Below are 55,064 nucleotides of genomic sequence, written 5' to 3' on the forward strand. Positions count from 1 at the left end.
CCGGCAGGTGCTCCATACATCCGGCCCCACCGGCCGCTCGGGACGATGCCCCATCATGCTGCCCAGCCTGACCCTCGACCTACATGATCGGAAGCCTGACCAGCAACATCATCAGAAGTCTCCTAGACGCCCACGGGCCTGAGCGGGGCGACCGGCTCCGGCAGCTCCAGCCCCCGCTCCCGCCACAACTCCCGCATCCGGTCGGGGTAGTCGGTGACGATGCCGGCCACCCCCAGGTCCAGCATCCTGGCGCCGAGGGCCTGGTCGTTGACGGTCCAGACGGCCACGTCGAGCCCGGCGGCGGCCGCCTGCGCCATCAGCGCCTCGTCCACCATGACGTGCTCGGGCGAGAGCGTGGTGGCGCCGGCGTCACGCGCGGCGGCCGGCACGTCGCCGCCGTGGACGGTGCCCTCGTTCCAGTGCAGGGTGTCCAGCTCGATCAGCGCGAAGCGCCGCGTGCCAGGAGCGATCTTGGCGGCGTGCGCGATGACGCGCCAGTCGAAGCTGAGGATGGCGGCGTTGCCGAGCCTGCCGTGCCGGTCGAGCTCCTCGATCACCATCTCGGTGAACAGCTCGGGGTCGGCCGTCAGCTCCGGCCGGGTCGGGTCGGACTTCAGCTCGACGTGCATCCGCACGCCCTCGGCGTCGTAGGCGCCCGCCAGGCCGAGCACCGCGCCGAGCGTCGGCATGCGGGTCTCGGGCATGGCGACCTGCGTCAGCGCGAACGGGTCGTCGGGGTGCCGCGGCAGCCGCACGCCCACGTCGAGCGTGCGGAGCTGGGCCAGGGTGAGCGAGTTGATCGGCCTGCCGACGTACGGGTAGAGCGGGTCGCCGGCGTGCAGCGGCCGCCGGTCGGCGCTGGTGACCGCGGAGACCGTGAGATCGTGCGTGAGCACGAGGCGCCGGTCGGCGGTGAGCGCGACGTCGAACTCGAGCGCATGCACGCCCAGCTCCATCGTGCGGCTCAGCCCGGGCAGGGTGTTCTCCGGCCAGAGGCCGCGAGCCCCCCGGTGACCATGAATCTCAACGCGCACAACCGGGACCCTACCTGGCACGGGGCATGTCGCGGCGGTGCCACGCCGTGTCCTTTTTATCCTGCTACGCCCGGTCGTGGTGTTCCGGCCAGACAATAGGCTGTTCTCTATGACGGAGGTCCTCAAAGATGCCCATTTCCCGACAGTTCGGGCATGGGTGGAGGGGTGGGTCATCTCCCGCAACGCCCCCAGACCCGTACGCGAACCCTGGGGCCTCCGCGTGGACGTGGGCCTGCCCGGTCACGTGGCCAGGCACATCGTGGCCGCGCCGACCCCGGAGACCCTCCGCCGCCTCACGGCCACGCTCACCACCCCCGGCACCTGGCTCAAGCTCTGCGCCCCCGCCGAAGCCGTCGCCCCGCTGCTGACCTCGGGCTGGGCCGTCCAGGAGCCGGAGTTCATGATGACGGCCCCGCTGGCGCGCCACCCCGCTCCGATGGCTCCGGACGGCTACCACCTGGCCGTCACCACCAGGGCAGGCGTCACGGCGGCCCGCCTGCTGACAGGGGCGGGCGAGGTCGCGGCGCGCGGCCAGTTCGCGGTCGCGGGCGCGACGGCCGTCGTGGACCAGGTCGAGACGGCCGCCGGCCACCGCCGGCGCGGGCTGGGCACGGTCGTCATGAGGACCATCGCCGCCACGGCCGCCTCGATGGGCGCCCGCACGGGCGTCCTGGTCGCCACCGCCCAAGGTCAGGCGCTGTACTCGACCCTCGGCTGGAGCCTGCACACGCCCGTGACGGCGGCCGTCCTCACCGCACCCGGTAGGTGATCCCGAAGGTGCCGCGGGGGTCGTACACGGCCTTGAGCGCGGTCAGGCGCTCCAGGTCGGCCGGGTCGTAGGCGCTGCGCACCTGCTCGGGCCCCGCGTCCTCCCCGTGCCCCATGAGGTTGAGGAAGCGGCCCACGCTCCACGGCGCCAGCGCCCGCACCAGCTCCTTCGCCCTGGGCTCCGCACCCGGGTGCAGCTCCACCAGCAGGTAACGCGCGTCCCGGTGCCCGACGGCGTTCGGATGGGCGGGCGGCCGGGACAGAGCGCCGCCGAGATGGCGCAGCTCCACGATCAGGTCGCCCTGCCCGATCCGCTCGTCGATCGTCCGGATCGCCGCGTCGTCCAGCTCGCCCAGCAGGACGTCGTCGGAGGTCCACGGCATGGGCACCGGCGGGTCGTCGTGGATGGAGGCGCACTCGGCGTACGGCAGGTCGCGCAGCGTCTCCATCAGCCTGGGGCCGATCGCGCGCAGCGGCTCGACCAGCCGCTCGCCCTCCTCCGGCGGCCCCGTGAACGCGACCCGCACGTGCAGGACCCGCCTGCCGCGCAGCCCCTCCGGCACGCCGGGCACGTCGGGGAACGGGATCAGCGCCACCGAGGAGTTCATCCGCTCCGGCACGGTGCCCGTCCAGCGCAGGTAGGCCGTCAGGACGCCCGACACCTCGGCGGCGTCGAAGAACAGCCCCCCGCCGTAGAGCCGGGCCACCGGCACCAGGCCGAACTCCAGGCCGGTCACGATCCCGAAGTTGTCCCTGCCGCCGAGCAGCGCCCAGTACAGGTCCGGCTCGCCGTCCGGGGTGACGTGCCGCAGCCGCCCGTCCGCCGTCACCACGTCCATGCCGAGCACCCGGTCGGCGGCGTAGCCGTGGCTGCGGCCGAGCAGGGGGAGCCCGCCGCCGAGGGTGTAACCCAGCACGCCGACGTGCGGCGCCGACCCGTTCAGCGGGGCCAGCCCGTACGGCGCCGCCCGCTCGATCACCTTCCCCCACCGGGCCCCTGCGCCCACCCGCGCCGTACACGTCTCCGGATCCACCCGCACGTCCGTCATGCGCCGCGTGGAGACCAGCACCCCGCCCTCGGCCGCCACCGAGATCCCGTGCCCGGTGCCCTGCACCGCCACCGCGAGCCCGCGTGCCGCGGCGAACTCGACGGCGGCCCGCACGTCGCCCGCTCCCACGGCACCGACGATCACGTCGGGCGCGTGCCGCGCGGCGAGGTTGAAGCCGGTGCGCTCCTCGTCGTACCCCTCGTCACCCGGCCGCAGCACCGGCCCCGCCACCCGGTCGATCAGGACCTTCACGTCGTTGTCGAAGTCGTTCATGGGGCCGAGTGTGGCGGCATAACTTGACAGCCGCCGTCATATATTGGGGCCGTGAAGTTCGACCGGCTGCTGTCGATCGTGCTGCTGCTCCAGCACCGCGACCTGGTCCCGGCCAAGGAGCTCGCCGAGCGGCTGGAGGTGTCGCCGCGCACGATCTACCGCGACGTCGAGGCGCTGTCGGCGGCAGGCGTGCCCGTCTACGCCGAGCGGGGCAAGCACGGCGGGGTCGGGCTGCTGGCCGGGTTCCGCACCGACGTCACCGGGCTCACCACCGACGAGGCCCGCGCGCTGTTCGTGCTGGCCTCCCGCAGCGCGCACTCGGCGCTCGGGCTGGACCGGGCGCTGTCCTCGGCGCTACGCAAGGTGATGGCCGCCCTGCCCGCCCCGCACCGCCCGGCGGCCGAGCTGACCAGCCGGCGCATCCTCGTCGACCCCGACCGGTGGATGGCCCCGTCACTCGCCGAGCCCGACCTGGAGACCCTGCACACCGCCGTGCTCACCGACCGCAGGCTGCGCATCCGCTACCGGCACAGCGGCAGCACGGAGCTCGCCACCTACACCGTGGACCCGTACGGGCTGGTGGCCAAGGCCGGCGTCTGGTACCTCGTCGCCGACCACCGGGGCCGGCCGCGGCTGTTCCGCGCCGACCGCATGCCGGGCGTCACCGTCACCGCCGCGGAGGCGCGCCGCCGCGAGGGCGTGGAGCTCCAGGAGGTCTGGGACGACCTGCGGCGCCGGGTGGAGGACAGGAACGACGAGGTACGCGTGTCCGTCCGGGTGCTGGCGGCCCGGCTCGACATGTTCACCCGCATCGCGGGCGGCTACTTCACCGGCACCCCTGTCGCGGGCGGCGACGGCTGGGCGCGGGTCGAGCTGGCCTACCCCCTGGTCGGAGCCGTCCGCCACCTGCTGCAGTTCGGCCCCGACGTCGAGGTCATGGAGCCGCCCGAGGCCCGCGCGGAGATGGCCAGGGCGGCCGCCGAGATCTCCGCGCGGTACACGTGAAACGCCGGTCCGGCGGGCCGGACCGGCGGACACGCCGCTCAGACGAGCGAGCGCACCACGATCGTCTGGTCGCGGCCGGGGCCGACGCCGATGGCGGAGATCGGCGCGCCGCTCATCTCCTCCAGCGTGCGCACGTACGCCTGCGCGTTCGGCGGCAGGTCCTCGAACGACTTGGCGCTGGAGATGTCCTCCTGCCAGCCGGGGAACTCCTCGTAGATCGGCTTGGCGTGGTGGAAGTCGGTCTGCGTCATGGGGATCTCGTCGTGCCGCACGCCGTCCACCTCGTACGCCACGCACACCGGGATCCGCTCCAGGCCCGACAGCACGTCCAGCTTGGTCAGGAAGTAGTCGGTGACGCCGTTGATGCGGGTGGCGTACCGGGCGATCACCGCGTCGAACCAGCCGCAGCGGCGGTTGCGGCCGGTCGTGACGCCGTACTCGCCGCCGGTCGTGCGCAGCCAGTCGCCCATCTCGTCCGTCAGCTCGGTCGGGAACGGGCCCGACCCGACGCGGGTGGTGTACGCCTTCAGGATGCCGATGATCTTCGTGAGCCGGTTCGGCGGGATGCCGGCGCCCGCGCACGCGCCGCCCGACGTCGGAGAGGACGACGTGACGAACGGGTACGTGCCGTGGTCGATGTCGAGCAGCGTGCCCTGACCACCCTCGAGCAGCACGAACTTGCCCTCGTCCAGCGCCTTCGACAGCACCAGCGAGGTGTCCGCGATGTGCGGCTTGAGCCGCTCGGCGTAGGCGAGGTACTCCTCCAGCACCTGCGCCGGCTCGATGCCGCGCCGGTTGTAGACCTTGGTCAGCACCTGGTTCTTCTCGGTCAGCGCGACCTCGATCTTCTTGGCCAGGATCCCCGGGTCGAGCAGGTCCTGCACGCGCACGCCCATGCGGTAGATCTTGTCGCCGTACGCCGGCCCGATGCCGCGCCCGGTCGTGCCGATCTTCGCCTTGCCCAGGTAGCGCTCGGTGACCTTGTCGAGTGCCTTGTGGTGCGGCATGATCAGGTGCGCGTTCGCGCTGATCAGCAGCCGTTCGGCGGAGATGCCCCGCGCGGCCAGCCCGTCGATCTCGCTGAGCAGCACCCCCGGGTCGATCACCACGCCGTTGCCGATGACGGGCACCACCTCCGGCGACAGGATCCCCGTGGGGAGCAGGTGCAGCGCGTACTTCTGGTCACCGATGACCACGGTGTGTCCCGCGTTGTTGCCCCCCTGATAGCGGACGACGTAGTCGACGTCGCCACCGAGCAGGTCGGTGGCCTTGCCCTTGCCCTCATCGCCCCACTGGGCACCAACGAGAACGGCAGCCGGCATGGTTCAGTCTCCCGAGCACAAAACGAAACCCCTGGCGCAAGCGCGACAGGGGCTCTTGCGTAGAGAGACTACCCGAACGTGCCTATTCGTCCCAAGGGCTAGCCCTTGGTCAGCGCGTCGTACCCGCTCTCGGTGCTGTCCTTGAGGAACTGCAGGCACCGTTCGGCCTCGTCCTTCTCGCCGATCGCCTGCGCCGCCCTGGACAGGGCGTACAGGCAGCGCAGGAACCCCCGGTTCGGCTCGTGCTCCCACGGGATGGGGCCGTGCCCCTTCCAGCCGTTGCGGCGGAGCGCGTCGAGCCCGCGGTGGTAACCGGTACGGGCGAAGGCGTAGGAGGTCACGGCGTGCCCCTGGGCGAAGTACTCCTCCGCGAGAGCGGCCCAGGCCGCCGGGTGAGCGGGGAAACGGGCGGCCACGTCTGAGGCCTTGACGCCCGACTCCAGCGCCTCCCTGGCCTCGGGCAGGTCCGGCAGGTGAGTCGGGGGCGGCCCGGCGAGAAGGTTATCCATAGGACAAGTCATACCCGCCGGGCCGCTGAACTGGCTAGGAGATCTTCGTCCCAGCGCTCTTCAGGCTCTGGCACGCCTCCACCACGCGGGCGGCCATCCCGGCCTCGGCGGCCTTGCCGTACGAGCGGGGGTCGTAGGTCTTCTTGTTGCCGACGTCGCCGTCGACCTTCAGCACGCCGTCGTAGTTCTTGAACATGTGGTCCGCGATCGGGCGGGTGAAGGCGTACTGCGTGTCGGTGTCGACGTTCATCTTGACGACGCCGTACGAGATGGCCTCGTGGATCTCCTCCAGCAGCGAGCCGGAGCCGCCGTGGAAGACCAGGTCGAACGGCTTGTCCTTGCCGTACTTGGCGCCCACCGCGTCCTGGATCTCCTTCAGCACGCTCGGCCGCAGCTTGACGTGCCCCGGCTTGTAGACGCCGTGCACGTTGCCGAACGTGGCGGCCAGCATGTAGCGGCCCTTGTCGCCGACGCCCACGGCCTCGGCCGTGGCCAGCGCGTCCTCCGCCGTCGTGTAGAGCTTCTCGTTGATCTCGCCGACGACGCCGTCCTCCTCGCCGCCGACGACGCCGATCTCCATCTCCATGATGATCCGCGCCCTGGCGCACTTCTCCAGGAGCTCCTTGGCGATCTCCAGGTTCTCGTCCAGCAGGACGGCCGAGCCGTCCCACATGTGCGACTGGAAGAGCGGGTCGAGGCCCCTCGACACCCGCTCCAGGGAGATGTCGATCAGCGGCCGCATGAAGCCGTCGAGCTTGTCCTTCGGACAGTGGTCGGTGTGCAGCGCCACCGTGACGGGATACTTGGCGGCCACCACCCTGGCGTACTCGGCCAGCGCCGTCGCGCCCGTGACCATGTCCTTGACCGTCGTCCCTGAGAGGAACTCCGCGCCACCCGTCGAGACCTGCACGATGCCGTCGCTCTCGGCCTCGGCGAAGCCGCGCAGGGCGGCGTTCAGCGTCTGCGAGGACGTCACGTTGATCGCCGGATAGGCGAATCCGCCGGCCTTGGCCCGGTCGAGCATCTCAGCGTAGATCTCTGGAGTCGCAATAGGCATGATTCATCTCCCTGAGAAGTTGCGGCTGCGCGCCAGGGCCCAGTATTCCGGCTCCCTACCCGCTCGGGTAGAGACGACGCGTGGTTGTTGGTCATGTCGTCCACCCCTGCTACAGGTAGGCTCCTCGGCGTGGACTGGCTTCTGAATCTCCTCGACCCCACCTGGTGGCTGACGATTTTGGGCGCGTTCGCCACCATCGGCGTTCTCGCGATCATCTTCGCCGAGACGGGTCTGCTGCTCGGGTTCTTCCTGCCCGGCGACTCGCTGCTGGTGGCTGCGGGGATTTTCAGCTCGGCGTCGGTCGCCACGGGAATGGGCATCGAGCCTCTCTCGTTCCCCGTCCTGCTGATCGGCACGCCCCTGTGCGCGATCGCCGGCGCGCAACTCGGGCATTTCCTCGGGGCGCGATTCGGCCGCAAACTCTTCGACAAACCGGATTCGCGGTTGTTCAAGCGGGAGCACGTGCTGCGGGCCGAGGTGTTCTTCGAGAAGTTCGGTCCCGCCAAGGCGGTGATTCTGGCCAGGTTCGTGCCGATCGTGCGCACGTTCATGAATCCCGTCGCGGGCGTGCTGGAGATGACCTCCAAGCGCTTCTTGTTGTGGAACGTCGTCGGCGGCATCGTCTGGGTCGAAGGCCTCATCCTGCTCGGCCACTTTCTCGGCGGCCAGGTCGATCCCAAGCAGATCGACCGCTACATCCTTCCCGGCGTCTTCGTGATCGTCTTCATCTCCCTGATCCCGATCATGGTCGAGGCCGTCAAGCACCGCCGCGCCGCCAAGCAGCTCCCGGTCCCCAACGGCAAGCACCACCGCGTCCCCTCCAGCTTCGACGGCCAGCTCTGACGTCCGTCCCGGGCGGGGCGACCGGCGACACACGGCGACGGCGGATCACCGCAAGGTACGCTGCCCCTTGTGGGACGCCACAGGTCAGATCCGATGGGCCTCGCCCGATTAGCGCTCGCCGTCCTGGCGGTGGGAGCCGTGGTGGTGCTCCTGGTCATCGGCGGTCGCGCGCTCCTCGACCTCCTGGACACGCCGACTCCCGACCGCGAGCCCGCCGCCGCCCCGGCCTCCGGCACGGCCACCGGCACGGCCTCCACCGCGCAGGTCCCCACCGTGCGCATCGAATGCGTCGTCGAGACCTGCCCCCTCGTCACGGTCCGCGTGCCGGGGGGTGACGTGCTGCAGCATCGGGAGATGAGCAGGGGCGAGGAGGTCCGCTACTTCGAGCCCGAGCTCGACGTCGTCCTCAGCGACGCGGGCACGGTCCGCGTCACGGAGAACGGGGTCCCGCGCGCCCAGGGCAGAGCCGGCGCCCGCGAGGCCTTCACCGTCCGCGGCGACTGACCCCTCGCCCGCCCGCACCCACCTCCGCGCCCGCGCGCCGCGCGCGGCGGGACGGTCAGAGGCCCAGGTCCTCCAGGGTGTAGGCCGTCCGGTACTCCAGCCCCTCGCCCTCGACCCGCTCCCGAGCCCCCCGATCGACGATCGTCGCCACGGCCACCACCTCGGCCCCCGCCTCCCGCAGCGCCTCCACGGCGGTCAGCGGCGAGCCGCCGGTGGTGGAGGTGTCCTCCACGGCGAGCACGCGCCGCCCCTTCACCTCGGGCCCTTCGATGCGCCGCTGCATCCCGTGCGCCTTCTGCGCCTTGCGCACCACGAACGCGTCCAGCGCCCGCCCCCGGGCCGCCGCCGCGTGGAGCATCGCGACCGCGACAGGGTCGGCGCCCATCGTGAGCCCGCCCACCGCCTCGTAGTCGAGGTCGGCCGTGAGGTCGAGCATCACGCTGCCGACGAGCGGCGCGGCCACGCCGTCGAGCGTGATGCGGCGCAGGTCGAGGTAGAAGTCGGCCTCCTTGCCCGAGGAGAGCGTGACCTTGCCGTGGACGATGGCCTTGCTCTTGATCTCGGCCAGCAGGTTGTCGCGATCAGTCATGCGTCCAAGCTTAGGACCCGCCGCCGTCGCCACCCCCGACCCGTCACGAGCTCATGCTCCTGATCAACGCCAGCGCCTGCCCGTACGCCTTCGGCAACGGCCGCACCCGTACCCGCGGCCTGTGCCCGTACAGGATCTCGGAGTCGCGCAGCCGCGCGACCCTCGCCCGCAGCCCCTCGTCCATCCGCGTCACGGCCCCCACCCGTACGGGCCCCAGCAGCGCCAGCGTCTCGTCGCCGGGGAAGGCCCGCCGCAGCGCGGTGGCCAGGTTGAGCGCCGCGGCGAGCCGTTCGGCCAGGTCCTCGGGCGGCGCCGGCGGCTCGGCGGCCACCAGGCACGTCCCCCTGGCCGTGCCGCGGTAGAGCTGCGCCAGCCTGGTACGCAGATACGCCGCCGTGACCAGCCCCGTCAGCGGGTCCTCGCAGTGCAGCTCCCCGAGCGGCGCGAAGCCGTGCTCCGCCCACCCCGCCGCGAACGAGCGCAGCGCGGCGAACGGCGGCCCGCCCGCGCCGGTGACGGCGAACAGGGCGGCGAGGTCGTTCATGCCCTCGGCGACGCCGACCCCGGCGGCGGCCCGCGCCGAGCCCAGCGCCCAGCACGCCTGCGACAGGTCGCAGGCGCCGCACACCGCCTTGACCACGACCTCCGCCTCGGGCGTCCACCAGTCCTCCGCCAGCGACCAGCCGGCCGCCATGCTCCTGCGACGCCAGCGCGCCAGCACGTCCGCCTCCATCCGTCCCCCTCCGTCGGATCTCCCCGGGTTAAAGACGCGGGCGCGGTTTAGTCATGACGGGGAATGCGGAATGATTGCGCGGGGCAACCCCGCGTAATCGTGAGGTCACTATGGGTGTCGAATCGCCGCAAAGCGATGCAGATTTGCTTCAGGCGGTCAGGGAGGGCAACGCTGCCGCGTACGGGGAGCTCTACGAGCGCCACGTCGCCGCGGCGCGTGCGCTGGCCCGGCAGCTCGCCAGGGGTGCCGAGGTCGAGGACGTCGTCGCGGAGTCGTTCACGAAGATCCTCGACCTGGTGGGCAGGGGCGGCGGGCCCGACTCCGGCTTCCGTACCTACCTGCTCACGGTGGTGCGGCGCACGGTCTACGACCGCTCCAGGGTCGAGAGCCGCCAGGTGACCACGGGCGAGATCGAGCTGTACGACCCGGGCGTGCCCTTCGTCGACCCCGCGCTGGTCGGGCTGGAGAAGTCGCTGATCGCCAGGGCGTACCTGTCGCTGCCCGAGCGCTGGCGGGCGGTGCTGTGGCACACCGAGGTCGAGCGGGCCAGGCCGGCCGAGGTGGCGCCGCTGCTCGGCCTGTCGGCCAACGGCGTGGCCGCGCTGGCGTACCGGGCCAGGGAGGGGCTGCGGCAGGCGTACCTGCAGATGCACCTGGCCTCCCCGCCGCAGCACGACTGCCGCCCCGTGCTGGGCAAGCTGGGCGCGTACGTGCGGGGCGGGCTGGCCAGGCGCGACTCCAAGGCGGTGGACGAGCACGTCAGCGCGTGCGAGGAGTGCCACGGGGTGCTGCTGGAGCTGACCGACGTCAACCGCGGGCTGCGCGTCATGGTCGGGCCGCTGATCGCGGGCCCGCTGTTCGGCGGGTACGCGGCGGCGCTGGCCAAGCCGGGCGCCGGGGGCGCGGGCGGCGCGTTGCGGCTGCTGGGCCGGCTGCGGCGGGTGCCGAAGCAGCAGCAGGTGGCGGTGGCCGGTGGCACGGTGGCGGTCACGGCGGCCGTGCTGGCCTCGTTGCTGCTGGTGTCCGGCGAGAGGCCGGTCGTGCGGCCGCCCGCGATCACGCCGGTCGCGCAGCCGCCCGTGTCGGTCGCGCCGGTCCCGGTGCCGGTGCCGGTGCCGCTGCCGAGCGAGCGGCCTGCCCAGGTGCCGCCGCCGGTCAAGAAGGACAAGCCGGGCAAGGCGCGGCTGCGGGCCACGATCGACGCGCTCGGCTCCCTCGTCCGCGCCCAGCCCGGCATCGTCGGCATCCGCCTGCGCAACTACGGCGAGAGCGCCAGCGAGGAGCTGGCGGCCCAGGTGGACCTGCCCGACGGCGTCACCCTCATCCCTCCGGCGCGCCGCGGCCACAGCGCCGCGCTGCTCGGCCCCGTCGGCACGGTGGACGGCTGGGCCTGCCGCCCGGTCAGCGGCGGCGCCCGGTGCGCCAGGGAGCCGCTGCAGGCGGGACAGGGCACGGCGGTGTTCCTGCGGGTGCTGGTGGCCGACGAGGCGCCCCAGGGTGCGGGGCCCGCGGTCCGCATCGCCGCCGGCTCGCTGCGGCTCCAAGCCCGGGCCGAGGAGGGCGTACGGATCTCCGGCGCGCCCGCCAGGTTCGCCACCGACGGGAAGGTGGCGGTCAGGGCGATCGGCAACACGCTGCTGAGCTGCCCGGCCGAGCGCGCGGGCTGCTCGGAGACCAGGCGCAGGCAGGGCACGCAGCGCGACAACGACCTGTGGCCGATGACCGCGCTCGACCAGGACGAGCGGCCCGACACGACGTCCTCCAGCGGGGCGGAGCTGTCCCTGCCGAAGGGCAGCCAGGTCGTCTGGGCGGGCCTCTACTGGTCGGCGGCCGACGACGAGGCCGGGCCCATCAGGATCAGGCCGCCGGGGCGGCGCAAGTACCTCACGGTCCAGCCGGGCGAGGTCACGATGCGCGAGCTGCCGCTGGGCCCCGTCTACCAGGCGTTCGCCGACGTGAGCGAGCTGGTCGGCGACGTACGCAGGAACGGCACCTGGTGGGCTGCCGACATCCCGATGAAGGCGGGCGTCTCGCGCCATGCCGGATGGAGCCTGGTGCTGATCGTCACCGATCCCGCGGAGCCGTACAGCCAGGCCGTGGTGCTCGACACGGCCACCGTGGTCGGCGGCCGGGCGCGGCGGGTGCGGATGCCGCTGGGCGGGCTGAGCCCGGCCGCCTCGCCCGCCCGGGTCGAGCTGGTCACCTGGGAGGGCGACGCCGATCTCAAGGGCGACAAGGTCTCGCTCGGCTCCGGCGCCCTCACCCCGGGCGGCGGCGACCGAGATCCGGCCAACGTCTTCGACGGGTCGTCGAACGGCGTGGCGGGGATGACGTTCGGCACGGACGTCGATACGGTCAGCGCCGAGCTCGGCGTGGATCCCGGGCTGACGATCGTCACGGACAAGGACGTGGTCCTGTTCGGAGTGGCCGCGCTGAGCGTGCGGGCGCGATCGTGACCGTGAACGGGACAAACTGGTACGGTCTGCCTAAGTGGTCTGGCGCTACGGCGAGCCGGATTCGAATCGTCGGCATTAACCCTCGCGCGATCACCTGCTTTCATTACCCTGAGAGAGGGCCGCCGAGTCCGGTCTCTGACGGTGCAGAGCCAGCAAGGTCGGACCACCAGGAAAGGGGCGGTGTCAGTGGATCGCTGCGCGCTGTTCGTGGACGCCGGCTATCTGCTGGCTGATGGAGCGATGGCCGTGCACGGCACGCGTCATCGCGAGGCGGTTTCCTGGGACTATCCCGGGCTGCTGCAACTGATGACCAGCCTGGCGCGCGAGCGCACCGGGCTGCCGCTGCTGCGGTGCTACTGGTACGAGGCCACGGTCGAGGGCCGCCGCACGCCGGAGCACGACGCGCTGGCCGACATCCCGGGCCTCAAGCTCAGGCTGTCACGCATCCGGCCGGGCCGGCGCGAGGGCGTCGATGCCCAGGTCCATCGCGACCTGATGACCCTCGCCCGCAACAACGCCATCTGCGACGCGGTCGTGGTCAGCGGCGACGAGGACCTGGCACAGGTCGTGTGCGACGCGCAGGACCTCGGCATCAGGGTGAGCGTCATCCACATCGCGGCCGACGGCGGCTGGGCCGTCTCGCGGTCGCTGCGCCAGGAGTGCGACGACCTGGTGGAGCTGGGGGCGGCCCACCTGCGGCCGTACGTCAGCCTGCTCACCGGCGTCTCCGAGTCCTCCAACGGCCACCACCAGCCGATCAGCAACGGGCACTCCACCCCCTCGCTGCCGCCCGCGCAGCCGCCGTCCCTGCCGCCCACCTCGCTGCCGCAGAGCTCCAGCGGCAGCCACGCCGCGCCCTCCTCCGGCAACGGGCAGTCCGCCGGCCTGCCGCGTGGCCAGTCGTCCACGCCGCCCGCGCTGCCGACGTACACGAGCTACCAGTCCGAGCAGCCGCCGCCGTCGCCGCCCTCCGCCCCGGTCACCGGGCCGATCCAGGCGCAGTCCCAGCAGTCCAGCCCGACCACCGGCCAGTTCTCCGCGCCGTCGAGCGGCACGTACCAGCCGTCGCAGCTCGGCCCGTACACCGGCCCGCAGCCCGCGCCCGTCACCCCGCCCGCGGCCGCCACCGCGGGGGCCACGACGCTGGCCGACGCCGTCAAGGCCGCGCACCGCGAGGGGCACGACTTCGGCGAGTCGGTGGCCCGCGACGCGCCCGCGCTGTGGCTGGAGGCGGTGCTGGCGCGCAAGCCGCGCATGCCGTCGGACCTGGAGGCGCGGCTGCTGCAGGGCTCGTCGCTGCCGATCGACTTCCTGCTGCACGACGAGGTACGGCACGCGCTGCGGCGCGGCTTCTGGGACGCGTTGGAACGCGCCCGCCACTGACTGCCCCGACCTCAGCACACCCCCCAGGCCCCGGCCCCAGCATGCCGCATCGGCCCCGGCGCACCCCAGGCCCGGTCCCAGTGCGCGCCTCACAGGCCTCGGTCTCAGCGCACCGCATAGCTTCCGAGTGACGGCTCCATGAGCTCGAACAATTCGCGCGCGGCCTCGCCCACGATCTCGGCGATCCGCGGGTTGTCCATCCCCTCCAAGGTGAGCTCCAAGATCCGGCCGAGCAGCACCCGGTAGGGCGCGGCGAGCTGCGCCGCCACCACCTGGGGCACCGGCCCCTGATCGCCCGTCTCCGCGGCCAGTTCCCGCGCCAGGGCCTTCTCCCGCTGCTCCAGCAACTCGCGCAGGCGCGTCACCAGCGTCGGCGACTGCACGATCATCCGCGCGAACCCGTCGTGGGTGAACCCGAGCAGGGGATCCTGCCGCGCCGCCGCCTCCATGAACACCCTCCTGAGCGCGGCGAGCGCGGACTCGCCCGGCCGCCTGCCGGCCACGATCCCGGCCAGTGCGGCCACGAACCGCTCGTGGTGGTCGAAGGCGAGGTCCTCCTTGCGCGGGAAGTAGTTCGTGACGGTCTTCTTGGCCACCCGCGCGGCCCCGGCGATCTCGGTGATCGTGGTCTGCTCGAAGCCCCGCCGGATGAACAGCCGGGTGGCCTGGTCGGAGATCGCCTGACGGGTCTCCCGCTTCTTCAGCTCCCGCAGGCCGAGGATTTTTGTGTCGGACATAAATTTCCTCTTGACTCGTATCTGGTCTGGTCCTAATCTTAGGACCGTCACAAGTTTACGACCTGAAGGGCTCACATGCGAGCGACGTTCCAGATCAAACTGCCCGCCTCCATCACCGCCGCGACCGCTCGTCTCGACCACCCGAGGTCGCCGCGACGCGCCGCCGTACCGGCTCGTGACCTGAACCCCACGGCACAGCCGAACGTCACGCGCCGCCCCAGCGCCGCCCCCCGGCGCGCCGCGTACTGACCCAGACCCCGCAACCACCCCCGGGAGGTCCCCGTGCCAGCCACCACCACTGATTCCGTCGAGGGTTACCTCAAGCAGATCGGCAGGATCCGGTTGCTCGACGCCAGCCAGGAAGTGGCGCTCGGCGAGCGCATCGAGGCCGGCCTGCTCGCCCAGGAGCGCCTCGACCGCGAGCATGCCGCCCTGCCGGCGCAGGAGCGCGCCGACCTGGAGTGGATCGCCGCCGACGGCCGCCTGGCCAAGGGCCAGATGATCGAGGCGAACCTGCGGCTGGTCGTCTCCATCGCCAAGCGCAGGGCCGGGCACGGCCTGCCGCTCCTGGACCTGATCCAGGAGGGCAACCTGGGGCTGATGCGGGCGGTGGAGAAGTTCGACCACCGGCTCGGGCTGAAGTTCTCCACCTACGCCACCTGGTGGATCAAGCAGGCGATCGGGCGCGCGCTGGCCGACCAGAGCCGGACGATCCGCCTGCCCGCGCACGTGGTCGAGGACCTCAACCGGGTCATCCGCGCCCGGAGCACGATGCTGCGGGAGCTGGGCCGCGAGGCCACCGTCGAGGAGCTGGCGGCCGAGGCCGGCCTGACGCCGGAGAAGGTCGAGCAGTTGCTGCGGCACGACCGCGAGCCGGTCTCGCTGCACACCCCGCTCGGTGACGACAGCGCCGAGCTGGGCGACCTGCTCGCCGACGACGCTCCAGGGCCCGCCGCCGAGGTCGCCGCCTCCTCCCTCCGCCACGACGTGCTGGCGGCGCTGGCGACGCTGACCGAGCGGGAGGCTGCCGTCCTCATCCAGCGGTACGGCCTGGCCGACGACACGCCGCGCACCCTGGACGAGATCGGCCGCACGTTCGGCGTCACCCGGGAACGCATCCGCCAGATCGAGGCCAAGGGCATGCAGAAGCTGCGCCGGCCCGCCTGCGCCCGTACCCTGGCTGACCTGCTCGGCTGATCTCGCACAGAAGCCGACCTGCACACCTGACTTCTCACAGAGAGGGTTCCTCCGCTGATCCCCGACCCGACGACCGTGCACCCGATGCCCGCCCACGAGCGGGTGGTCTTCCTCAAGCCGCTGGTCACCTCGCCCACCATCGAGGTGGGCGAGTACACCTACTACGACGACCCCGACGGCGCCACCGGCTTCGAGCACCACAACGTGCTGTACGCCTACGGGCCCGAGCGGCTGATCATCGGCAAGTACTGCGCCATCGCCTCCGGCACCCGGTTCCTGATGGCCGGCGCCGACCACCCGACGATGGGGGTGTCGACCTTCCCGTTCACCATGTTCGGCGGCGAGTGGACCGAGCGCACCCTCGACATCGTCACCGGCATGCCCAGCCGCGGCGACACCGTGATCGGCAACGACGTCTGGTTCGGCTACCAGGCCACGGTGATGCCAGGAGTGACCATCGGCGACGGGGCCGTCATCGCGACCGGTGCCGTGGTGACCGCCGACGTCCCGCCGTACACCGTCGTCGGCGGGAACCCGGCCAGGCCCATCCGCCGCCGCTTCGCCGACGCCGACATCGAACGGCTGCTGCGGGCCGCCTGGTGGGACTGGCCCGTCGAGCTGGTGACCGAGCACGCCCGCGCCATCATGGCCGGCACCCCGGCCGGCATCGCCCGCATCGCCGCCGAGCACGGACTGGAGAAGAGCCTTTGACGCAGACCCCCTTCGAGCCCGGCGCCGAGTTCGACCGGCAGGTCCGCACCCTGATCGACCTCGGCTACCCGGCCATGACCGGGTTCGACCCCGCGACGCTGGCCCCGCTACGCGAGCTGGCCGTCCGCCACGGGGGCACGGCGTACGATCCGGACGGCGGGCGGGTGCCGTTCCTGCTCGTGCTCACCCGCGAGGTCGCGCCGATCGAGCAGACCATGCCGCTGACCACGCTGCACGGCAAGCGCAAGCCCGGATTCGTCGACTACTCCTTCGAGCCCGGCGCCCTGGAGCGATTCGTCGCCACCTCGGAGGTCGAGCGGGCCTACCTGCTGTTCGACGTCGAGCGCGGCGAGGAGTTCTGCGGCGCCGTCCCCAACGCCGCGATGAACGCCATCGCGGCCCGGGGGCGCACCCTGCTCACCATCGAGGAGGGCATCGCCTTGATCACGCACTTCCCGCAGATCCTGGTCAAGAACAAGTGCTTCTCCCTCGGCGGCTCGCGGTGCGGCGACCGCCGGGTGCCGGCCATCTGGATCAGCCAGAACGCCCCCAAGCTGGGCTGGTGCTGGGAAGGCAACCCGCACACCTGGCTGGGCATGGCCTCGGCCGGCGGCAGGCACGCCGCCGCGTGAACACCCCCGGGCGGCGACGGGTCCCGGGGGTGGTGCGGGGCGATCAGGAGAGCGCGTCGAAACCGGCGCGCAGATGGCTGAGGCGATCGGTCAGGTCGGTCAGGGGCACAGCCAGCGCCGTGTCCTGCGACTTGCGGGCCAGCTCCCTGACCCTGGCCAGCTCGTCCTCCACCGCCGTCAGCCGCCGCGACAGCTCGGGCAGCACGGACGCGTGGTCACCGGCCCCCGGCGGCAGCTCGCCGCTGAGGCGGTCGCGGAGCATCGACGCCTGCTCGGCCAGGCGCTTGTTCATGTTGTACAGCTCGGCGAACACCGACACCTTCGCCCGCAGCACCCACGGGTCGAACGGCTTGGTCAGGTAGTCCACCGCGCCCGCCGCGTAGCCGCGGAAGGCGTAGTCGGGAGCGCTGTCCACCACGGTCAAGAAGATGATCGGGATATTACGGGTACGCTCCCGCCGCTTGATGTGCGCGGCGGTCTCGAAGCCATCCATGCCCGGCATCCGCACGTCGAGCAGGATGAGCGCGAACTCGGTGTTGAGCAGCGCCTTGAGCGCCTCCTCACCCGACCTGGCGCGCACGGGCACCAGGTCGAGCGAGCTGAGGATGGCTTCGAGGGCGATCAGGTTCTCCTCGCGGTCATCAACGAGGAGGATCTTGGCACGATCCGGCATCGATCACGACCCTTCGGATGACGAGGCTGACGAGGTTGACGAGTCGGACGCGGAGCCCCGGCCGCGGCTGAGCCAGCCGCGCAGCCGTTCGAGCAGCCGGTCGACGTCGACCGGCTTGGGCACGTAGTCGGACGCGCCCGAGGCGATGGACTTCTCCCGGTCGCCCCGCATGACCTTGGCGGTCAGCGCGATGATCGGCAGATCGGCGAACTGCGGCATGCGGCGGATGGCCGACGTCGTGGCCCACCCGTCCATCTCCGGCATCATGATGTCCATCAACACGAGCGCGACGTCCTCGTTACGCTCGAGCTGCTCGATGCCCTCCCGTCCGTTCTCAGCGTAGACCACGGTCGAGCCGTGTCGCTCCAGCACGCTGGTCAGCGCGAAGACGTTACGGATGTCGTCGTCGACGATCAGGATCTTGGCGCCGTTCAGCGGGTCGTCGCCCTGCCACTGGCTGGGCGTCTCCACCGGCGGCTCGACCAGCTCGGGCATCGGCAGGTCGAGCGGCAGCGGCGGCTCGGGCGTGGTGGCCGTCGCCTCCTCGCTCGGCGGCGTCATGAGCTGCCTGCGCGCCGTGCCCGGGTCCGTCGCGGCCAGCGGGCCGGTGTAGGACGCCGGCAGGTAGAGCGTGAACGTGCTGCCCTTGCCCAGCTCGCTGTCGACGTGGATCTCGCCGCCGAGCAGCCGGGCGATGTCGCGGCAGATCGCCAGGCCCAGGCCCGTGCCGCCGTACTTCCTGCTCGTCGTGCCGTCGGCCTGCCTGAACGCCTCGAAGATGACCTCGCGCTTGTCGGGCGCGATGCCGATGCCGGTGTCGATCACCTGGAACGCCAGCAGGTCGGTGGAGTCGTGCAGGCTGTCGTCGTCGAAGTCGACCCCGGGCGGGGCCATCGAGACGCGCAGCTTCACCTCTCCGCGAGGGGTGAACTTCACCGCGTTGGACAGCAGGTTACGCAGCACCTGCTGCAGGCGCTGCTCGTCGGCGCGCAGCTCGTGCGGCACGTCCGGCTCGACGTCCACGCTGAACGACAGCCCCTTGTCCTGCGCCAGCGGCGCGAACGCGGCCTCCAGCAGGTCCACCATCTTCGGCAGCGACACCTGGATCGGATGGATGTCCATCCGCCCCGCCTCGACCTTCGACAGGTCGAGCATGTCGTTGATGAGCTGCAGCAGCGCCGAGCCCGCGCTGTGGATCGTCCGGGCGAACTCGACCTGCTGCGAGGTCAGGTTGCCCTCGGCGTTCTCGGTCAGCAGCTTGGCCAGCACCAGCAGGCTGTTGAGCGGCGTGCGCAGCTCGTGCGACATGTTCGCGAGGAACTCGGACTTGTAGCGCGAGGAGACCGCGAGCTGCTCCGCGCGCTCCTCCAGCGTGCGGCGGGCCTGCTCGATCTGGAAGTTCTGGATCTCGATCGCGCGGTTCTGCTTGGCCAGCAGCGCCGCCTTGTCCTCCAGCTCGGCGTTGGACCTGCGCAGCTCCTCCTGCTGGCGCTGCAGCTCGTCGGAGCGCTCCTGCAGCTCGCGGGTGAGCCGCTGGGACTCGGTGAGCAGGTCTTCCGTGCGGGAGTTGGCGATGATCGTGTTCATCGTGACGCCGATGGTCTCGACGAGCTGCGTCAGGAAGTCGAGGTGCACCTCGCCGAACGGCGTGAAGGAGGCCAGCTCCAGCACGCCGAGCACGCGGTTCTCGAACAGGATCGGCAGCACCACGATCTGCGCCGGCGTGGACCGGCTCAGCCCGCTGTCGATGGTGATGAACTGCGGCGGCACGTCGTCCAGCACGATGTGCCGGCCCTCGCTGGCCGCCTGCCCGACGATGCCCTCGCCGAACTCGAAGCGCTGGCGCGGGCCCCGGTCGGGGCGTACGCCGTAGCCGCCGATGAGGATGAGATTGCGCTCGTGCTCGGGTTCGATGCTGTAGAAGGCGCCGTAGCGGGCCGACACCAGCGGCGTCAGCTCGCTCATCGTCAGCTTGGCCACTTCCAGCAGGTCGCGGTGGCCCTGCATGAGCCGGGAGATGCGGGCCAGGTTGGACTTCAGCCAGTCCTGCTCCTGGTTGGCCTGCGTGGTCTCGCGCAGGCTGCCCACCATCGAGTTGATGTTGTCCTTCAGCTCCGCCAGCTCGCCCTGGGCGTCGATGGCGATGGAGCGGGTCAGGTCGCCGCGCGCCACGGCGCTGGTCACGGTCGCGATGGCGCGGATCTGCGTGGTGAGGCTGCCGGCCAGCTCGTTGACGCTCTCGGTGAGCCGCTTCCAGGTGCCCTCGACGCCCTCGACCCGGGCCTGGCCGCCGAGCTGACCCTCGGTGCCCACCTCGCGGGCGACGCGGGTCACCTCGGAGGCGAACGACGAGAGCTGGTCCACCATGCGGTTGACGGTCGTCTTGAGGGCGAGGATCTCGCCCTGCGCGTTCACGTCGATCTTGCGGGTGAGGTCGCCGTTGGCGACCGCGGTGGTCACCTCGGCGATGTTGCGCACCTGGTACGTCAGGTTGTTGGCCATGGAGTTGACGTTGTCGGTGAGGTCCTTCCAGACGCCCGACACGCCCTTCACCCTGGCCTGGCCGCCGAGCTGCCCTTCGGTGCCCACCTCGCGGGCCACGCGGGTGACCTCGTCGGCGAAGGACGAGAGCTGGTCCACCATCGTGTTGAGGGTGTCCTTGAGCTGCAGCATCTCGCCCTGGGCGTCAACGGTGATCTTCTTCGACAGGTTGCCCTGCGCCACCGCGGACGACACGGCCGCGATCTGCCGCACCTGCGAGGTGAGGTTGTTGGCCATGGAGTTGACGTTGTCGGTGAGGTCCTTCCAGACCCCGGACACCCCGCGGACCTGCGCCTGGCCGCCGAGCTGCCCTTCGGTGCCCACCTCGCGGGCGACGCGGGTCACCTCGGAGGCGAACGACGAGAGCTGCTCGACCATCGTGTTCATGGTGGACTTCAGCTCCAGGATCTCGCCCTGGGCGTCCACGTCGATCTTGCGGGTCAGGTCGCCGTTGGCGACCGCCGTGGTGACCTGGGCGATGTTGCGCACCTGGTACGTCAGGTTGCGCGCCATGGAGTTGACGTTGTCGGTCAGGTCCTTCCAGACCCCGGACACGCCCTTGACCTCGGCCCGGCCGCCCAGCTTGCCCTCGGTGCCCACCTCGCGGGCGACCCGGGTGACCTCGTCGGCGAAGGACGAGAGCTGGTCGACCATCGTGTTGAGGGTGTCCTTCAGCTGGAGGATCTCGCCCTGCGCGTCAACGGTGATCTTCTTTGACAAATTGCCCTGGGCCACCGCCGTCGCCACGGTCGCGATACTTCGTACCTGCGAGGTGAGGTTGTTGGCCATGAAGTTGACGTTGTCGGTGAGGTCCTTCCAGACGCCCGACACGCCGGTCACCTGGGCCTGGCCGCCGAGCTGGCCCTCGGTGCCCACCTCGCGGGCGACCCGGGTCACCTCCTCGGCGAACCCGGAGAGCTGGTCGACCATCGTGTTGACGGTGTTCTTCAGCTCGAACATCTCGCCCACGGCGTCGACCGTCACCTTGCGGCTCAGGTCGCCCTTGGCCACCGCCGTGGTCACCACGGCGATGTCGCGCACCTGTGCCGCCACGCGGGACGACATCGTGTTCACGGCCTCGGTGAGGTCGCGCCAGCTTCCGGACATGCCGCGCAGGTTGGCGCTGCCGCCGAGCCGTCCCTCGGTGCCGGCCTCGCGGGCGACCCTCGTGACCTCGGAGTTGAACAGCGCGAGCTGGTCGACCATGCCGTTGATGGCCTTGCCGAGGCGGCGCACCTCGCCCCGCGCCGACCGGTCGAGGTCGATGCGCCGGGACAGGTCGCCCTTGGCCACCGCGTCGATGACGTCGGCCGCGCCGCTCACCGGGCTCACCAGGGCGTCGATCAGCATGTTGACCGACTCGACGCTCTCCGCCCACGCGCCGACACCCGGACCGGGCGTCAGCCGCTCGCCGAAGCGACCTTCCTTGACGACTTCTTTACGCACGCGTGACAACTCGTTGGCGAGGTGCTCGCGGCGATCGGCCACCTCGTTCAGAAGCAACCGCACCTCGCTGAGGATGCCGGGAGGCGCATGAGGAACCCGACGCCGGAAGTCTCCGTCACGCCAAGAGAAAAGAGTCTCCAGGATGGGCACGAGATCCGACTCGGTGTAAGTCCTCTCCTCTGGGCTTAGCGCGGCCTTGGCCGTGGTCATGGGGCCTCCTTCACTCGTCGCTGCCGCACGGCGAGTGATTCAAGTCTGTCACGATGAGTAGCTCGTAGTCCTGTCCTTGGATTTACCCCAAGTCAGCGGGAAGTGTGGTAGGCACGTTGGGATGACTGCTTCTCCCCATGCGGTGCTGGCCGCGACCTTCGCGCCCGGCGAGACCGCTGTGACGGCTGCGATGAGGTTCACGCGCGAGGTGATGACCGCGTGGGCCACCGGCGGCGTGCTCCACACTGCCGAGCAGGTCGCCGCGGATCTGGCTGAGCAGGTCGCTGACGAGCCCTTTGAGGTGATTTGGAAGCATTTCGGGGACGCAGTCCAGGTGGAGTTGCGCCAGCGAAACCTCTCCCAGGGTGATCCGAAGGCTCCTTCCGTCAACGTTGAAGAGTGGGGGCTCACCTTTGCGGGCGATTCCCGTGTCCATTGGGCAAGGCTCACGCTACCTGGCTCAGCCGACCGAGTGGCAGCCGAATGGCTGGAGGAGAGCAGCCGCGGGCCCCACTGGCTGGGGTTCCTCGCCGACGCGAGTGACCTGCTAGCGGGCACGCTCGACCCCGACATGGTCCCGGCGATCATCGCCCAGGTGGTGGTGCCGCGGCTGTCGAGCTGGTGCGCCGTCTACACCTCCGACAACTCCGGGCCGCTGCGGCTGGTCTACCTCTGGCACGCCGACGAGGCCAGGATCGACGGCCTGCGCGAGCAACTCGCGGACATGGACGTCGACGCCGCCGACACCCGCGTCACCTCCATGATCCACCTGCCCGAGTCGCAGGTGCTCGCCGTGCCGCTGATGGCCCGCGGCCGCAGCCTCGGCATGATGTGCCTGGGCCGGCCCGACCGCTTCCCCGACGACGTCATCCAGTTCGCCGAGGACATCGGCAGGCGCGCCGCGCTGGCCATGGACAACGCCAGGCTCTACGCCCAGCAGGCCGTCGCCAACCGGGCCCTGCAGCGCAGCCTGCTCCCGCCGAACGAGCCCGAGGTGCCCGGCCTCGACTACGGCGTCATCTACGAGCCCGCCGGCGAGACCAACGAGGTCGGCGGCGACTTCTACGACCTGTTCAAGGCGGGCGACGACTCCTGGCGCTTCGCCATCGGCGACGTCTGCGGCACCGGCCCCGAGGCCGCCGCCGTGACCGGCCTGGCCCGCCACACGCTGCGCCTGCTGGCCCGCGAGGGCTACGGCGTGGCGGCCGTGCTCGGCCGGCTCAACCAGGCGATCCTGGAGGAGGGCGAGCGGGCGAGGTTCCTCACGCTGCTGCACGGCGACATCACGCCCGTGGCCGACGGGCTGGAGGTGCGGCTCGTCTCCGCCGGGCATCCCGAGGCGCTGCGGCTCAAGCCGAGCGGCAAGGTCGAGGCGGTGACCACCCCGCAGTCGCTGCTGGGGGTCTTCCACGAGGTCGTCTTCGAGGCCGACACCGTCCATCTCGACCACGGCGACGTGCTGCTGGCCGTGACCGACGGGGTGACCGAGCGGCGCTCCGGCGGGCGGCTGCTCGACGACGACGGCGGGCTGGCCAAGCTGCTGGCCGAGTGTGCGGGATTGTCGGCCAGGGCCGTGGCCGAGCGCATCCGAAGGGGCGCCGCGGAGTTCGCCTCCGAGCCGAGCGCCGACGACCTGGCGATCGTGGTGCTGCGCGCCCGCTGAGCCCGGGGTCGTGCTGGTCAAGGTGCGCCTTTCCGGCTGACTGCGGGTGGCGAGATGATGACAGGCCGCCCGGCCGAGCGTCAAGGCCCGGAGTCAGGAACGGTTTCGGAGCGTGACAAGTGTCACGGTGCGCCCACGTGCTTGCGGGCGAAGTCGAGCTGCAGCGCCGTCTGCGCGATCCGCTCGGAGACCACGAGCGAGCCCCGGATGGCGTCGTAGGTGTAGACCTCGTGGTGACGGCCGTGTTCTTCGAGCTTGGTGACGTACTTCTCGATCTGGCGCAGCGGGCAGCGCGTGTCGTTCTCGCCCGCGAGGATCAGCAGCGGGCTCTTGACCTGGTCGACGTAGGTGATCGGGGAGCTGGCCGCGTACCTCTCGGGCTGCTCCTCGGGCGAGCCGCCGAACAATGCGCGGTGGTAGGCGCGCAGGCTCTCCGCCTCGTCCTCGTACGAGGTCTGGTGGCAGGCGATCGGCACCGCGGCGATGCCGCACGCCCACAGGTCGGGCTGGGTGCCGAGGCCGAGCAGCGTCAGGTAGCCGCCCCACGCCGTGCCGGCCAGCACGGTCTTGCCCGGGTCGGCGATGCCGTGGTCGATCACCCACTGCCGCACGGCCGCCACGTCGGCCAGCTCGATGTGCCCCACGTCGCCGTGCAGCGCGTCGCGCCAGGCCGAGCCGTAACCGGTCGAGCCCCGGTAGTTGACCCGCACCACCGCGAACCCGGCGTCCACCCAGGCCGCCACCGTCGGCGAGAACGCGTCGCGGTCGTGCGCCGTCGGGCCGCCGTGCAGCAGGAAGACGGTCGGGTGGGGGGCCGTGCCGACCTCGGGCTTGGAGACCAGCGCGTGGATGCGGCCGCCCTCGCCCTCCACGTCGATGTCCTCGACCGGGACGCTGGGCGGCGCGGGCGGGCCGATGGGGTTGACCACGACCTGGCCGTTGCTCGACCGGACGACCGTCGGGCGCGAGGCGCTGGACCAGGAGTACTCGACGTGGCCGCCGGGCCGGGGCGTGGCCTCGTCGATCACGCCGTGCGGCGTCTCGATGGGGGTCAGGCCGCCGCCGCGGAGGTCGTAGCGGTGCAGGTAGCTGCGGGCGCGGTCGTCGCGCAGGATGAGCAGGCCGCGGCCGTCGTCGTACCACTCGGCGTCCAGGTCGCCCGGGTCGCGCAGCCAGATCTCGCGCTGCTCGCCCGTCACCGGGTCCCAGACCAGGGGCTCGTGGCGATGGCGGCGCTCGTGCAGGGCCAGCAGGCGGCGGTCGCCCACGATCGGGGCGAAGCTGAGGCCGACCACGCCCTTGGCGGGGCCGTCGTGCAGCTCGCCGACGACGTGGCCGTTCTGGCGTACGACGCGCAGCGCCGGGTGCCGGAAGTCGCCGTACTCGCCGTGGTTGATCGCGATGAGGGAGCCGTCGAGCGACATGGCGGCCACCCAGGCGGCCTCCGTGTGCTCGTACAGCGTCTCGGCCGGCCGGCCCGCGTGGACCAGGTGGATGCGGAACGTGCCCGCGCCGGCCACGCTGATCGCGGCGACGCCGGTCGTGGACAGCGCGATGCCGCCGGGCTGGCCGGGCGGCAGGTCCGGCGCGACCGGCTCGTCGTCGCCGCCGGTGAACGGCTGGCGCCACCAGCCGCCGTACTCGTCGCCGTCGGTGTCGGCGAACCAGTAGATCCACTGGCCGGTGGGGTCGAGCGCGGCGTACGCGGTGCCCTTGGGCTGGTCGGTGACCTGGCGGGTGGCGCCGGTCACGCGGTCCCAGGCGTAGACCTCCCACTTGCCCGTGGCGTTGGAGCGGTAGATGGCGCGGTTCGGGGCCTGGCGCGCCCAGGACGGCAGCGTCATGCGCGACGCCCGGAACCTGGCCTGCCAGCGTTCCTCCGCCTTCATCCGGCGCGCCCCCTCCCGTTGATGTCCCGCGCCTCCGGGCTCGGGATGCCGTCCAGTATTGCGCCTATGCCGGGGAAATGCTCCGAGAATGTGGGGGAATTTCGGACTAAATGCCCCATCAGTAACACCAGTCGCACATGTCCGTCAAGGAACAGAACTTGATCGGTGTGCCGGCTCGAAGATAGACAGATGAAACGCGGCGCGCGTTACTACTTTTTGCTGCCTTTTCGCGACATTTCGGGAGACAAATGCGGCGATCCGCTCATCGAGCGTGTTCGCCTGGTGATGCCATGCACTCGGGCCCATCCCGACGACCTGGGCGATGTCACCGGGCTCCAGCTCCATCTCGAACGCGATCGAGCGCCGTCCGGTCTCGGCGAACCCCTCCAGGCTCCGAGCCACCCGGAGCTCCTTCTCCTCGTCGACGGAGAGCAGCCCGAGCTCCTCGACGAGCGGGCTGAGATGCTCGGGCGCCGGGGTGACGACCACCACGGCACCTCCCGGCCGCAGCACGCGCCGGAATTCGGGCCCGTTCCTGGGCGCGAAAACGTCGATCACCACATCAGCCACCCCGCTCCTGATCGGAAGCGGGCGCCACACGTCGGCCACGAACGCCCCTGCCCTGGGATGCACCCGCGCCGCCCGGCGTACAGCGTGCTTCGACACATCGAACGCCATCCCGATGCCATCGTTGATCGCGTCGAGCACGGCCGCCAGATAGTGCCCGGTGCCCGCGCCCGCGTCGACGATCACCGGCGCGGTCCTGCCCGCCACGCGGTGGCCCTCGACGACTTCCGGCTCCCGCCCGCCGCCCGCAGGCGCCGCGCCGGACCCGGCCTCCACTCCCGCCCCACGGTACGCCCTCAACTTCGTGCCGTCACTCGTTTCGGTGGAGGACTCATGTTTTCCTGGAACGTTCTCCGGTGCCACGCGTGCCCGCACGGCCTCGGCCACCGCGTCCGCCAGCGGGGCGTAGTGACCCTTGTCGAGGAAGGCCGCCCTGGCGGCCACCATCTCGGGGGTGTCGGCGGTGCCCGGCTGCCCTGAGCCGGTGAGGAGGCTCACGTAGCCCTGCTTGGCCACGTCGAAGGTGTGGTTGCCGGCGCATCTCACGGTCGCCCCGGCCAGGCACAGGTCGGCGCGGCACACGGGGCAGATGAGGTAGTCGACGATGTCAGCCAGCATGGGGCCCATTGTGGTGCACGGGCGGAGGTCAGGCGGCGTTGGCCGCTTCCAGGAGGAAGGCGGCGTTGGAGGGGGTGGAGCGGAGCTTGTCCACGAGGATCTCGAGGCCCTGCTGCTTCTCCAGCGCGGCCAGCATGCGGCGCAGCCGCCACACCACCTGCTGCTCCGACGAGCGCATCAGGATCTCCTCGCGCCTGGTCCCGGAGGCGTCGAGGTCCACGGCGGGGAAGAGGCGGCGCTCCGCCAGCTCGCGGACGAGGTGCAGCTCCATGTTCCCCGTCCCCTTGAACTCCTCGTAGAGGTTGTTGTCCATCCGCGACCCCGTGTCCACGAGCGCGGTGGCGAGGATGGTCAGGGAGCCGCCGCCCTCGACGTTGCGGGCGGCGCCGAAGAAGCGCTTGGGCGGGTAGAGCGCCCGGGCGTCGATGCCGCCCGTGAGGACACGCCCGCCGGGCGGCGTGAGGTTGTTGTACGCCCGTCCCAGCCGTGTCAGCGAGTCGAGCAGCACGACCACGTCACGCCCCGACTCCACGAGGCGCTTGGCGCGCTCGATGGCCAGCTCGGCGAGGGCGGCGTGGTCGTGGTCCGGGTTGTCGAAGGTCGAGGAGAAGACCTCGCCCGCGATGGTGGCGCGCATCTCCGTGACCTCCTCGGGGCGCTCGCCCACCAGGAGGACCATGAGGTGCGCCTCGGGGTGGTTACGGGTGATCCCGGCGGCCAGCGCCTGAAGGACCATGGTCTTGCCGGCCTTGGGCGGCGCCACGATGAGGCCGCGCTGCCCCTTGCCGATGGGCGCGAACAGGTCGATGACGCGCGTGCTGAGCGACTCCGTCTCGATGGTGAGCCGCTCGGCCGGATGTACGGGGGTGAGCGTGTCGAACTCGGGCCGGTCACGCCACGAGGTGGCGCCGTTGACCGACTCGACCTGGACCAGCTTGTTCCCGGCGAAGGACGCGGTGACGTGGTCACCGGGACGCAGGTCCCACTGGCGTACCTTCTCGGGAGTCAGGCGTACGTCGCCCGGCCCCGGCAGGTGGCCGGCCCGGATGAACGCGGACTTGTCGCGTACGTCCAGGAGCCCCGCCACCTGACGGACCGGTGCCGAGGCACGCTGCTCAGGAATGGTGTGCACAGACATGATGAGCCCCTTGGGGGAGATGCGCCGGAAGCCTCGGACGAGGACCGGCGGGTGATGAAGGAAGGCGGCCGGGCTCCCGCGAAACAGGGCCGGGGCCGGGCCTTGGAGGATCAAGCGGAGCTGGAGCTCGACGCTTGGTGGCAACGTACCACACCGTCCGACCCATGGAACGCCTAGCCCTCTTGGACTATTCCGGGGCGGTAATCGGCGCTTCGCCCGCGAATCCGGGGCCCGGCGCGTGACAATGTTCTTCTCGGCGACGTGCAGCGAGGAAAATTACCGCGCCCCGGTGTGCCGAGCAGCATAGAACCCCCGTCAGTGCAGTGTCATCGTGTCAAGTGGCATGCAGGGTCCCTGCAACTCGGTGAGGGTTCCATAGGGACGAACAAGAGAAATCTCCTTGGGGGAGCACCATCATGAAGACCGTCAACTGCCCGCGGTGCCACCACGAGCTGGACGAAGGCCCGATCATGTACCGGTGCGCGAACTGCTGCCGCGCCGTCTACGCCGCCGACCTGGAGAACGAGTACGTTCCCGCCCAGCCTGTCGCCGCCTAGTCTGACTGGGTGCCGCATCAACCGATAACCGTGTCCGGCGTCGAGGTGACACCGCTCTGCGACGCCGTGGGTCCCATGGGGGCGGCGATCCGCCGCCCGCCGGCCGAGCTGTTCCCAGGCTCCGGGCTCCGTGACGAGCCGTGGGTCCTGCACTTCCACTGCTTCCTGATCCGCGACGCCGCGGACCGGCTGACGCTGGTCGACACCGGCATCGGCGGCGCGGACTCGCCGGCGTCGAGCTGGGCGCCCGTTCCCGGCACGCTGGCCGGTGAGCTGGCCGCCGCGGGCGTCACGCCCGCCGAGATCGGCACCGTCGTGCTGACGCACCTGCACAGCGACCACGCCTCGGGCGCGGTCGCCGACGGCCGGCCGATGTTCGACAACGCCCGCTACGTGATTCAGCGCGCCGACCTGGACGCCGCGCGGGGGCCGGTGCTCGACGACGTGATCACCGTGATCAAGGCCCAGCTCCAGGTCGTCGAGGGCGACGCCGAGGTGGCGCCCGGCGTGCACGTGCACCACACTCCCGGCCACACCCCGGGCCACCAGATCGCCAGGGTCGGCCAGGTGGCCATCACCGGCGACCTGGTCCTGCACCCGGTGCAGCTCGACGATCCCGCCGTCCGCTACCTCTACGACGACGACCAGGACGCCGCCGCGCGCACCAGGGCAGAGGCGCTGGCCGCGCTCAGGGCCGAGCGGGCGATCCTGGCGACCGCTCACTTCAGCGAGCCGTTCATGCCTCTGTGATCGGTTTCGGGCACCATGTCGTGTCATGAAGATTCTCGTTGCGGCAGGTGCCGGCGTTCTCCTGACCAGCTCGCTTCCCGCGTCGGCCACCGCACCCGAGCTGTCCGGAGCCGCCGTCTACGCCGGCGCCTCCGGCAACCAGCTCAGCAGGTACGCGGGCGGCGAATGGAGCACGATCGCCAAGGCCGGCTCCACGCCCCAGTACGCCGCCTCCCCTGACGGCAGGAAGGCGGCCTGGGTGACACCGGGCGGCCTGCTCCAGGTCAGGAGCGGCGGCAGGACCACCACGATCGTCAGCGGGCTCCAGGGCGCCACGCCGTGCCTGACCCCGGTCTGGTCCGCCGACTCGACGCGGGTGGCCTACACCCAGGGCAGTGACACGATCATGTCCGTGAAGGCCGACGGGAGCGCGGCGCCGCGCAAGCTGGGCAGGTCGGCGGGCGTGTGCCACCTCGCCTGGTCGGCGGACGGCCGGTACGTCGCGGGCTACACCGGCGAGGCGAACGCCCTCTACCGGCTCGACGTCAGGACCGGCAGGGCGACCAGGGCCAAGGGCGTCACGTGGATCACCCACGTGCAGAGCCTGTCGCCGAACGGCCGCAACGCCGTCGTGGAGCTTCCCGCCGACCCCGCCACGCTGGGTGACGGGAGCTGGCCGGTGGCGTTCAAGCCGGTCCTCCTCGACATGGTGACCGGCAAGAAGCGCGCTCCCGCGGTGAAGGGCAAGCTGCTCGGCGCCACCTACCTCAAGGACGGGCGGCTGGTCGTACGGGTCGGCGGTGCCACGCACAACACGCTGGTCGTGCTCGACGGCGCGGGCAAGGAGATCCAGCGCGTCGCCGAGCCCGCCAAGGCGAAGAAGCAGGCGCTGCTGCAGGTGCTGCCGTAGCGGGCGCCCGCATCCCGGCCGGCGTGGGCCGGTCGGGTGTCCCAGGGGCTATCGCCCCGCCAGGGCGGGCTGGTCGGTGAGCAGGGCCGCCGGCAGGGCCACCGTCGCGGTCAGGCCGCCGTACGGCGAGGGCACCAGGGCGACCTTGATGCCGTGCCTGGTCGCGAGCCTGGAGACGACGAAGAGGCCGAGCCGGTCGCTCTGCGCCAGATCGAACTCGGGGGCGTCGGTCAGCCGGTCGTTCAGCTCGTCGAGCTCGGCGCGCGGCAGGCCGAGGCCGCGGTCCTCCACCTCGACCACCAGGCCGTGCGGCGTGGCGGAGCTGCGCACGTCCACCCTGGTCTGCGGCGGCGAGAAGAGGGTGGCGTTCTCGATCAGCTCGGCCATCAGGTGGGCCACGTCGGTTACCGCCGAGCCGAGCAGCGCGACGGACGGCGGCTGCATCACCTCCACCCGCTCGTACTCCTCGACCTCGGCCACGGCGGCGCGCAGCACGTCGAGGATCGGCACCGGGTTGCGCCAGCCGCGGCCGGGCGCCTGGTCCGACAGGATGATCAGGCTTTCGGCGTGCCGGCGCATGCGCGTGGTCAGGTGGTCGAGCTTGAACAGGTCCGCCAGCGTCTCCGGCGCCTCCGTGGCCCGCTCCATGCTGTCGAGCTGCAGGAGCTGCCGGTGCAGCAGCGACTGGTTGCGCCTGGCCAGGTTCACGAAGACCTGGCTGACGCCGTGGCGCAGCCTGGCCTGGTCGACGGCGGCCTCGACGGCCGTGGACTGCACGTCGTTGAAGGCGCGTACGATGTCGGCCACCTCGGAGGTGTGCGCGTTGACCTCCAGCGGCGCCACCTCGGCGGACGTCGGCGGCTCGGTGTTGGTGCGCAGCCGCTTGACCAGCCCGGCCAGCCGTACCTCGGCCAGCTCCGTGGCAGCGTCACGCAGCGCGGCCAGCTCGCGGACCAGGCGCTTGCGGAAGCGCAGCGACAGCAGGATCGAGGCGATGACGGCGATGAGGCCCACGCCGCCCGCCACGCCGATCTTGACCAGCATGCCGATGGCGGTCGGCGTCACCCGGCTCACGATGCCCTGGGTGGCCTTGGCCTGGTTGCGCTCGACGGCGGCCCACAGGTTCTGGGCGTCGATGGGCCAGGTGGCCGCGCCCGCGGGCAGCCCGTTGACGGCCGCCTGCCCCCTGATGGCGTCCTCGGCCCGCAGGAACTCCTGGTAGACCGGCGAGTCGGCGAGCTTCCCGTACGGCCCGCGCAGGTTGCCGTCGAGGTGCGACAGCGCCTGGGAGAACAGCAGCCGCCTGGTCGCCACCATCCCCGTGAACGACTCGCGCTCCCGCGGCTCGACCCGGCCCCTGGCCAGCACGATCGCGATCACCGCCCGCTCCCTGGAGAGCACCTCCTTGGCCTCGCCGAGCATGGTCACCGCGCGGGCCTGCTGGTACAGGGCCATGTCGGGGACCAGGACCATGGCGTCGTACATGCGGAAGGAGGCGTCCACGATCTGGCTGTAGCCGTCGATGACGTCGAGCGGTGCGACGAGCGTGCCGTCGACCTCCTTGCGCACGTCGGCGAGCTGGCCGAGCTTGACGTTCAGCGCGTTGAGCTGCGTGCTCATCTCCGGGGTCAGGTCGCGCAGGTTCCGGGTCAGCGTGCCCAGGGTCTTCACGGCCCGGTCGGTCCGGCCGCGCTGCTTGGCCAGGGCGTCCGCGCCCTGCCCGGTCACCAGGAACTCCACCGAGGCCAGCCGCTCGTTCTGCAGCTCGATGTTGACGGTCTCCGACGGTTGCGCCAGGTTGGTCGCCAGGTCGTTGATCGCGAGCAGGCGCATGCCGGCGCCGCCGGTCAGGCCGGCCGCGAACGCCCACAGGCCCACCAGGGACAGCAGTGGGACGAGCAGGAGGATGAGAAGTTTCAGCGCGATGGGGCGGCCACGCGTGGGGGACATGCGACCTCCGGGTGCATGATGAGATCGCCTCGCAGAGTACACCCCCCTTTGGAAGGATTTCTGTGCGTCTTCCGCGTTCTTTCTCCGGTTGGACCATCGCGGTCTTCGGATTCCTCGCCTTCGCGCTGGGCCTGCTCGGGCTGATCTCGCCCGACACGCTGCTGGCCATGCTCGGATTCGAGGTGCTCGACGTGCGTCCCGCCGGGGACTACACGCTGGTCTACATGGCCGCCAGCTCGATGGCGGCCGTGAACATGGGCGTCTACTACCTGTTCGCCGCCTCGCACGACTACACCCCGTTCTTCCGCTGGACCGTGCCTTTCCGGCTCGTGACGTTCGCGGTCTTCACCACGCTGGTGCTGACGGGGGCGGCGCCCGGCAAGTTCTTCGGCGTCGGGCTCTGGGAGGGGCTGGGAGCGGTGATCACCGGGTTCGCGCTCTGGCGCGAGGGCAAGCTGATGCCCACGCGCCAGAGCGCGAACGCGGTCTAGCGGCGCTCGTCGCTGCCGGCGACGAGACGGTCACCGGAGCGGTCGCTCTGCGCGGGCACGTCCGCGTGCTCGCGCTCGAGCTTCCGCTCCAGGTCGCGCTTCTCGTTCTCCAGCCGGGCTACCCGGTCGGAGGCCTCGGCCCTGGCGCTGCGCAGCCGGCGACGTTGCCTGGCGGTCCTGCGCGAGCCCGAGCCCAGCAGCCAGACGCCCAGCAGCAGGACGGCCGCGGCGGCCGCCCCCGCGAGGAACATCTCCACGTGGTTGGGCTCGAACGTGTAGCCGAACAGGATGTACCTGGCGCTCTCCTCGGTGAGTACCAGAGCGAAACCAGCGCCGGCGAGCAGGATCAGGAGCACTCCTAGAATGATCATCCAACTCACCCCTTGTCGTAAGAGGCGTTTCTCCTGCCCGTAGATCGGGGGGGTATGCGCGATGATGGCGTTCATGAGACCCGAGCCGGGCCAGGTCCTGCATTTCTCCGAGGACCCGACGATCGAGCGCTTCGTGCCGCACGTGGCGGTGACGAGCAGGCAGAGCGAGCCGTACGTGTGGGCGGTCGGCTACGAGCGCTGCCCCGACTACTGGTTCCCCAGAGCCTGCCCGCGCGCGATGGCGTGGGTCGGGCCGCGCACCACCGAGGAGGACGCGGCCCGGATCATCGGAGCCGGTTGCGGCGAGCGGGTGCACGCCATCGAGTACTGCTGGCTGAAGGCGCTGATGGAGGTGCGCCTGTTCGCCTACCGCCTGCCGGCCGACGGCTTCACGCCGATCGGCGAGCCGCCGCACGCCGTGGTCTCCAGGGCGCCCGTGGTGCCGCTGGGGCCGCCCGAGCCGGTGGGCGACCTGTTCGAGCTGCACGAGCAGGCGGGGATCCAGCTCAGGGTGCTCGACAACCTGTGGCCGTTCTGGAACGAGGTGACGGCCAGCAGCCTGCAGTTCAGCGGGATCCGGCTGCGGAACGCGCGTCGATGAGCGCCAGCAGGGTCTCCAGCGGCATCGAGCCGGGCGGCAGCTTCTCGCGGGCGGCCCTGTTGGCCTCGCGCCGCAGCGTCTCGTTGACCGGGGTGGCCAGCCCGTGCTCGCGGCCAAGCAGGACGATCTCGCCGTTGAGGTAGTCGGCCTCGATCGAGCCGCTGGCCCTGGCCAGGCTCTGCCACGACGAGCCGCCGCCGCGGCCGACGCCCTCGATGGGCCGCGCGTCGACCTTGTGCCCGCGTACCTCGGCCTCCTCCTCGGGGGTGGCGTACGCGATGCCGGCGTGCTCCAGCACGGCCCTGGCCTCGGCCCTGGCGCGCTCGACCACCTCGGACATGCCGGGCACGTGGCCGAGGAGCGCCTCGGCGGCGTTGCCCAGGTTGCCGAGGAGTTTGGCGTACTTCCAGCGCATCACGTCCGGTACGGCCCGGCCGACGAGGCCGCGCTTGCTCAGGTCGTCGGCGATGCGCGCCGCGAGGTCGTCGTCCACACCCTGGGGATAACGTCCGATGTGCAGCATGCCGGAGTAGGGGTGGGCGTGGGCAGCGATGACGCCGGGCTGGGGGATCTGCGCGGGCAACCACACGCACATGCCGTAGACACGCTCGAACCGCCGCAGGACCATGCGCTCGTTGGCCACGCCGTTCTGGGCGCACACCACGGGCAGGTCGGCCGGCCACGGGGCCAGCGCGGCGATCGTGTCCTGCGACTTGGTCGCCAGGACGAGCACGTCGTCATCGCGCGTGGGCACGGGGCCGTCGGCGGCGGGGATGTTCAGGGTCTCGGTGGATTCGGGGGTGATCAGTCGCAGGCCGTCGCGCTTGAGGGCCTCGTAGTGGGCTCCTCTCGCGATGAGGAGAACCTCGTGCCCGCCCTGAAACAGGCGGGCCCCGATGGTTCCCCCGACTGCTCCTGCTCCGATCACTATGTAGCGCATTGTTCGAGGATGTCACTCCCTACTTGGCGAGTGCCACTTGGGCCTGCGCGGCCGTCACGGCGGAGCCGCGCGAGCGCTCGCGCCAGATCGTCCTGAGCACCCGCCAGCCGTCGCGCACGGCGTTCAGGTTGCTGACGCCGTGGATGCGGGAGCGCTCGTGGCTGGGGACCTCGCGGATGACGAGGCCGGCCTGGGCGGCGCGGACGTTCATCAGGGTCTCGATCTCGAAGCCGTCGCAGTCGAGGTCGAGGGCGTCGAGGTGGCGGGCCCAGAAGGCGTTGTAGCCGTAGCACAGGTCGGTGTAGCGGGTGCCGTAGAGCAGGTTGGTGAGTCCGGTCAGGACCTTGTTGCCGAGCGAGCGGATCGGACTGAGGTCGTCCGAGCCGCCACCAGGGGCGTACCTGGAGCCCTTGGCGAAGTCGGCGCCGTTCACGAGCGTGGCGACGAAGGAGCGGATCTCGCGGCCGTCGGTGGACCCGTCGGCGTCGATCATGACGATGATGTCGCCCTGGGCGGCCTGGAAGCCCTCGATGAGCGCGTTGCCCTTGCCTCGCCGGCTCTGCACGACGACCCGGAGGTCGGGGCGCAGCCTTCGCGCGACGGCGATGGTGTCGTCGGTCGAGTTGCCGTCGACGAGGATGACCTCGTCGATCCAGTCGGGCAGCGTAGCGAAGACGTGGGGAAGGTTCTCGGCCTCGTTCATCGCGGGAACGATGACACTGACGCTGGCGGCGAAAGGCTGCTTGTTCATGTCACCAAGGTTCTCCGCGGCGCATGCAACCCGCTTAACAGTTCCTTGCATAGATCATGTGTATGGCGAAATCTCAGGTGATTTGGGCCTCGCCCGACCGGGAGATGATCTCGTCAACGGTTTCCTCGACGCTCTGGCGCGAGGTGTCCAGCCAGAGGCCGAGGCGTGGTGTGTCGTGCCGCAAAGCCGCGTCGAGCTGGGCAATCGTCCAGCCGCCGCCGTAACCGGACTTGGCGCGGGCCGCTTCGCGGCGCGCCACCTCGCCGGGGTCGGGGGCCAGGACGATCACGTGCAAGGGGCGCGTGCCGATCAACTTCGTAAAAAGCTCCAAATCCGCGCCGAGAATGACATCTTGAACTATTGGCGTGAATCCGGCGTCGAAATACATATCCGCTGTTTTGGCTGCGATTCGGTAACGAAGCTGGAGTTGCCGCACCGCCTCGCCGGTCAATTCCGGGGTCATGTCGGCGCGCCCGCCGACCACCATGCGCCGGAACGCGTCGCCGCGCACGTGGGCCGAGCGGGGCAGCCGCTCGGCCAGCGCCTGGGCCACGGTGGACTTCCCGGACGCCGAGATCCCCGTGATCAGAACCGCGCCCCTCACATGCCCACCAGCTTGCGCACCCGGTCGGCGCCGACGGCCATCAGGAGCGTGGGCAGCCTGGGGCCGGTGTCCTGGCCGACGAGCAGCCGGTAGAGCAGGGTGAAGAAGGCCCGCTGCGCCGTCTTCATCTCGGGCGTGGGCTTGGCGTCCACCGGCAGCCCGGCCTGGAGCTTGGGCACGCCGTACACGAGCGCGGTCAGCCCCTCCAGCGTCCAGTCGTCGAGGCCGTCGGCCAGCAGCCGCAGCGCCTCGTGCTCCGCCGGCCCGAGCGAGTCGAGCAGCTCCTGGTCGGGCGACTCCCGCACGCGGGTGCGCTGGTCGGCGGGCAGGTGGAGCTCGACCCAGCGCTGCGCCCGTCCGAGGCGGGGACCGGCCTCGTCGAGCGTCCGGACGCCGTCGAGATCGCGCAGGATGCGCAGGGTCTGCTCGGCGTGGCCGGTCGTGATGTCCACGACGGAGGCCAGCGTGCGGTAGGCGACCGGATGCGGCGTGGCGGGCAGCGGGCCCGCGGCCGTGCTCACCGCGCGGTTGTAGGCGGCCAGCTCGGCGGGCTGGGCCTGCCCGGCGGCGACCTTGCGGCCCAGGGAGTCCCACTCGTCGTAGAGCCGCTGGATCTCCTGGTCGAAGGCGATCTTGAAGGACTGGGCCGGCTTGCGGCGGGCGTACAGCCAGCGCAGCAGCGGCGCCTCCATGATCTCCAGCGCGTCGGCCGGGATCGGCACGCCGCCCTTGGAGCTGCTCATCTTGGCCATGCCGGTGATGCCGACGAACGCGTACATGGGGCCGATCGGCTGCTGTCCGCCGAACACCTCGCCCACGAGCTGGCCGCCCACGATCCACGCCGAGCCGGGAGAGTGGTGATCCACCCCGGACGGCTCGAAGATCACGCCCTCGTGGGCCCAGCGCATCGGCCAGTCGACCTTCCACACCAGCTTGCCGCGGTCGTGCTCGGCCAGGCGCACGGTCTCGCCGAAGCCGCACTCGCAGGTGTAGGCCAGCTCGGTCGTCTCGTCGTCGTAGTTGGTGACCGTGGTCAGGTCGCGCCCGCACAGGTCGCAGTACGGCTTGTACGGGAAGTAGTCGTCGGCGGCCTGCTCGGCCTCCGGGGCCTGCTTGAGCCGGTAGCGCGACAGCACGGCGTCGATCCTGGCCCGCTCGCGCACGGCCGTCAGGATCTGCTCGCGGTAGACCCCGGAGGTGTACTGCTCGGTCTGGCTGATGGGGTCGTACTCCACGCCCAGCTCCTCCAGCGCGGTGACCAGCGGGGCCTTGAAGTGCTCGGCCCAGTTGGCGTACGCGCTGCCGGGCGGGGCGGGCACCGAGGTCAGTGGCTTGCCGATGTGCTCGGCCCACGACGGGTCGATGCCCGCGGGCACCCTGCGGAAGCGGTCGTAGTCGTCCCACGACAGCAGGTGCCGGCACTCCAGGCCGCGCCGCCTGATCTCGTCGGCGACCAGGTGAGGCGTCATCACCTCGCGCAGGTTGCCCAGGTGGATCGGGCCCGACGGGCTCAGCCCGGAGGCACAGACGATCGTTTTGCCCGGGGCACGTCGCTCCGCCTCGGAGATCACCTCGTCCGCGAACCTGGAGACCCAGTCGGTCTCGGCACTGTCAGCCATCGCGCCATTCTTGCGGGTCCGCTCGATTCAAGCCAACGCGTCACCGATCGTCCGGCTCCTGCGGCTCCACGCGCGGGTCGGAGAAGACGTCCACGAGATCGGCGGGGACCCGCCCGGCCGCGAGGTCGTCGATCAGCCGGCGGGCCGCCTCCTCGGTGACGCGCAGCACCCGCAGCCCCGGCACGACCGCCACCAGGCCGTAACCGGCGTCGGCGTCCTCGCCGGACAGGCCGAGCAGGCGCAACGCGTCGGCGAGGGTGGCTTCGGGCGGCAGCCGCACCTGGATCATGGCCATGTCAGGCGGCGCGGGTGCGGTTCTGCCTGCCCAGCGCGGCCAGGATGGCAGGCGGGTCGATGACGCCGTAGCCGTAGTCGTGGTCGAAGCCGACCGTGCTGCGGTCGTCGGCGGTGCGGTGCAGCAGCGTACGCAGCTGCGCGGGCGACAGCTCGGCCGCGGAGCGGTGCGTGCGCACGGCGGCCACCACGCCGGCGGCCACGGGGCAGGCGGCGGACGTGCCGGTGTCGGCGGCGCCGACCGCCTCGGAGCCGGCGAAGTGCGTGTACGCGCACAGGTCGGGCTTGCGCTCCGACAGCCGCCCCGGCCCCTGCGAGGAGTAGCCGACGCGCTCGCCCCGCGTGTCCACGCCGCCGACGGACAGCACGCGCGGGTGGGAGTTGGCGCCCGCGATCGACCGGTCGGGGAAGCCGCACCGCCGGTCGGGGCACTCGCGCCCGCAGTTGCCCGCCGAGAACAGGATGTCGGCGCCCGCCTCCTCCAGGCTGCCGACGATCACGTTGAACGGGTGCGCCGGGTTGTCGGAGTAGTTGCCCGGATGGCCGGGCGGGAAGTCCATGTCGGGGGAGAACAGGCCCCAGCTGTTGGAGACCACCAGGGACCTGGAGTCGGCGGGCATGGCCTGCAGCACGGTGCTCAGGTGGGAGTAGGCGGCCACCGCGTCCGACAGCAGCCCGTCGGCGGTCGGGCCCGGCTTGCGGCTGAGCAGGACCGGGATGTCGAGCAGGGTCGCCTTGGGCGCGGCGATCAGCGTGTCGAAGGCGCACATGGAGCCGTGGTTCACGGGGTACTGGCCGGGAGCCTTGTCGACGCCTGGCGGGCTCCAGCTCCGGTCGGCGTCGATGGTCACGTCGTGGCCGATGCGGGCGGCGACGTGGTCGGCGTTGATGCCGGTGTCGACGATCGCGATGGCCACGCCCTCGCCGTCGTGGCCGGCGGACCACAGGTCGTAGGCGTGCAGCAGCCGCCTGACCTCCTCCCAGTCGCCGACGGGACCGCTGTCTCCGCAGGTGGGGTGCGAGTGGATGGCGGGGTCGGCGAACACGCCGGCCACCTCGCGCACCGAGGAGGACAGCAGCGAGCTGCGGGTGGAGAGCTCGGCGTCGGAGATCTCGCCGCGGACGAGCACGGAGGCGTCCTCGGGCGCCATCGAGAACTGCACCCGCTGGTGCGGGGAGAGCGGGGCGCCATGGGCGGAGACGGGCCTGGGCACGGCCACGGGGGTGAACGCCCGGTCGAGGAGGACCCCGGGAAGCTCGGCGACGACGTCGGAGACCGCGCTGCGGACGCCGGGGTCGATCACGGACGCGACGACGTCGGGGGCCGGGCGGAGCTGGATCAGGACGCGCATGGGTTCCCCTTCGGAGTGCTGTTACGAGATGATTACTCACCGTAACAGTGCCCCGCCCGGCAGGTGATGACTCCTTTGTGTAAGTGAGATGTAACTTTCCGTGGGCGGCGGTTATGTCCGCCGCCCACGGCGTCAGGACAGCGTGGCGGCGTACGGGTCCCAGCCCACGGGCAGCGGCTCCGGCGCCGCCGTCGTGGAGGCGATGGGCCTGAACTCGGCCCGCTCGCCCGACTCGGTGATCGCCGACATCAGCTCCAGCACGTGGTAGGCCAGCTCGCCCGACGCGCGGTGCGGCGTGCCCGCGCGGATCGACCTGGCCATGTCGAGCACGCCGATGCCGCGCCCCGCCGTGGTGCCCGCCAGCGGCAGCTCCCGCCAGTCGGCGTCGCCCGGCCCGCGGGCCAGCAGCGGGCCGTCGAACGTGTTCGGGTCCGGCAGCGACAGGGCGCCCTCGGTGCCGATGATCTCGATCATCCGGCGGTTCACCGCCGAGTCGAAGCTGAAGGTGGCCGACGCCGTGGCCGAGCCGGGGAAGTCCAGCAGGGCGTTGACGTGGGAGGGCACCTCCACCGGGAACAGGGTGCCCGCCTTGGGCCCGGAGCCGATGACGCGCTGCTCGCGGGCCCTGCGCGTGCCGGCCGCCACGCGGGCGACCGGCCCGAGCAGGGACACCAGGGCGGTCAGGTAGTAGGGGCCCAGGTCGAACAGCGGGCCGCCGCCGAGCGCGTACAGGAACTCCGGGCTGGGATGCCAGGACTCCGGGCCGAGGCTCTGCGTGGCGGCCGTGACGGCGACCGGCTCGCCGATCGAGCCCGCGCGCAGGGCGTGCACGGCCGACTGCAGCCCGGCGCCGAGGAAGGTGTCGGGGGCGCCGCCCACCCGCAGCCCGCGGCTCTCGGCCTCGGCCATGACCTTCGCGGCCTCGTCCAGGTTCATGGCCAGGGGCTTCTCCCCGTACACGTGCTTGCCGGCGCGCAGCGACTCCAGCGCGACGGCCGCGTGCGCGGCCGGGATCGTGAGGTTGACGACGAGCTCGACCTCCGCCAGGGAGAGCACGGCGCCGAGGGTGCCGGACACCCGTACGTCGTGCTCCCTGGCGACGGTGGCGGCCCGGTCGGTGTCGAGGTCCGCGACGGCGACCACGCGCACGTCGGGGAAGGCGTTGAGGTTGCGGAGGTATTGGCCGCTGATGACTCCGGCGCCGACGATGGCGACGCCGACCGGGCCGTTGCTCAAGAGCTCTCCAAGGAGGTGAGGTAGGCGTGGCTGTCCGCGAGGGCGGCGAAGACGTCGGTCGCGCACTCGTCGAGCTCGACGATGCGCCACGCGCCGGGGGCGGCGGCGAGGATCGCGGGCACGGGCATCACGCCCGCGCCCACCGCGACGTGCGGCTCGCCCTTGACCCCCGGGCCGTCCTTGACGTGCAGCGCCTCGATCCGCGCCGACAGGCGGCCGAGCAGGGCGGGCACGTCGGCGCCGCCCACGGCCGCCCAGTAGGTGTCGATCTCCAGGAACACCTCGGGCGCGAGCAGGTCGGCCAGCACCTCGATGGCGTGGCGGCCGTCCACCCGCGGCTCGATCTCCCACCAGTGGTTGTGGTAGCCGATCCGCATCCCGTGCCCGGCGGCCTGCTCGGCCAGGCCGTTGAGCAGGTCGGCCGTGCGCGCGAGGCCGTCGCGGGTGGTGAACTGCTCCTCGGCGATGCCGCCGGGGATGATCACCTTGTCGGTCCCGACCGTGGCGATCGCGTCGAAGACCTTCGCGGGCTCCTGGCTGAGCAGCGCGTACGCGTGCGTGCTCGACACGGTGAGCCCGAGGTCGTCGGCGACCCGGCGGAAGCCCTCCGGGTCGGCCGTGGGGTCGTAGGGCTCGACGGCCCGGTATCCGATCTCCGCGATCCGCCTCAGCACGGAGTCGCGGTCGGCGGCCAACTCGTCTCTGACGGTGTAGAGCTGGACACTGATCGGTCGGGTCATCCGCGTACCCCCATGAGGTGCTCGAGCGCGAGCTGGTTGAGCCGGGTGAAGTGGAAGCCGCGGGCGGCGGCCGCCTCGACGTCGAAGTCGTCCTTGGCCAGGTCCTGCCAGGTCTCGCCGGCGGCCAGCGTGGGCTGGGCCAGCTCGTCCACGCGGGAGGCGCGCAGGGCCTCCTGGACCTCGGGGTCGGCGCGGAAGACGCGCGACTTCTCCTTGAGGATCAGGTACGTGCGCATGTTCGCCGCGGCCGAGTCCCACACGTCCTGGGGGTCGTCGGTGCGCAGCGGCTTGTAGTCGAAGACGAGCGGGCCGTCGTAGCCGTGCGTCTCCAGCAGGTCCACCAGGAAGAACGCGCTCTTCAGGTCGCCGTGGCCGAAGATCAGGTCCTGGTCGTACTTGGGTCCGTGCTGGCCGTTGAGGTCGATGTGGAAGAGCTTGCCGTGCCACAGGGCCTGCGCGATGCCGTGCACGAAGTTGAGCCCGGCCATCTGCTCGTGGCCGACCTCCGGGTTGACGCCCACCATCTCGGGGTGCTCCAGCTCGTTGATCAGGGCCAGGGCGTGGCCGATCGTGGGCAGGAGGATGTCGCCGCGGGGCTCGTTCGGCTTGGGCTCGATGGCGAAGCGGATGTCGTAGCCCTTGTCGATGACGTACTGGCAGATCAGGTCCAGGGCTTCCTTGTAGCGGTCCATCGCGGCCTTGACGTCCTTGGCGGCGTCGGACTCGGCGCCCTCGCGCCCGCCCCAGCACACGTACGTCTTCGCGCCGAGCGAGGCGGCCAGGTCGAGGTTGCGCATGACCTTGCGCAGGGCGTAGCGGCGCACGTCGCGGTCGTTGCTGGTGAAGGCGCCGTCCTTGAACACCGGGTGGGTGAACAGGTTCGTGGTGGCGGCGGGGACCTTCATCCCGGTCTCGTCCAGGGCCTTCCTGAAGGCGGCGATGGCTTTGTCCCTGTCGGGCTCGACGGCGAGCAGGTCGTCGTCGTGGAAGCTGACGCCGTGGGCGCCCAGCTCGGCCAGGCGGTGCACGGTCTCCACCGGGTCGAGCGCGGGGCGGGAGGCGTCGCCGAACGGGTCGCGGGCCTGCCAGCCCACGGTCCAGAGGCCGAAGGCGAAGCGGTCGTCAGGGGTCGGCGTGAAAGCGGTCATTTCCATCCTTCGCGGGCTTTAGTCCATAATCTGTATTAATCCTGAGGAGGTGGGCATGGTGTCGTCAAGAGGGGTCCGGCATGATTCCATGCGCGCCCGTAACCTGGCCGTAGTCCTGGCGACCATTCACCGGTCAGGACCTCACACCCGCGCGGCGCTGGCTGAGAGGACCGGGCTCACCAAGACCACCGTATCCAGCCTGGTCGCGGACCTGCTGGAGGCGGGCGTGGTGGCCGAGGGCGGCACCGTGCGGGGCGGCGAACGGGGCCGGCCCGGCGTGGCGGTCGGCCTGAGCGGGCACCGGGTGGCCGCGCTGGGGCTGGAGATCAACATCGACTACCTGGCGGCGTGCGTGGTGGACCTCACGCGTACCGTGCGGCTGCGGCGCATCAGGCCGGCCGACAACCGCAACTCCGACCCCGCCGAGATCCTGGAGGGGCTGCGGGCCCTGGTCAAGGAGGTCACGGCGGAGGCCGAGGAGGCCGGGCTGCGGGTCATCGGCGCGGCGCTCGCCGTGCCCGGCACGGTGGAGGGCGGGGTGCTGCGCAGCGCGCCGCACCTCGGCTGGCGGGACGTGCGGGTGGCCGGTCTGGTGGACCTGCCGTTCGAGATGGACAACGAAGCCAACCTGGCGGCGCTCGGCGAGCTGTGGTTCGGCTCGCGGGAGCCCGACTTCCTCTACGTGTCCGGCGAGATCGGCATCGGCGCCGGGTTGGTGGTGGAGGGCGGCGTGTTCAGGGGCACGTTCGGGCTGGCGGGCGAGCTGGGGCACGTGGTCGTGGTGCCGGACGGGCCCACGTGCCGGTGCGGCGGGCGGGGCTGCCTGGAGGTGTACGCGGGCCAGGACGCGCTGCTCGGGGAGCTGGCCTCGGTGGGCGAGCTGGTCGCGCGGCTGGAGTCGGGCGACCCGCGGGCGCGGGAGGCCTGCGAGCGGGCCGGGCACGCGCTCGGCGTGGCGCTCACCTCGGCCGTGCACCTGCTCGACCCGGGCAGGATCGTGCTCGGCGGGATCTTCGCGCCGCTGTTCCGCTGGCTGGAGGGGCCGGTGTCGGCGGGCCTGCGGGCCAGGCTGGGGCAGATGCGTGGGACGCCGCCCGCGCTGGTGGTCTCGGGGACGGGTGGCGACGCGGCCGTGCTCGGGGCGGCTGGGTCGATCATCCAGAAGATCCTGGCTCAGCCCGCCCAGATGCTGGGGCTGTAAGCGGACATTCCGTACTATGTCGTGATGAAGATCGAGGAGCGGGCCGTCTCGGACCGCGAGCTCGCCGCCCTGCTCGACGCGGCCTTCGCCGAGCTGGTCGCCCGGTACGGGCCCGAGGGCCGCTCGCAGGTGAAGGAGGGCGCCAGGTACCTGGTGGCCTCGATGGACGGCCAGGCCGTCGGGTGCGGCGCCGTACAGCCGGTGGACGCCGTCACCGGCGAGCTCAAGCGCATGTACGTGGTGCCGGGGCAGCGCGGGCGCGGGATCGCCACCTCGCTCCTGTCAGCCCTGGAGGACCTGGCCAGGAGCCTCGGCTACGAGCGGCTGCGGCTGGCGACCGGGCTGCGCCAGCCCGAGGCCATCGCCCTGTACGAGCGGTGCGCGTACACGCTGACCGAGCCGTACGGCAGGTACGTGGACGCCCCGCTGACCCGCTGCTACGCCAAGGCGCTGGCACGCTAGGCGCCGGCGCCCTGGCGTGGCCGGCTACGCCCTGGAGCTGAGGGCGAAGACCTTGATGTTAGGAGCGGCGGTGCTGGTGAACGAGACCGCCTCGCGGGCCGGGTCGACCGGCAGCGAGACGCGCCAGATGCTCACCCTGCGGCCGTCGGCGGTGCCGTTGACGTTGTAACGGGTGTCCGCCGTGAGCGCCGCCTGCTCGCCGAAGCGCGGCGAGGCCGCCGCCCAGTCGGTCACCTTGAGCGGCGCCGTGGACGTCGTCCCGTCTGCGTAGGCGATCGTGACCTCGGTCTGCTGGTCACCGTTGACGGCCGTGACCAGCAGGTCGAGCGCCTGGTAGCGGCCCGGCGTGAGGTGGGTGCGCTGGCCGCGCAGGCTGTGGAAGTTGCCCGCCGTGCCCTTGGTGTCCGGGATCACGTAGGTCTCGTGCGGGCCGGGGGCGGGGAGCTGCTCGGCGGGGAAGCTCCAGCCCTTGCCGTCCAGGTTGCCCTGGGCCTTGGCGCCGGCGGTGGCCACGCCGTCCACGTCGTACTGGAGCTGCTGGGCGCACGCGGCTCCGGTGGGCTCGCACGCGGCCGGCAGGTTCGGGATCGGGGTCGGCGCGGCGGGCACGTGGTCCACGGGCAGGTCGGCGGCGGCGGTGGCCCACTGCTCGTTCGCGGTGGCGCCGACGTTGACGACGACCTCGCCGCCCCGGTTCAGCAGCGACTCGGGGAGCCAGGACCTGGTGTGCGTCCTGCCGTTGACCTTCACGTCCTGGACGTAGATCGCGTCGGGGGCGGCCTGCGGGGCCGTCACCGTGATCGTGCGGCCGTTGCCGCGCTTGATCCACGCCTTCGGGAACATGGGGCTGGACAGCAGCATCTCGGCGCGGCTCGGCGTCTGCGGGTACATGCCGAGCGCGGCGAAGACGTACCAGGCGGACATGGTGCCGAGGTCGTCGTTGCCGGGCAGGCCGCTGGGCCCGGTCCTGTAGACCAGGGACGCCATCGCGCGCACCGTCTCCTGGGTCTTCCACGGCTGCCCGAGCGCGTTGTAGAGCCAGGGGACGTGGATGCCCGGCTCGTTCGTCGGGTCGTAGCGGAAACCGTCGCCGCCCGTCGCCCACGAGCCGTCGGGCCGGTGGAAGAACGTGTCGAGCCGCCTGGCCGCCTGCTCCTTGCCGCCCATGGCGGCGGCCAGCCCCGACACGTCGTGCTGGACCATCCAGGTGTAGGTGGCGCTGGTGCCCTGGGCGAAACCGGCGTCCGAGGTCGGCGAGAACGGCCACAGCCAGCTCCCGTCGGCCTTGCGGGCCTGCTGGTAGCCGCCCTCCGCGCCGGCGGACGGGTTGAACGTGTTACGCCACCAGCTCGCCCGGGGCAGCAGCTCGGCGCGCTCCTTGTCGCGGCCGATGCGGCCCGCCCAGTCCGCGAGCGCGAAGTCGGCCGTGGCGTCCTCCAGGGTCTCGGCGGCGCCGCCCCAGCAGTGGCAGGTGTCCTGGGGGGCGTACTGCAGGCGCAGGTACTCGGCCAGGTTCGGGCGCTGGCCCTCGCACTGACCGGGGCAGCCCTTGTCGGACAGGCCGGACTCGTGCGGCACGGTGGCCTGCCTGTAGAGCGAGTCGAAGGCGCCGCGCACGTCGAAGTTGCGCACGCCGAGCGCGTGGAAGCCGGCCAGGGCGGGGGCCGACGGGTCGCCGGTCATGACGTGGGTGGGGCCGTTGACGTGCACCCAGCGGTCCCAGACGCCGCCGTTCTGCCGGGCCAGGTTGTACAGCGACTGCGCGTAGTCGCCGGCGACCTCGGGTTCGAGCAGGGCCAGGAGCTGGGTGTGGGCGCGGTACTGGTCCCAGCCGGAGAAGTTGCCGTACTGGACCTTCTGGCCCTTCGGCAGCCGGTGCACCTTCTGGTCGCTGCCCAGGTAGGTGCCGGCCACGTCGCTGGTGACGTTCGGCTGGAGGTAGGAGTGGTACATCGCGGTGTAGAACGTGGTGAGCTGGTCGGCCGAGCCGCCCGCCACCTCGATCGAGCGCAGGCTGTCGTTCCAGGCGCGGCGGGCCCTGGCGGCCACGGACGCCACGTCGTCGCGGCGGGAGATCTCCCTGGCCAGGTTCTGCCTGGCGGCGTCCAGGCTGGTGTAGGAGATGCCGACCTTCATGCGGACGGCGGCGCCCGCGGCGGTGTCGAAGCTGACGTACCCGCCGGAGCCCCTGCCCGCGCGGTCGGCGCCGGTGGCGTAACCCTCGCCGCCGGAGGCCGTGGTCGTGTCCTTGCGCAGCTCGCCGTTCACCCACGTGCCGGTGCCCGAGAAGGCCCGGTCGAAGGTGGCGGCGAAGTGCAGGCGGTAGTAGCTCTTGCGGTTGTTGACGCCGCCGTTGGCGCGGCGGCCGCAGAACGCGCCGGTCAGGACGGAGCCGGTGACCGTACGGGTGGCGGGGTCGATCGTGATCTCGGCGTCCTCGCTGCCGTTCAGCGAGTTCGACACGCGGAAGAGCAGGTTGGCCTGCTTGCCCTGGGGGAAGGTGAACTCGCCGACGCCCGCGCGGGTGGTGACCGACAGGTCGGTCTTGACGCCGGAGTCGAGCGTGACCGTGTAGCGGCCGGGCTCGGCGCGCTCGTTGTCGTGGCTGAAGGTGCTCGCGTAGATCGCGTCGGTGGTGTCCGCGGTCGGGGACGAGGCGACCTCGCCGGCGAACGGCATGATCGGCACGTCTCCGGCGGCTCCCGGGTGGCAGCCGGCGCCGTTGACGTGCGTGAGCGCGAAACCGCGCACGCGGGGGGTGTTGTAGGAGTAGCCGTTGGCGCCGGCGGCGTTGGTCTGGTCGCCTGCCGTGTTGGTGGGGCTCCAGGAGATCATCCCGAACGGCAGGACGGCCCCGGGATAGGTGTTGCCGCCTCCGGCCGAGCCGATCAGCGGATCGACGTGGGCCACTGGGTCGGTGACCTTGCCGGGGGTGAGGGTGGATGCGGCTGTGGCGGGTACGGCGACGACAGCGCTGATCAACGCGCCGGTGATCGCCGTGGCGAGCCACGAACGGGGAGAGAACACCTCGAGATCACACTGCCTCACCTTAACCGGGCCATGAACGCCCGAGTAAGCGGAGAAAAATCTCCGGAGGGATGTCGAGGATGCCGTCCCGGCTCCGACCAGCCGGTGAGAATCGAGGAGGACAGCATCGTGAAGTACATGGTCATGATCTACGGCAACGCCGAGCTCTGGGAGTCGTTCCCGGCCGAGGAGGCCGAGCGGGCGATCGAGCGGCAGGACGCGTTCAACCGCAAGTACGCCGGGACGGGGGAGCTGCTGCTGGCGTACGGGAACGCCGACGCGGCGGAGGCCAAGACCGTCCGCGTGCGCGGCGGGGTGCCCGCCGTGACCGACGGCCCCTACCTGGAGGCCAAGGAGCACCTCGCGAGCTGGTACCTGCTCGACGTGCCGGACGAGCGCCGGGCCCTGGAGATCGCCGCCGAGGTGCCCTTCGCCTCGGTCGGCGCGGTGGAGGTGTGGCCGGTGCCGCACGAGGCGCCGGGCAACCGGCTCTGATCAGGGCCGGCCGGGTACGGCGTCGGGGGCGAGCGCCGCTTGCCGTAACAGGCTCGAAAGGTTCACCCCCCGGCGTAGGCGAGGATGTGGTCGCGCAGGATCACCCCGGCGCGCGGGTCGTCTCGTTCGAACGCCGCCACCAACGGCTCGTGGTCGGCGGCGTTCTCCAGGGCGTGCGTCCTGAGCAGGCGGATCGACAGGTGGGTCCACACCTCGATGCCGAGCGACTCCCACACCGACAGCAGCACCTCGTTCCCGGCCGCCCTGACGATCTCGCGGTGGAAGGCGACGGCGTGGCGCACCTGGTCGGCCAGGGTGCCGCCGGCCGCCTCGTGCAGGTGCTCCAGGTGGGTGCGCAGGGCCGCCACGGGCGGGCGGCGCAGCCGTACGGCGGTCTCCTCCAGCCCCGCCCGCACCACGTAGACCTCGTGCAGATCGGCCTGGGTGAGCTGGCGCACCCGCGCGCCCTTGTTGGGGGAGAACTCGATCAGGCGCAGCGCCGCCAGCTCGCGCAGCGCCTCGCGCACCGGGGCCTGGCTGACGCCCGCCTCGGCCGCGACCTGCCGTTCCACGATGCGGTCGCCCGGCCCCCACCGGCCGCCGATGAGGCCGTCGAGCAGGGTCTGGCGGATCTGGTCGCGAAGTGGCGAGCGCACGACGGGTTTCACAAGTCACACCCTACAGAACATCGGATGATCGATCATAGGGTGTTTAATGGAGGCATGGAGAAAGACCTGGACCCGCAGGAGACCGCCGAGTGGCTGGAGTCGCTGGAGGCGGTGCGGCGGGCGGCCGGCCCCGAACGGGCCGACTACCTGTTGAGCAGGCTCGCCACGAGCAGCCGCCCCATCAACACGGTCCCGACGGCCGAGGAGCCGCCCTACCCGGGTGACCTCGCGCTGGAGGAGCGCATCTCGGCCTATGACCGCTGGAACGCGGCCGTCATGATCACCCGGGGGAGCAAGCACGGCCTCGGCGGTCACCTGGCCACCTACGCCTCGGCCGCCTGGCTGTACGAGGTCGGCTTCAACCACTTCTTCAACGGCGAGCACGACCAGATCTACTTCCAGGGTCACGCCTCGCCGGGCATCTACGCCCGCGCCTTCCTGGAGGGCAGGCTGAGCGAGGCGCAGCTCGACCTGTTCAGGCGCGAGCCCGAGGGCGGGCTGCCGTCGTACCCGCATCCGCGCTCGATGCCGGACTTCTGGCAGTTCCCCACGGTGTCCATGGGGCTGGGCCCGCTCAACGCGGTCTACCAGGCGAGGTTCAACCGCTACCTGCACCATCGCGGCATCAAGGACACCTCGCGCAGCCACGTGTGGGCCTTCCTCGGCGACGGCGAGATGGACGAGCCCGAGTCCACCGCCGCCCTCACCCTGGCCGCCCGCGAGGGGCTCGACAACCTCACCTTCGTGATCAACTGCAATCTCCAGCGGCTCGACGGGCCGGTGCGCGGCAACACGAGCATCGTCCAGGAGCTGGAGAGCGTCTTCAGGGGCGCGGGCTGGCACGTGGTCAAGGCGCTGTGGGGCCACGACTGGGACGGCCTGCTCGGCTCGGACGAGCTGGTGGCGCGGCTGGGGCAGGTGCCCGACGGGCAGTTCCAGACGTTCGCCGCCTCGACCGGCGGCTACATCAGGGAGCACCTGTTCCAGGGGCTGGACGTGCCGTACTCGGACGAGGAGCTGCGGCGCATCGTGGGCGGGTCGCGCGCGGGCCACGAGCCGCGCAAGGTGTACGCCGCCTACCACCGGGCGCTCGCCAACCGGGGGGCGCCCACCGTCGTCCTCGTGCAGACCGTCAAGGGCTGGATGCTCGGCTCGGGCATCGAGGCGCGCAACGCCAACCACCAGATGAAGAAGCTCACCCAGGACGAGTTCCGGGTCCTGCGCGACCGGCTGCGGCTGCCGGTGCCCGACGAGGCGCTGGAGGGCGAGCTGCCGCCGTACGCGCACCCGGGGCCCGACTCCCCCGAGGCCCGTTACGCGGCCGAGCGGCGCCGCGCCCTCGGCGGTGCGGTGCCCCGCCGCACCGTCGTCCCCAGGCCGCTGCCCGAGCCGGGCGAGCGGGCGTTCCGCGCGCTGGAGAAGGGCTCGGCCCAGCCGGTGGCCACGACCATGGCTCTGGTGCGGCTCGTCAAGGACCTGATGAAGGAGCCGGAGACCGGGCGCAGGTGGGTGCCGATCGTGCCGGACGAGGCCAGGACGTTCGGCATGGAGTCGCTGTTCCCCACGGCCAAGATCTACTCCCCGCTGGGCCAGCGCTACGAGGCCGTCGACAGGGAGCTGCTGCTGGCCTACAAGGAGGCCACCGAGGGGCAGCTTCTCATCGAGGGCATCACCGAGGCGGGGTCGATGGCCTCCTTCGCCGCCGCCGCGTCCAGCTACGCCACGCACGGCGAGCCCATGATCCCGCTCTACATCTTCTACGCGATGTTCGGCTTCCAGCGGACCGGCGACCAGATGTGGGCGCTGGCGGACCAGCTCGGCCGCGGCTTCCTCGTCGGGGCCACCGCCGGCCGCACCACGATGACGGGCGAGGGGCTCCAGCACGCCGACGGCCACTCCCAGCTCCTGGCCTCCGCCAACCCGGCCTGCGTCGCCTACGACCCCGCCTTCGCGTACGAGGTGGGCACGATCGTCCGCGACGGCCTCAGGCGCATGTACGGCACGACCCCCGAGGACGTGTTCTACTACCTGACCGTCTACAACGAGCCGATGCCCCAGCCCGCCATGCCGGAGGGCGTCGAGGAGGGCATCCTGCGCGGCATCTACCGCTACGCGGAGGGCGGCGGCCAGGCCCACCTGCTGGCCAGCGGCACCGCCATCCACTGGGCGCTGGCGGCGCAGCGGCTGCTCCAGGAGGACTACGGCCTGGGCGTGGACGTCTGGTCGGTCACCTCGTGGAGCGAGCTGCGCCGCGACGCCATGACCTCCTCGGGCGTGCCGTACATCCGGCAGGCCCTGGCCGGGGCACAGGGGCCGGTGATCGCGGTCAGCGACTGGATGCGCGCCGTCCCCGACCAGATCCGCCCGTGGATCGACCAGCCGTGGACCTCGCTGGGCACCGACGGGTTCGGGCTGTCCGGCACCCGCGAGTCCGTACGCAGGCACTTCGGCGTCGATCCGCGCTCGATCGCCGACGCCGTGTTCAAGGCCGTCGAGGAGCAGGCCAGGCACTGATCAGTCGAGGCAGAACTCGTTGCCCTCGGGGTCGGCCATGATGATGTGTCCGGCCCCGAGCGGAGGAGCGGGCTCCTGCCGGTGCAGGCGGGTGGCGCCGTGGGCGACGAGCCGTCCGGCCTCCGCCTCCAAGGCCGCCATCCGCGCCTCGCCCTGGAGCCCGGGAGCGGCCCGCACGTCGAGGTGCACGCGGTTCTTGGCCTGCTTGTGCTCGGGCACCTTCTGGAAGAACAGCCGCGGCCCCGCGCGCTCCGGGTCGATCACCGCCGAGGCGTCGTTGCGGCGCTCGGGCGGCACGCCCATCGCCTCCAGGGCCTGCTCCCACGACTCGAAGCCCGGAGGCGGGTCGTCCAGCCGGTAGCCGAGCGCCTCGGCCCAGAACGCGGCCAGCTTGGCGGGGTCGGCGCAGTCGAAGGTGATCTGAACCTCGCGGGCCATCTCAGCTCGCCTCCCGCCGGGTGTGCAGGTGCAGGTCGCGCAGCAGGCACACCTCGGACAGGTGGTGGATCAGCTCGCGGTTGATGTGCAGCACCAGCGCCCCCATCGGGTACTCGGCGTACGGTCCCTCGGCCTCGCCGCACGGGCGGGCCAGGCCGTCCTCGCCGAGCGACTCGACCCCGGCCAGCCACGCCGCGTACTCGGTGTCGAGCTGGGCGAGCGCCTCGGCCGCCGTCGCGGCGTAGTCGAAGGAGTGGTAGTCGGTGTGCTCGCGGCCGAAGTGCGCGGCGTTGCGCATCGCGAGCACGCCGACGATCACGTGCCCGAGCCGCCAGGAGATCGTCGTGAACGGCGCCGGGTCGGGCGGCGGCGCCGCGAAGTCGATGGTCATCGCGCCGGAGCCGCCCTGGAGGGGCGCGACGCCGGTGCCGCGCGGCCGCACGTTCCAGCAGCCGGGGGCCGGCTCCCAGAAGTACTCGTCGTCGGTGAGCCCGTCGAGGCGCTTGCGCAGCTGATGGGTCCAGTGCCAGTCGATCTGCTCGCGGAGCAGGGAGTTCCAGGTCATGGCTCCAGCCTTCCCCTGATAGCGGACAGGTATGGTCCGTGTTCTGTGGAACGATGAGCGCATGACCGCAGAGGGGACGACCGAGCGGGTGCTGCGCCTGCTCTCACTGCTGCAGCGCCGGCTGTCCTGGACCGCCACCGAGCTCGCCGCCGAGCTGGGGGTCACCGACCGCTCGGTGCGCCGCGACGTGGAGCGGCTGCGCGCGCTCGGCTACCCCGTGCACGCGACGGCGGGCGTCGGGGGCGGCTACCAGCTCGGCGCCGGCACCCGGCTGCCGCCGCTGCTCCTGGACGACGAGGAGGCGATCGCGACGGCGGTGTCGCTGCGGCTGGCGTCCGGCGGCACGGTCGCCGGGGCGGGCGAGGCGGCGCTGCGCGCGCTGGCCAAGCTCGACCAGGTGATGCCGCCCCGGCTGCGCGCCGAGGTGCGGGCGGTGCACGGCGCCACCGAGACCCTGCTCGGCCCCGGCGTCGAGATCGACGCCGAGCTGCTGGTGACGCTGGCGCGGGCGTGCCGCGACGCCGTGCGCGTTCGGTTCCTGTACGCGGGGCGCGGCGGGGAGGAGCGCGAGCGTACGGTCGAGCCGGTGCGGATGGTCGCCACCAGCCGCCGGTGGTACCTGATGGCCTACGACGTCGGCCGCGACGACTGGCGTACCTTCCGGCTCGACCGCATGCGCGAGGTGGCGGCGACGACCTGGCGCTTCCGGCCCAGGGAGCATCCCGACCCGGTGGCCTTCGTGCAGCGGGGCGTGACGGAGGCGCCGTACCGGCATCTCGCGCGGGTGCGGCTGCGCGCCCGGCCCGAGCAGGTGCGGGAGCTGGTGCCGCCCCAGGTGGGGCGGATCGAGGAGGATCGCGACGGGTGGTGCGTCCTGGTCACCGGCGGGGACGACCTGGACCGCATCGCCGTGCACGTGGCCTGGTTGGGCTTCGAGGCGGAGGTGCTGGATCCCCCGGAGCTGCGCGAGGCCGCCGCCCGGCTGGCCCGCAACCTCGTGGCACTGGCCGGGGCGGGTGACGCCGGGTCAGGAGCGCTGGGCGACAGCCGATAGGCGGCATCGGGCAGGGCTGGGCGACGTCGCCGTCGCCCATGCGGACCAGCGGGAAGATCGTGACCTCGCCCCTGCTGACCCGGCACATCTCCTCCCACACGAACCGCTCGGCGTTCGCGCTGATCATCGTGTTGCCCTGCGCCAGGTCGGCCGAGAGCCGGTCGGCGAGCGCGTAGAGCGGGTCCACCGACAGCGCCCGGACGCCCGTGGCCGCGGCCTCGGCGACGAACCCGGACGCGCCCCCGGCGCAGTCGAGGACATGGAGCCGGGGTATGCGGGTAATGGCCGCCCCACCGGAGTGAAGGATGGGCGGCATGGGTTTATGGACGAGGTTGCGGGGCCGGTTCGGGCACCGCGGGCGGAGGCTGCGGGCCACGGCCCGGGAACGCTTCGGCTGGCGGACGCTGCGACCGGGCCAGCAGGAGGCGATGGAGCACCTGCTCCGCGGCAGGGACGTGCTGCTGGTCATGCCGACCGGCGGCGGCAAGTCGGCGGTCTACCAGGTTCCCGCGCTGCTGCTCGACGGGCCCGCGATCGTCGTCTCGCCGCTGATCGCGCTCCAGCGCGACCAGGTGACCGGCCTGCTCAAGGCCGACGCGGGCGGCGCCGTGGCGGTGAACTCGACCTCCTCCGTGGAGGCCGGGCTGGAGAAGGTGACGGCCGGGGACGCGGCGTTCGTGTTCCTGTCGCCGGAGCAGCTCGCCAAGCCCGACGTCGTCGAGCGCCTCGCGGGGGCGGGCCCGTCCCTGATCGCGATCGACGAGGCCCACTGCGTCTCGTCCTGGGGCCACGACTTCCGCCCCGACTACCTGCGGCTCGGGCAGGCCATCGAGCGCCTGGGGCATCCGCCCGTGGTGGCAATGACCGCCACCGCCGCGCCGAACGTCCGCGAGGAGATCGTCCGCTCGCTCGGCCTTACCCGGCCGGCGCAGATCGTCAGGGGCTTCGACCGCCCGAACCTCTCCCTGGAGGTGCGCCGCTTCGCCCGCGCGGAGGACAAGAGCCGGGCTCTGGTCGAGTACGCCGCCTCCCGCGAAGGACTCGGCCTCGTCTACGTCGCCACCCGCAAGGCGGCCGAGGAGTACGCGGCGGAGCTGGCCCGCAGGGGACGCCGGGCCGAGCCGTACCACGCGGGCATGCGCAGCTCGGCCCGCACCCGCGTGCACGAGCTGTTCACCGGGGGAGAGGTGGACACCGTCGTGGCGACGTCGGCGTTCGGCATGGGCATCGACCGGCCGGACGTGCGCTACGTGCTGCACGCCGCGCCGCCCGAGTCCCCCGACGCGTACTACCAGGAGATCGGCCGGGCGGGCCGGGACGGCGCGCCGGCCACGGCCGTGCTGTTCTACCGGCAGGAGGACCTGGGCCTGCGCCGCTTCTTCACCGGCGGCAGGGCCGACGGCGAGGCGCTGCTGCGCGTGGCGACGCTCGTGCGCGAGCACGCCGGCACCGTACCCGCCGGCGAACTCGCCGCGCTGCTCAAGCTGAGCACGTCCCACCTGGCCAGGCTGGTCAACCTGCTGGAACGCGCGGGCGCGCTCACCGTGACCGGCACCGGCGACCTCCGCTGCACCCCGGGCGGGCCGGCGCCGGAGCGGGCCGCCGCGCGGGCGGCCGAGCTGGACGAGACGCGCCGCCGCGTCGACGACTCCCGCATCGACATGATGCGCGGCTACGCGGAGACGAGAGGATGCCGGCGCCGGTTCCTGCTCGCCTACTTCGGCGAGCCGTACGCCGCCGCGTCGTGCGGCGCGTGCGACACGTGCGAGAACGGCGGCGCGCCCGAGCCGGCGCCCGCGCCGGACCGCGGGGAGTTCCCCGTGCGGGCGAAGGTGACGCACAAGCTGTGGGGGCAGGGGACGGTCATGAGCCGCGAGCACGACCGGATCACCGTGCTGTTCGACTCGGTGGGCTACAAGACCCTGTCGCTGGCCGTGGTCGAGGACGTCCTGCGTCCGCTCTGACGGCCTGCGCCTGGTCGTCACATGGTGGAGGTCAGCCCTTCCGCGATCTTCCTCAGCTCGGCGGTGACGGCCTCGGGGCCGGAGAACTCCTTGGCGTACACGGGGCTGAACATGATCTCGGCCCACTGCGCGTCGCCCATCTTGAGGAAGAGGGTCGGGGTGCCCGCCATGCCGTCCTCGCCGACGTTCGTCACGACCAGGTAGCCGCTCCGGTCGCCGACGGTCACGTCCTCGCCCTCGCCCTCCTCGCGGTGAATCCGGAGCCGGTCGTCGAGCTCCTGGACGGCCGCGTTCTCGTACACGAAGATCTGCACGCGGTAGGTGCCCTCGCTGTCGCCCTTGTAGTTCCACGAGGTGGTGTAGCTGTCGCCGTGGTTCACCGACCAGTTGCCCCACCGCAGCCGCTCGGGCAGGTACCCCACCTTGACGTGGCCGAACTCCCTGCCGTCACCGAGGTCCCCGAGGGTCTCGGGCTCGGTCCGGGCGGGCGGGGTGTCGTCGATGGCGGGCGGCTCCGGCACCGCGGAGGTCGTGGCCTGCTCGCCGACCTGGGCCGTCGGGCCGGCGGTCAGGTAGACGACGGGCGCGGCCACGACGGCCACGGACGCGATCACGGAGGCGGCCACCGCCGCGGCCTTGGCCCGGCGCCTCCTGTCCCGGTCGGCGCGGATCACCCGCTCCAGCAGGTCCGGCGCGGCCCGCAGCCGGGCGGTCTCGTCCGCCATGAGCCGGCGGACCTCGTCCTCAAGCGTGGGCATTCTTGATCACTCCTTCCACTGTGTCGCGGCCGAGCGCCGAACGGAGCTTGGCCATGGCCTTCGACGCCTGGCTCTTGA

General features: G+C 71.7%; 53 protein-coding genes (1 of these 53 running past the window's edge). 23 read left to right on the forward strand and 30 right to left on the reverse strand.

Annotation, left to right across the window (positions count from 1 at the left end; all coding sequences use genetic code 11):
* Positions 1-122: 122 nt before the first annotated feature.
* Complete coding sequence (locus ACBJ32_RS53120) at positions 123-1,034, reverse strand: glycerophosphodiester phosphodiesterase family protein (protein ID WP_357874871.1); 912 nt, start codon at positions 1,032-1,034, stop codon at positions 123-125.
* Positions 1,035-1,191: 157 nt separating this feature from the next.
* Here ACBJ32_RS53120 and ACBJ32_RS53125 point away from each other — a divergent pair, with 157 nt between their 5' ends.
* Entirely contained in the window at positions 1,192-1,803 is a 612-nt protein-coding gene (locus ACBJ32_RS53125; protein WP_375133381.1) for a GNAT family N-acetyltransferase, read from the forward strand.
* Here ACBJ32_RS53125 and ACBJ32_RS53130 read toward each other — a convergent pair.
* A complete protein-coding gene (locus ACBJ32_RS53130; RefSeq protein ID WP_375133382.1) occupies positions 1,784-3,124 on the reverse strand; it encodes an FAD-binding oxidoreductase in 1,341 nt (446 codons plus the stop codon). The genes ACBJ32_RS53125 and ACBJ32_RS53130 overlap by 20 nt on opposite strands.
* A gap of 51 nt (positions 3,125-3,175) precedes the next feature.
* Here ACBJ32_RS53130 and ACBJ32_RS53135 point away from each other — a divergent pair, with 51 nt between their 5' ends.
* Positions 3,176-4,129 (forward strand): helix-turn-helix transcriptional regulator, encoded by a 954-nt coding sequence (locus ACBJ32_RS53135; protein ID WP_375133383.1) that lies wholly within the window; start codon positions 3,176-3,178, stop codon positions 4,127-4,129.
* Positions 4,130-4,167: 38 nt separating this feature from the next.
* On the opposite strand, the gene ACBJ32_RS53140 is transcribed toward ACBJ32_RS53135, so the two are convergent.
* The 3 genes from ACBJ32_RS53140 to fbaA all read right to left on the reverse strand — a co-directional run bounded on the left by ACBJ32_RS53140 (position 4,168) and on the right by fbaA (position 7,017).
* Complete coding sequence (locus ACBJ32_RS53140; protein ID WP_357874882.1) at positions 4,168-5,451, reverse strand: adenylosuccinate synthase; 1,284 nt, start codon at positions 5,449-5,451, stop codon at positions 4,168-4,170.
* Positions 5,452-5,549: 98 nt separating this feature from the next.
* Positions 5,550-5,960, reverse strand: a complete 411-nt coding sequence (locus ACBJ32_RS53145) for a DUF3151 domain-containing protein (protein WP_221525432.1) — start codon at positions 5,958-5,960, stop codon at positions 5,550-5,552.
* 34 nt (positions 5,961-5,994) lie between these two features.
* Positions 5,995-7,017, reverse strand: a complete 1,023-nt coding sequence (gene fbaA / locus ACBJ32_RS53150) for a class II fructose-bisphosphate aldolase (RefSeq protein ID WP_357874884.1) — start codon at positions 7,015-7,017, stop codon at positions 5,995-5,997.
* A 129-nt stretch (positions 7,018-7,146) separates the two neighbouring features.
* Here fbaA and ACBJ32_RS53155 point away from each other — a divergent pair, with 129 nt between their 5' ends.
* Both ACBJ32_RS53155 and ACBJ32_RS53160 read left to right on the forward strand, forming a co-directional pair.
* Complete coding sequence (locus tag ACBJ32_RS53155) at positions 7,147-7,860, forward strand: DedA family protein (protein ID WP_375133384.1); 714 nt, start codon at positions 7,147-7,149, stop codon at positions 7,858-7,860.
* A 93-nt stretch (positions 7,861-7,953) separates the two neighbouring features.
* On the forward strand, positions 7,954-8,364 hold the full coding sequence (locus ACBJ32_RS53160; protein WP_375133385.1) for a hypothetical protein: 411 nt from the start codon (positions 7,954-7,956) through the stop codon (positions 8,362-8,364).
* 55 nt (positions 8,365-8,419) lie between these two features.
* Here the strand turns inward: ACBJ32_RS53160 and pyrE are convergent, their stop codons facing one another.
* Together pyrE and ACBJ32_RS53170 are read right to left on the reverse strand one after the other, a co-directional pair.
* Entirely contained in the window at positions 8,420-8,953 is a 534-nt protein-coding gene (gene pyrE, locus ACBJ32_RS53165; protein ID WP_375133386.1) for an orotate phosphoribosyltransferase, read from the reverse strand.
* Positions 8,954-8,996: 43 nt separating this feature from the next.
* Complete coding sequence (locus tag ACBJ32_RS53170; protein WP_375133387.1) at positions 8,997-9,686, reverse strand: hypothetical protein; 690 nt, start codon at positions 9,684-9,686, stop codon at positions 8,997-8,999.
* A 143-nt stretch (positions 9,687-9,829) separates the two neighbouring features.
* Between ACBJ32_RS53170 and ACBJ32_RS53175 the strand changes: the two genes are divergently transcribed.
* Together ACBJ32_RS53175 and ACBJ32_RS53180 are read left to right on the forward strand one after the other, a co-directional pair.
* Positions 9,830-12,142 (forward strand): sigma-70 family RNA polymerase sigma factor, encoded by a 2,313-nt coding sequence (locus ACBJ32_RS53175; protein WP_375133388.1) that lies wholly within the window; start codon positions 9,830-9,832, stop codon positions 12,140-12,142.
* Between the two features lie 186 nt (positions 12,143-12,328).
* Positions 12,329-13,525 (forward strand): NYN domain-containing protein, encoded by a 1,197-nt coding sequence (locus ACBJ32_RS53180; RefSeq protein ID WP_375133471.1) that lies wholly within the window; start codon positions 12,329-12,331, stop codon positions 13,523-13,525.
* A 104-nt stretch (positions 13,526-13,629) separates the two neighbouring features.
* Here the strand turns inward: ACBJ32_RS53180 and ACBJ32_RS53185 are convergent, their stop codons facing one another.
* Positions 13,630-14,262, reverse strand: a complete 633-nt coding sequence (locus tag ACBJ32_RS53185) for a TetR/AcrR family transcriptional regulator (RefSeq protein ID WP_375133389.1) — start codon at positions 14,260-14,262, stop codon at positions 13,630-13,632.
* Positions 14,263-14,337: 75 nt separating this feature from the next.
* On the opposite strand from ACBJ32_RS53185, the gene ACBJ32_RS53190 reads away from it, so the two are divergent.
* From ACBJ32_RS53190 to ACBJ32_RS53205, 4 genes are all read left to right on the forward strand, one after another.
* On the forward strand, positions 14,338-14,511 hold the full coding sequence (locus ACBJ32_RS53190) for a hypothetical protein (RefSeq protein ID WP_375133390.1): 174 nt from the start codon (positions 14,338-14,340) through the stop codon (positions 14,509-14,511).
* Between the two features lie 33 nt (positions 14,512-14,544).
* Positions 14,545-15,459, forward strand: a complete 915-nt coding sequence (locus tag ACBJ32_RS53195; RefSeq protein WP_375133391.1) for a sigma-70 family RNA polymerase sigma factor — start codon at positions 14,545-14,547, stop codon at positions 15,457-15,459.
* An 84-nt stretch (positions 15,460-15,543) separates the two neighbouring features.
* On the forward strand, positions 15,544-16,170 hold the full coding sequence (locus ACBJ32_RS53200) for a CatB-related O-acetyltransferase (protein ID WP_375133392.1): 627 nt from the start codon (positions 15,544-15,546) through the stop codon (positions 16,168-16,170).
* Positions 16,167-16,802 (forward strand): DUF5701 family protein, encoded by a 636-nt coding sequence (locus tag ACBJ32_RS53205; RefSeq protein ID WP_375133393.1) that lies wholly within the window; start codon positions 16,167-16,169, stop codon positions 16,800-16,802. The genes ACBJ32_RS53200 and ACBJ32_RS53205 overlap by 4 nt, the downstream gene beginning before the upstream one ends.
* 43 nt (positions 16,803-16,845) lie before the next feature.
* On the opposite strand, the gene ACBJ32_RS53210 is transcribed toward ACBJ32_RS53205, so the two are convergent.
* Positions 16,846-17,475: a two-component system response regulator gene (locus ACBJ32_RS53210; protein WP_375133394.1), complete on the reverse strand. Its 630-nt coding sequence runs from the start codon at positions 17,473-17,475 to the stop codon at positions 16,846-16,848.
* A gap of 3 nt (positions 17,476-17,478) precedes the next feature.
* The gene (locus ACBJ32_RS53215; RefSeq protein ID WP_375133395.1) at positions 17,479-21,672 is read right to left on the reverse strand and encodes a HAMP domain-containing protein; all 4,194 of its coding nucleotides are present in this window, start codon (positions 21,670-21,672) and stop codon (positions 17,479-17,481) included.
* 472 nt (positions 21,673-22,144) lie between these two features.
* On the opposite strand from ACBJ32_RS53215, the gene ACBJ32_RS53220 reads away from it, so the two are divergent.
* The gene (locus ACBJ32_RS53220; RefSeq protein ID WP_375133396.1) at positions 22,145-23,335 is read left to right on the forward strand and encodes a PP2C family protein-serine/threonine phosphatase; all 1,191 of its coding nucleotides are present in this window, start codon (positions 22,145-22,147) and stop codon (positions 23,333-23,335) included.
* Positions 23,336-23,457: 122 nt separating this feature from the next.
* Here ACBJ32_RS53220 and ACBJ32_RS53225 read toward each other — a convergent pair whose 3' ends face one another.
* The 3 genes from ACBJ32_RS53225 to rho all read right to left on the reverse strand — a co-directional run bounded on the left by ACBJ32_RS53225 (position 23,458) and on the right by rho (position 27,691).
* Positions 23,458-25,224: a S9 family peptidase gene (locus tag ACBJ32_RS53225; protein ID WP_375133397.1), complete on the reverse strand. Its 1,767-nt coding sequence runs from the start codon at positions 25,222-25,224 to the stop codon at positions 23,458-23,460.
* Positions 25,225-25,368: 144 nt separating this feature from the next.
* Complete coding sequence (locus ACBJ32_RS53230) at positions 25,369-26,409, reverse strand: putative RNA methyltransferase (RefSeq protein ID WP_375133398.1); 1,041 nt, start codon at positions 26,407-26,409, stop codon at positions 25,369-25,371.
* A 28-nt stretch (positions 26,410-26,437) separates the two neighbouring features.
* Complete coding sequence (gene rho, locus ACBJ32_RS53235) at positions 26,438-27,691, reverse strand: transcription termination factor Rho (RefSeq protein WP_375133399.1); 1,254 nt, start codon at positions 27,689-27,691, stop codon at positions 26,438-26,440.
* Positions 27,692-27,963: 272 nt separating this feature from the next.
* On the opposite strand from rho, the gene ACBJ32_RS53240 reads away from it, so the two are divergent.
* The 3 genes from ACBJ32_RS53240 to ACBJ32_RS53250 are packed head-to-tail and all read left to right on the forward strand — an operon-like array spanning position 27,964 to position 29,743.
* Positions 27,964-28,104, forward strand: a complete 141-nt coding sequence (locus ACBJ32_RS53240) for a hypothetical protein (RefSeq protein WP_225270785.1) — start codon at positions 27,964-27,966, stop codon at positions 28,102-28,104.
* Between the two features lie 9 nt (positions 28,105-28,113).
* Positions 28,114-28,854, forward strand: a complete 741-nt coding sequence (locus tag ACBJ32_RS53245) for an MBL fold metallo-hydrolase (RefSeq protein ID WP_375133400.1) — start codon at positions 28,114-28,116, stop codon at positions 28,852-28,854.
* Positions 28,855-28,879: 25 nt separating this feature from the next.
* A complete protein-coding gene (locus ACBJ32_RS53250; RefSeq protein WP_375133401.1) occupies positions 28,880-29,743 on the forward strand; it encodes a TolB family protein in 864 nt (287 codons plus the stop codon).
* Between the two features lie 48 nt (positions 29,744-29,791).
* On the opposite strand, the gene ACBJ32_RS53255 is transcribed toward ACBJ32_RS53250, so the two are convergent.
* Positions 29,792-31,693 (reverse strand): nitrate- and nitrite sensing domain-containing protein, encoded by a 1,902-nt coding sequence (locus tag ACBJ32_RS53255; protein ID WP_357874937.1) that lies wholly within the window; start codon positions 31,691-31,693, stop codon positions 29,792-29,794.
* Between the two features lie 62 nt (positions 31,694-31,755).
* Between ACBJ32_RS53255 and ACBJ32_RS53260 the strand changes: the two genes are divergently transcribed.
* Positions 31,756-32,184 (forward strand): hypothetical protein, encoded by a 429-nt coding sequence (locus ACBJ32_RS53260; protein ID WP_357874940.1) that lies wholly within the window; start codon positions 31,756-31,758, stop codon positions 32,182-32,184.
* Here ACBJ32_RS53260 and ACBJ32_RS53265 read toward each other — a convergent pair.
* Entirely contained in the window at positions 32,181-32,555 is a 375-nt protein-coding gene (locus ACBJ32_RS53265; protein ID WP_357874943.1) for a hypothetical protein, read from the reverse strand. The genes ACBJ32_RS53260 and ACBJ32_RS53265 overlap by 4 nt on opposite strands.
* Before the next feature lie 73 nt (positions 32,556-32,628).
* Between ACBJ32_RS53265 and ACBJ32_RS53270 the strand changes: the two genes are divergently transcribed.
* Positions 32,629-33,156, forward strand: a complete 528-nt coding sequence (locus tag ACBJ32_RS53270) for a DUF6886 family protein (RefSeq protein WP_375133402.1) — start codon at positions 32,629-32,631, stop codon at positions 33,154-33,156.
* Here the strand turns inward: ACBJ32_RS53270 and ACBJ32_RS53275 are convergent.
* The 9 genes from ACBJ32_RS53275 to xylA all read right to left on the reverse strand — a co-directional run bounded on the left by ACBJ32_RS53275 (position 33,122) and on the right by xylA (position 41,840).
* Positions 33,122-34,096 carry a ketopantoate reductase family protein gene (locus ACBJ32_RS53275; RefSeq protein WP_375133403.1) on the reverse strand — a complete coding sequence of 325 codons (975 nt, stop codon included), beginning with the start codon at positions 34,094-34,096 and terminating at the stop codon, positions 33,122-33,124. The genes ACBJ32_RS53270 and ACBJ32_RS53275 overlap by 35 nt on opposite strands.
* A 19-nt stretch (positions 34,097-34,115) precedes the next feature.
* A complete protein-coding gene (locus ACBJ32_RS53280; protein ID WP_375133404.1) occupies positions 34,116-34,847 on the reverse strand; it encodes a glycosyltransferase family 2 protein in 732 nt (243 codons plus the stop codon).
* Positions 34,848-34,920: 73 nt separating this feature from the next.
* Positions 34,921-35,451: an AAA family ATPase gene (locus ACBJ32_RS53285; protein WP_375133405.1), complete on the reverse strand. Its 531-nt coding sequence runs from the start codon at positions 35,449-35,451 to the stop codon at positions 34,921-34,923.
* Positions 35,448-37,070 (reverse strand): lysine--tRNA ligase, encoded by a 1,623-nt coding sequence (lysS, locus tag ACBJ32_RS53290; protein WP_375133406.1) that lies wholly within the window; start codon positions 37,068-37,070, stop codon positions 35,448-35,450. The genes ACBJ32_RS53285 and lysS overlap by 4 nt, the downstream gene beginning before the upstream one ends.
* A gap of 40 nt (positions 37,071-37,110) precedes the next feature.
* Positions 37,111-37,365: a hypothetical protein gene (locus ACBJ32_RS53295; RefSeq protein ID WP_357874961.1), complete on the reverse strand. Its 255-nt coding sequence runs from the start codon at positions 37,363-37,365 to the stop codon at positions 37,111-37,113.
* A gap of 1 nt (position 37,366) precedes the next feature.
* Positions 37,367-38,716, reverse strand: a complete 1,350-nt coding sequence (locus tag ACBJ32_RS53300) for a S8 family serine peptidase (RefSeq protein WP_357874964.1) — start codon at positions 38,714-38,716, stop codon at positions 37,367-37,369.
* A 132-nt stretch (positions 38,717-38,848) separates the two neighbouring features.
* The gene (locus tag ACBJ32_RS53305; protein ID WP_375133407.1) at positions 38,849-39,952 is read right to left on the reverse strand and encodes a Gfo/Idh/MocA family protein; all 1,104 of its coding nucleotides are present in this window, start codon (positions 39,950-39,952) and stop codon (positions 38,849-38,851) included.
* On the reverse strand, positions 39,949-40,692 hold the full coding sequence (locus ACBJ32_RS53310; RefSeq protein WP_357874970.1) for a sugar phosphate isomerase/epimerase: 744 nt from the start codon (positions 40,690-40,692) through the stop codon (positions 39,949-39,951). Before ACBJ32_RS53310 ends, ACBJ32_RS53305 begins: the two co-directional genes overlap by 4 nt.
* Positions 40,689-41,840, reverse strand: a complete 1,152-nt coding sequence (xylA, locus tag ACBJ32_RS53315) for a xylose isomerase (RefSeq protein WP_357874972.1) — start codon at positions 41,838-41,840, stop codon at positions 40,689-40,691. Before xylA ends, ACBJ32_RS53310 begins: the two co-directional genes overlap by 4 nt.
* 88 nt (positions 41,841-41,928) lie before the next feature.
* Here xylA and ACBJ32_RS53320 point away from each other — a divergent pair, with 88 nt between their 5' ends.
* Together ACBJ32_RS53320 and ACBJ32_RS53325 are read left to right on the forward strand one after the other, a co-directional pair.
* A complete protein-coding gene (locus ACBJ32_RS53320) occupies positions 41,929-43,041 on the forward strand; it encodes an ROK family transcriptional regulator (RefSeq protein WP_357874975.1) in 1,113 nt (370 codons plus the stop codon).
* Positions 43,042-43,065: 24 nt separating this feature from the next.
* On the forward strand, positions 43,066-43,503 hold the full coding sequence (locus ACBJ32_RS53325; RefSeq protein WP_357874978.1) for a GNAT family N-acetyltransferase: 438 nt from the start codon (positions 43,066-43,068) through the stop codon (positions 43,501-43,503).
* Positions 43,504-43,527: 24 nt separating this feature from the next.
* Here ACBJ32_RS53325 and ACBJ32_RS53330 read toward each other — a convergent pair whose 3' ends face one another.
* The gene (locus tag ACBJ32_RS53330) at positions 43,528-46,530 is read right to left on the reverse strand and encodes a GH92 family glycosyl hydrolase (protein WP_375133408.1); all 3,003 of its coding nucleotides are present in this window, start codon (positions 46,528-46,530) and stop codon (positions 43,528-43,530) included.
* 138 nt (positions 46,531-46,668) lie between these two features.
* Here ACBJ32_RS53330 and ACBJ32_RS53335 point away from each other — a divergent pair, with 138 nt between their 5' ends.
* The gene (locus ACBJ32_RS53335) at positions 46,669-47,025 is read left to right on the forward strand and encodes a YciI family protein (protein ID WP_375133472.1); all 357 of its coding nucleotides are present in this window, start codon (positions 46,669-46,671) and stop codon (positions 47,023-47,025) included.
* Positions 47,026-47,087: 62 nt separating this feature from the next.
* On the opposite strand, the gene ACBJ32_RS53340 is transcribed toward ACBJ32_RS53335, so the two are convergent.
* Complete coding sequence (locus tag ACBJ32_RS53340; RefSeq protein WP_375133409.1) at positions 47,088-47,693, reverse strand: GntR family transcriptional regulator; 606 nt, start codon at positions 47,691-47,693, stop codon at positions 47,088-47,090.
* 54 nt (positions 47,694-47,747) lie between these two features.
* Between ACBJ32_RS53340 and aceE the strand changes: the two genes are divergently transcribed.
* Positions 47,748-50,207, forward strand: coding sequence for a pyruvate dehydrogenase (acetyl-transferring), homodimeric type (gene aceE, locus ACBJ32_RS53345; RefSeq protein WP_357874986.1), 2,460 nt, complete (start codon positions 47,748-47,750; stop codon positions 50,205-50,207).
* On the opposite strand, the gene ACBJ32_RS53350 is transcribed toward aceE, so the two are convergent.
* Positions 50,208-50,645 carry a VOC family protein gene (locus tag ACBJ32_RS53350; protein WP_375133410.1) on the reverse strand — a complete coding sequence of 146 codons (438 nt, stop codon included), beginning with the start codon at positions 50,643-50,645 and terminating at the stop codon, positions 50,208-50,210.
* A 1-nt stretch (position 50,646) separates the two neighbouring features.
* Positions 50,647-51,210, reverse strand: coding sequence for a DinB family protein (locus ACBJ32_RS53355; RefSeq protein WP_375133411.1), 564 nt, complete (start codon positions 51,208-51,210; stop codon positions 50,647-50,649).
* Positions 51,211-51,271: 61 nt separating this feature from the next.
* Here ACBJ32_RS53355 and ACBJ32_RS53360 point away from each other — a divergent pair, with 61 nt between their 5' ends.
* From ACBJ32_RS53360 to ACBJ32_RS53370, 3 genes are all read left to right on the forward strand, one after another.
* Positions 51,272-52,264 carry a helix-turn-helix transcriptional regulator gene (locus ACBJ32_RS53360; protein WP_375133412.1) on the forward strand — a complete coding sequence of 331 codons (993 nt, stop codon included), beginning with the start codon at positions 51,272-51,274 and terminating at the stop codon, positions 52,262-52,264.
* 38 nt (positions 52,265-52,302) lie between these two features.
* On the forward strand, positions 52,303-52,440 hold the full coding sequence (locus tag ACBJ32_RS53365; RefSeq protein WP_375133413.1) for a hypothetical protein: 138 nt from the start codon (positions 52,303-52,305) through the stop codon (positions 52,438-52,440).
* A 138-nt stretch (positions 52,441-52,578) separates the two neighbouring features.
* Complete coding sequence (locus ACBJ32_RS53370) at positions 52,579-54,228, forward strand: RecQ family ATP-dependent DNA helicase (protein WP_375133414.1); 1,650 nt, start codon at positions 52,579-52,581, stop codon at positions 54,226-54,228.
* A gap of 17 nt (positions 54,229-54,245) precedes the next feature.
* Here ACBJ32_RS53370 and ACBJ32_RS53375 read toward each other — a convergent pair whose 3' ends face one another.
* Positions 54,246-54,986 carry a hypothetical protein gene (locus tag ACBJ32_RS53375; RefSeq protein ID WP_375133415.1) on the reverse strand — a complete coding sequence of 247 codons (741 nt, stop codon included), beginning with the start codon at positions 54,984-54,986 and terminating at the stop codon, positions 54,246-54,248.
* Positions 54,973-55,064, reverse strand: partial view of a SigE family RNA polymerase sigma factor gene (locus ACBJ32_RS53380; RefSeq protein WP_357875005.1) — the final stretch only. Its footprint extends 421 nt past the window's final position; 92 of the gene's 513 nt are visible here — the last part of the coding sequence; its start codon lies off the right edge, out of view; the stop codon is at positions 54,973-54,975. Before ACBJ32_RS53380 ends, ACBJ32_RS53375 begins: the two co-directional genes overlap by 14 nt.

This window comes from Nonomuraea sp. GTA35 (assembly GCF_041950525.1).
Lineage (GTDB): Bacteria > Actinomycetota > Actinomycetes > Streptosporangiales > Streptosporangiaceae > Nonomuraea.

Excerpts from the sequence above, each read along its gene's own strand:
- ACBJ32_RS53270 (WP_375133402.1), top strand. The coding sequence starts at position 32,629 with ATGAGACCCGAGCCGGGCCAGGTCCTGCATTTCTCCGAGGACCCGACG.
- ACBJ32_RS53280 (WP_375133404.1), bottom strand. The coding sequence starts at position 34,847 with ATGAACAAGCAGCCTTTCGCCGCCAGCGTCAGTGTCATCGTTCCCGCG.
- ACBJ32_RS53250 (WP_375133401.1), top strand. The coding sequence starts at position 28,880 with ATGAAGATTCTCGTTGCGGCAGGTGCCGGCGTTCTCCTGACCAGCTCG.
- ACBJ32_RS53145 (WP_221525432.1), bottom strand. The coding sequence starts at position 5,960 with ATGGATAACCTTCTCGCCGGGCCGCCCCCGACTCACCTGCCGGACCTG.
- ACBJ32_RS53295 (WP_357874961.1), bottom strand. The coding sequence starts at position 37,365 with ATGGCCATGATCCAGGTGCGGCTGCCGCCCGAAGCCACCCTCGCCGAC.
- ACBJ32_RS53225 (WP_375133397.1), bottom strand. The coding sequence starts at position 25,224 with ATGAAGGCGGAGGAACGCTGGCAGGCCAGGTTCCGGGCGTCGCGCATG.
- ACBJ32_RS53370 (WP_375133414.1), top strand. The coding sequence starts at position 52,579 with ATGGGTTTATGGACGAGGTTGCGGGGCCGGTTCGGGCACCGCGGGCGG.
- ACBJ32_RS53325 (WP_357874978.1), top strand. The coding sequence starts at position 43,066 with ATGAAGATCGAGGAGCGGGCCGTCTCGGACCGCGAGCTCGCCGCCCTG.
- ACBJ32_RS53200 (WP_375133392.1), top strand. The coding sequence starts at position 15,544 with ATGCCCGCCCACGAGCGGGTGGTCTTCCTCAAGCCGCTGGTCACCTCG.
- ACBJ32_RS53365 (WP_375133413.1), top strand. The coding sequence starts at position 52,303 with ATGCGGACCAGCGGGAAGATCGTGACCTCGCCCCTGCTGACCCGGCAC.
- ACBJ32_RS53255 (WP_357874937.1), bottom strand. The coding sequence starts at position 31,693 with ATGTCCCCCACGCGTGGCCGCCCCATCGCGCTGAAACTTCTCATCCTC.
- ACBJ32_RS53310 (WP_357874970.1), bottom strand. The coding sequence starts at position 40,692 with ATGACCCGACCGATCAGTGTCCAGCTCTACACCGTCAGAGACGAGTTG.
- ACBJ32_RS53230 (WP_375133398.1), bottom strand. The coding sequence starts at position 26,409 with ATGCTGGCTGACATCGTCGACTACCTCATCTGCCCCGTGTGCCGCGCC.
- pyrE (WP_375133386.1), bottom strand. The coding sequence starts at position 8,953 with ATGACTGATCGCGACAACCTGCTGGCCGAGATCAAGAGCAAGGCCATC.
- ACBJ32_RS53350 (WP_375133410.1), bottom strand. The coding sequence starts at position 50,645 with ATGGCCCGCGAGGTTCAGATCACCTTCGACTGCGCCGACCCCGCCAAG.
- ACBJ32_RS53215 (WP_375133395.1), bottom strand. The coding sequence starts at position 21,672 with ATGACCACGGCCAAGGCCGCGCTAAGCCCAGAGGAGAGGACTTACACC.
- ACBJ32_RS53240 (WP_225270785.1), top strand. The coding sequence starts at position 27,964 with ATGAAGACCGTCAACTGCCCGCGGTGCCACCACGAGCTGGACGAAGGC.
- ACBJ32_RS53130 (WP_375133382.1), bottom strand. The coding sequence starts at position 3,124 with ATGAACGACTTCGACAACGACGTGAAGGTCCTGATCGACCGGGTGGCG.
- ACBJ32_RS53355 (WP_375133411.1), bottom strand. The coding sequence starts at position 51,210 with ATGACCTGGAACTCCCTGCTCCGCGAGCAGATCGACTGGCACTGGACC.
- ACBJ32_RS53210 (WP_375133394.1), bottom strand. The coding sequence starts at position 17,475 with ATGCCGGATCGTGCCAAGATCCTCCTCGTTGATGACCGCGAGGAGAAC.
- ACBJ32_RS53300 (WP_357874964.1), bottom strand. The coding sequence starts at position 38,716 with ATGCGCGTCCTGATCCAGCTCCGCCCGGCCCCCGACGTCGTCGCGTCC.
- aceE (WP_357874986.1), top strand. The coding sequence starts at position 47,748 with ATGGAGAAAGACCTGGACCCGCAGGAGACCGCCGAGTGGCTGGAGTCG.
- ACBJ32_RS53335 (WP_375133472.1), top strand. The coding sequence starts at position 46,669 with ATGGTCATGATCTACGGCAACGCCGAGCTCTGGGAGTCGTTCCCGGCC.
- xylA (WP_357874972.1), bottom strand. The coding sequence starts at position 41,840 with ATGACCGCTTTCACGCCGACCCCTGACGACCGCTTCGCCTTCGGCCTC.
- fbaA (WP_357874884.1), bottom strand. The coding sequence starts at position 7,017 with ATGCCTATTGCGACTCCAGAGATCTACGCTGAGATGCTCGACCGGGCC.
- ACBJ32_RS53275 (WP_375133403.1), bottom strand. The coding sequence starts at position 34,096 with ATGCGCTACATAGTGATCGGAGCAGGAGCAGTCGGGGGAACCATCGGG.
- ACBJ32_RS53170 (WP_375133387.1), bottom strand. The coding sequence starts at position 9,686 with ATGGAGGCGGACGTGCTGGCGCGCTGGCGTCGCAGGAGCATGGCGGCC.
- ACBJ32_RS53320 (WP_357874975.1), top strand. The coding sequence starts at position 41,929 with ATGCGCGCCCGTAACCTGGCCGTAGTCCTGGCGACCATTCACCGGTCA.
- ACBJ32_RS53375 (WP_375133415.1), bottom strand. The coding sequence starts at position 54,986 with ATGCCCACGCTTGAGGACGAGGTCCGCCGGCTCATGGCGGACGAGACC.
- ACBJ32_RS53185 (WP_375133389.1), bottom strand. The coding sequence starts at position 14,262 with ATGTCCGACACAAAAATCCTCGGCCTGCGGGAGCTGAAGAAGCGGGAG.
- ACBJ32_RS53160 (WP_375133385.1), top strand. The coding sequence starts at position 7,954 with ATGGGCCTCGCCCGATTAGCGCTCGCCGTCCTGGCGGTGGGAGCCGTG.
- ACBJ32_RS53140 (WP_357874882.1), bottom strand. The coding sequence starts at position 5,451 with ATGCCGGCTGCCGTTCTCGTTGGTGCCCAGTGGGGCGATGAGGGCAAG.
- lysS (WP_375133406.1), bottom strand. The coding sequence starts at position 37,070 with ATGGCTGACAGTGCCGAGACCGACTGGGTCTCCAGGTTCGCGGACGAG.
- ACBJ32_RS53265 (WP_357874943.1), bottom strand. The coding sequence starts at position 32,555 with ATGATCATTCTAGGAGTGCTCCTGATCCTGCTCGCCGGCGCTGGTTTC.
- ACBJ32_RS53360 (WP_375133412.1), top strand. The coding sequence starts at position 51,272 with ATGACCGCAGAGGGGACGACCGAGCGGGTGCTGCGCCTGCTCTCACTG.
- ACBJ32_RS53190 (WP_375133390.1), top strand. The coding sequence starts at position 14,338 with ATGCGAGCGACGTTCCAGATCAAACTGCCCGCCTCCATCACCGCCGCG.